This window comes from Flavobacterium sp. BFFFF1 (assembly GCF_002256285.1).
Taxonomy (GTDB): Bacteria; Bacteroidota; Bacteroidia; order Flavobacteriales; family Flavobacteriaceae; genus Flavobacterium.
This window is the reverse complement of record NZ_NKJE01000013.1, coordinates 57,672-109,843: the sequence shown is the minus strand read 5'-3', so window position 1 is coordinate 109,843 and position 52,172 is coordinate 57,672. Positions and strand designations below refer to the sequence as shown.

Here is a 52,172-nt window from a genome sequence, read left to right as displayed (position 1 = left end):
AAAGTTCCGTTTACGAATTCAAACAGATGAAAGCGTGCCAGGTAGCAGGCAAAGTTGACTATGTAAACCTGAAAACCAACCAGCTTTTGCAGACGTTTCCACTGGCGAGCGAGTTCATTTTTGAAAACCAATACGCTACTTATCGTGGGGACAAGCGCGCGGTGGACGCAGAATACTACACCTACTTCGACCATAAAGTACTGCCATTCCCCAGCAATGAGCAAATGGTTTTCGATACTGGTGAAGACGTGAAAGCCAAACTCAAGGACATTATCACGAGAAACAGATTGCGGCGGGAATAGCCGAACCGCGGTTTAAATAAATATTAAAAGAGCGCATTTGGTTTTCCTTATGCGCTTTTTTAGTTAATTTTGCGTCCGAATTATATTTACCGATTATGTCAAATGTAAAAATTGGATTGGTACAAATGTCCTGCGAAGCTGATAAACAGGCTAACCTTGATAAAGCCATCCGTGAAATCAGGATTGCCGCTGAAAAAGGCGCGCAAATCGTTTGCCTTCAGGAGTTGTTTACGTCGTTATACTTCTGCGATGTGGAGGATTATGACAATTTCAAGCTGGCAGAACCGATTCCGGGGAAATCCACTGCCGCACTTTCGAAAGTGGCGCAGGAACTAAACGTTGTGATTATTGCTTCTCTTTTTGAAAAAAGGGCTGAAGGCCTATACCACAATACCACTGCAGTAATTGATGCCGATGGGAAGTACCTCGGCAAATACCGCAAAATGCACATTCCGGACGACCCTGCATTCTATGAAAAATTCTATTTTACGCCCGGCGATCTGGGTTATAAGGTATTCAATACCAAATTCGCGAAGATTGGCGTATTAATTTGCTGGGACCAGTGGTATCCGGAAGCAAGCCGCATTACTGCATTAATGGGCGCCGATATCATGTTTTACCCAACCGCCATTGGCTGGGCCACAAACCAGGACGAGGAAACAAACAAAGACCAATATGAATCCTGGCAGCTGATCCAGCGTTCCCATGCCGTGGCGAACGGCATTCCCGTTGTCAGTGTAAACCGCGTTGGCTTTGAGCAGGACGGTGCGATGAAATTCTGGGGCGGCAGTTTTGTAGCCAACGGACAGGGAAAATTGATGTATCTTGCTTCCCACGACAAAGAAGAAACCACTGTTGTAGACATTAACCTCAACGATGCCGACCATTTCCGGATGCATTGGCCGTTTCTACGCGACCGGAGGATCGACAGTTACCAACCGATCACGAAACGGTTTATTGATGAGGATTAATTAGCCAATCAGATAATTAGCGAATGCAACAATTAGACAAAACACCTCGTGAATTGGGCTTCCACTTCCCTGCCGAATTCGAAAAACAAGACGCTTTATGGCTGTCCTGGCCGCATAAGGAAGCCTCATGGCCGGGAAAAATACATTTGATTTACAACTCTTATTGCGAGTTTATCCTTAGGGTAGCATCGCATCAAAGAGTTTGCATAAACGTTGCCGATCAGGCAATGAAGGATTTTGCAGTGAATACAATCCTGCAGTCTGCGTTCGGAAAAAAAGTGCCTGTAGAAAGCCTTTTCGTAAATATCTATTTCTATTTCCACGCTACTAATGATGCTTGGTGCCGCGATCACGGTCCCGCTTTTTTGGTAAACCGTGAAACCAAACAAAAAGTAATTGTAGATTGGGGCTATAATGCCTGGGGAGGTAAATATCCCCCGTATGATCTCGATGACAATATCCCAACTTTAATAGCCAAAGAACTGAACATTCCCGTTTACTATCCGGATATCGTCATGGAAGGCGGTAGTGTGGAATTCAATGGAAAAGGCACTTTGCTCACCACAACGGCATGTCTTTTGAATAAAAACCGAAACCCGCATTTAAACCAAAGCCAGATTGAAAATTACCTCAGTGATTATTACGGCGTAAACCATATTTTATGGCTTGGTGACGGCATCGTGGGAGATGACACTGACGGCCATATTGACGACATCACCCGTTTCGTGAGTGATGACACTGTGGTAACTGTTGTTGAGGAAAATCAAAACGATGAAAACTACGAACTGCTTCAGGAAAATCTTAAAACACTGAAGGGAATGCGTCTTGAAAACGGCAAACAGCTCAATATTGTGGAGCTACCGATGCCAAAAGCAGTGGTGTATGACGACCAGCGTCTTCCGGCTTCTTACGCCAATTTCTATATTTCAAATGAAAATGTAATCGTCCCGATTTTCAATGACGATAAGAATGATACTAAAGCGCTGGATATCCTTCAGGATTGCTTCAAAAGCAGGAAAGTCATCGGAATTGATTCTGTGGATTTGATCTGGGGCCTTGGAAGTTTCCATTGCCTTAGCCAGCAGGAGCCCTCGGCTTAATTTTCAGTAAATTTTTCGAGTTCCTTTGCGCTGATGCTGTCATGTGACGCATGAAACACCGCTTTTCCATTTCTGATTACAATCAGTTGTGGAGACTGGTGTGTGATGCCAAAACGTGATGCTACTTCATTAGAAACCTGCCTGTTTTCCAGTAAATCCAGGTAGTAGAGGTCTATTTTATTCGCATCTATATTGTATTCTTTCTCGAATTGCTTTAACACAAACCGGCTAATACCGCAACGTGTGCTGTGTTTGAATATCGCAACGGACTTCGAAAATGAGTCGTTTTCGAGTGTGTCCAATTGGATGAGATTTTCCAACGGAGTCCAAATAGAGCCGTTTTGAATTCCATTTATATCTTCTTTCTTGCTGAATAAACCCATACTTGTCGTGTTTTAAGACATTTTGTCTTTATTTATAAGGCTTCGCGCGACATTTTGTCTGCTAACCGCTGTTGGAATATAATTTGACCAAAGCCATGCAAAGTTACACAATCGACATTACAAACTAAAGCCTTTTAGGGATTCCTTAAGGCAAAAAATATAAAACATGAACATAAACAAATTTACAATCAAATCGCAGGAAGCTATACAGAAGGCACAGCAGCTTGCGCAAAGTTACGGCCATCAGCAAATCGAAAACGAGCATTTAATGAAGGCTATTTTCGAGGTTGATGAGAACGTGGCGCCGTTTCTTCTAAAAAAATTAAATGTAAACGTCCCGTTATTCGAGCAGGTGATTGACAGCAGCCTCCAGCACTTTCCAAAAGTTTCCGGTGCAGAAATCATGTTTTCACGAAACACGGCTACCACGTTGAATGATGCCGAAATTATCGCGGGCAAAATGAACGATGAATTTGTTTCCATCGAGCATCTTCTACTGGCCATTTTCAATTCGAAAAGTAAGATTTCCCAAATGTTGAAAGACCAGGGTGTAACGGAAAAAGGTTTAAAATCCGCTATCGATGAATTGCGTAAAGGTGAAAGGGTTACCTCCGCATCTGCCGAAGAAACCTATAATTCACTAAACAAATACGCTAAAAACCTAAATGAACTGGCGGCGAACGGCAAGTTGGATCCTGTTATTGGACGCGATGAGGAGATTCGGCGCGTATTGCAAATCCTAACACGCCGTACGAAAAACAACCCAATGCTGGTTGGCGAACCAGGTGTGGGTAAAACCGCTATTGCTGAAGGGCTCGCACACAGGATTGTTGACGGCGATGTACCGGACAACCTTAAAGATAAAATCGTTTTTTCACTTGATATGGGCGCGCTGATTGCCGGAGCAAAGTACAAGGGAGAATTCGAAGAAAGACTAAAGTCCGTGGTCAAAGAAGTCACCGCGGCGGAGGGCGACATTGTTCTTTTCATTGACGAAATTCACACGCTTGTCGGTGCCGGTGGCGGTGAAGGCGCTATGGACGCCGCGAATATACTCAAACCTGCATTAGCAAGAGGAGAACTTCGCGCCATCGGAGCAACTACTTTGGATGAATACCAAAAATATTTCGAAAAAGATAAAGCACTTGAACGTCGTTTTCAAAAGGTTCTAATTGACGAGCCGGATACGGAAAGTGCGATCTCCATTTTGCGTGGTATCAAGGAAAAATACGAAACGCACCATAAAGTCCAGATTAAGGATGAGGCCATTATCGCTGCAGTAGAATTGTCACAGCGCTATATTACCAACCGTTTTCTTCCGGACAAAGCGATCGACCTGATGGACGAGGCAGCATCAAAACTTCGGATGGAAATTAATTCCAAACCGGAAGAACTTGATGTACTGGACCGCAAAATCATGCAGCTTGAAATTGAGATTGAAGCGATCAAACGCGAAAATGACGAAAGCAAGCTGAAAGGCCTCGGCATGGAGTTGGCCAACTTAAAAGAAGACCGCAACGAAATTTTCGCAAAATGGAAATCAGAAAAAGACGTGGTCGATAACATCCAGGCCGTTAAAACCGAAATCGAAGATTTCAAATATGAGGCCGAACGTGCGGAGCGCGAAGGGGACTACGGAAAAGTAGCGGAAATCCGTTATGGAAAAATAAAGGACGCACAGAAGAGGCTTGACGAATTACAGCAACAGCTTGCTGAAAATCAAAGTGGCGGTACTTCTTTAAACAAAGAGGAAGTTACACGTGAAGACATTGCTGAAGTTGTGGCAAAATGGACCGGAATCCCTGTCGTTAAAATGCTTCAGGGAGAACGCGAGAAATTGCTGAAACTCGAAGAAGAATTACACAAACGCGTCGTTGGACAGGAAGAAGCCATTGAGGCAGTGAGTGACGCCGTCCGCAGGAGTCGTGCCGGTTTACAGGATGCTAAAAAACCAATTGGCACCTTCCTGTTCCTGGGAACTACCGGAGTTGGTAAAACCGAATTGGCAAAAGCACTGGCCGCTTACCTTTTCGATGACGAAAGTGCGATGACGCGGATTGACATGAGCGAATACCAGGAGCGCCATAGTGTAAGCCGCCTCGTTGGAGCGCCTCCCGGATATGTAGGGTACGAAGAAGGCGGGCAATTGACGGAAGCGGTTCGCAGAAAACCCTACTCGGTAGTATTGTTGGACGAAATTGAAAAAGCACATCCCGACACGTTTAACATCCTATTGCAGGTACTGGATGAAGGAAGGCTTACAGACAATAAGGGACGACTTGCTGACTTTCGGAATACGATTATCATCATGACTTCCAATATGGGAAGTGAAATCATACAGGAGAAATTCGCAAACCTCAAAGGTGGCATTGAAGCGGCTACGGAAGCGGCGAAAATCGAAGTTTTGGGCTTGTTGAAACAAACCGTCCGTCCGGAGTTTATCAACCGGATTGATGACATCGTAATGTTTACGCCATTGACTGAAGCCGACATACGTGAGATTGTAGGAATTCAGTTGAAAGGCATTACCAAAATGCTCGCGCAGCAAAACATTACGCTTGATGCTACGCCGGACGCGATTGACTATCTGGCGCAAAAAGGTTATGACCCCCATTATGGAGCCAGGCCGGTAAAACGCGTGGTGCAAAAAGAAGTGCTGAACGAACTTTCAAAGGAAATTCTTTCAGGTAAAGTAAATACAGAAAGCATTATCCTTTTGGATAGCTTTGATGGAAATCTGGTCTTCAGGCAGGAATAAAAGATTGGTAATCACAAAAGACGTCACTTCGGTGGCGTTTTTTTTTTTGTCAACAACGGCCAAACTTTAGTATTCCTTTCACAAAGAATGAACACGGATTAATTAACTTTAAGAATGTTAACTTAAAAATAGATATCATGAACAAAAAAATTGCAATTTTGTCGACACACGGATTTGAAGAAAGTGAATTGGAATCTCCGAAAAAGCACCTTGAAAAACAGGGATGGACAGCTGATATCGTAAGTCCTGAAGCGGGCACCATAAAGTCGTGGGCAGAGAAAAACTGGGGAAAAGAATTTCCTGTGGATGTTGTATTAAAAGATGCTTCAGCCGATGATTATGATGCGCTCGTCTTACCGGGTGGTGTCATTAATCCTGACCAGCTGCGAACAAACAAAGCCGCACTTGATTTCATAAAAGCGTTCTTTAAGGCGGGAAAACCCGTTGCCGCAATTTGCCATGGGCCTCAAACATTGATCTCCGCGGGCCTCGTAAAAGGAAGGAAAATGACATCGGTGAAGTCAATCAGTATAGATCTTGTCAACGCCGGTGCGGAGTGGTCTGATGAAGAAGTAGTCGTCGACAACGGACTGGTCACCAGCCGTACGCCAAAAGACCTTCCAGCCTTCAATAAAAAAATGGTTGAGGAATTTTCAGAAGCCAGACACCATAGCGTGGTATAGCAGAAGTGGTTTGGACAAGAAAAACTCCGGGTTGTTCCGGAGTTTTTTTTGTGCGTAAAACTTATTTTTCCTTTGTGAACACGAAGTCCATACCGCCTGCCTTGAAATGCAGTTCTGAGCGGTCTGCACTAAATTCAAGTTCGATTTCCTCTTCGATCCTGAACTTATTTTCGCCATCAGCAGTCAGCGGTATCGGGCCTTCTCCATCAATCGTCGCCTCCAGGCCGCTTTCTGAAGCTATAAATTCCAATTTGGTCGGAATGAGCTTACTGGAGTATTTTCCTACATACGATTTCAACGACGCGTCTGCTTTACCATCTCCTTTTGGCGCCGGCGACCAGTTGTTATTTTTACTGTTGATATCAGGGAAAACATCATCCGGGTCAAGTAGTACTTTCACAATCTCTTCGTCGGTGTCGACTTTAAAAGACCAGTTTGCATTGCGTTGCCATATTTCTACCGGAAGCTTAATTCTTTTTGTCTTACCGCTAGTGGTTTTTACATCCAAAACGACCGGCATCGCCATTTTCTCTTTATTCTCAATGGTAATGATGGCACCATTTTTCGGGTCATTTTTTATATAACGGACGCCAGTAATACCCTGATCAAGCTCCCAGTTGTTGACAAACCAACCCCGCCAAAACCAATTGAGATCTTCTCCAGCGACATTTTCCATCGTCCGGAAAAAGTCGTCCGGCGCAGGATGCTTGAATGCCCACCGGGCAATATATTCCCTGAATGCACGGTCAAAACGTTCTTCCCCCAATATCTGCTCTCTTAAGATGACCAAACCCGCTGATGGCTTAAAATAAGCCAACGTCCCCAGATTTTTTTCCTTTAATCCATCAGGTGCGGTCATAATGGGTTCTAAATCCGGACTGGACATCATTTTCGACATAAAATCCATACCCATTTCGAAAGATTTAAACTCTGCATTATTGAAATCTTTGGAACTTATCGAATTCACGAAAGTGTTGAAACCTTCGTCCATCCACGCGTACAACCTTTCATTTGAACCTACAATCATCGGGAACCAGCTGTGCCCAAACTCGTGATCTGTCACTTCCCACAACTCGCCTTCCCGGGCCTTGTAATCACAGAACACGATTCCGGGATATTCCATTCCACCAGTAATTCCCGCTACATTTATCGCGGCTGGGTAGGGAAACTGGAACCATCTTTTAGAATAATTCTCAATGCAGGCCTTTGTGAATTCGGTGGATCTTGACCATGCCTTTTTGCCGTCGCTTTCTTTTGGATATGCTGAGATGGCCAGCGATTTTTTTCCGTCGGGTAAATTGATCCTTGCCGCATCGACTATAAACGACGCAGAAGAAGCCCAGGCTACATCGCGTGCGTTTTTTATGGCAAAATGCCAGGTCAATGTTGGCTTTCCTGTTGGCCTTGACGAAGGGTCTGTAACCTCATCGGCGGTGCGGATCATAACGGTCTTGTCGCTTTGTACCGCTTCTGCCCATCGTTTTTGCTGCTCAGCAGTATAAACCTCTTTCGCATTTAAAAGCGCACCGGAACATACAACAATATGGTTTGCCGGCGCCGTGATGCTTACGTCAAAATCGCCATATTCCAGGTAAAACTCCCCGGCACCCTGATAAGGAAGTGTGTTCCATCCGCGAAGATCATCGTAAACGCACATTCTGGGATACCATTGTGCTACTTCAAAAATCTTACCATTTTTGGTGTCCTGTATTCCCATGCGGTCAGACCCGAAAATTGGTGAAATAAATGAAAAATCAATCTTTAATTTCACAACGCCGCCGTTGCTCCCGACCGCCTGTGGAAGCAGGACCTGCATGCGCGTATCGTTAATAAAAAACTGCAAATCCTTTTCGGTGGTCTTACCATTTTCAACTGCAATTAACTTTACCGATTTTATCTTGTGTCCCCCATCGAAAACCTGTCCGTCAGCACCGTTGCGGCTGCCGGAAACCGGAATGACGGCATTGCCACGCGAATCTGCCCTGAATAAATTCTGGTCTACATTCAGCCAAAGGAAGTCCAACTTATCGGGACTGTTGTTCGTATAGGTAAGGATTTCCGAACCAGAAATCTCGCTTTTCTGTTCGTCAAGATTGGCCGTCAGCTTGTAATCAGCGCTATTCTGCCAGTATTTCGGGCCGGGCTGGCCGCTCGCAGAACGTGTTTCTGTACCGTTTGACGTATAAAACCCGGGGGCAAAGGCATCGTGGTAGTTATAACCTGCTGTTTCCGCTTGTGCTTCAACTTTCGCATAAGCAAAAAACAAAGCCGATACAAATACGGCTCTTAAAATTGATTCTTTCATATTCTTAAATTTCGGAAACAAATAAAAGAAAAAAACCGATACTTCATTCTAAATGGAAAGCCAATTAATTTACAATCATTTGTTTTGCCGTGGTAATGTGGTTTTCGCTAGATTTGTATAAACACCAAATTCAACAACATTGACAACCACAATTTCAAGCGAAGGATTTCAGGCTACGATTAAACACTTTGGCGCCGAATTAATCTCTTTAAAAAATCACGACAACACAGAATACCTTTGGGATGGAAATCCAGAATTCTGGGGCAAACATTCGCCGATTCTTTTCCCGATTGTGGGAACGCTAAAAGACAATAAATTTCAATATGACGGCGGGTCATATACCCTTTCGAGACACGGATTTGCAAGGGACATGGAATTTGAATGCGAAAAAGTTACTGCTGCCTCGGCGAGCTTTGTCCTGAAATCAAATGCCGAAACGTTGAAAAAATATCCTTTTCAATTTCTGCTTCGTATTGTTTATACACTTTCAGGTCCAAATCTTGAGATCGCGTACGAAGTGGAAAACCACACAAATTCCGAGATGTATTTTTCCATCGGTGCGCATCCCGCTTTTGCGTTACCCGGGAATTTCGAAGACTATTCATTGGCAATAAACGGGGTGGATGCCTTAAAATCTTTTACACTCCAAAACGACCTTATTTCAGGCGAAACTAAGACGACGAAAATAGACGGTGGAAAATTGCCATTGGATTACACTTTATTTGAACAGGACGCGTTAATTTTAAAGGATGTTCAATTTGATGCGATAACCATCTTGAAAAACGACAAGCCACTGCTCAACGTACACTTTCCATCCTTTCCTGATCTTGGACTGTGGACAAAACCCAATGCGCCATTTCTTTGTATAGAGCCTTGGTTTGGCTATTCAGACACTTCCGATTCGACAGGAAGGATTGAGGAAAAGCCTGGAATTGTTACATTGGGTTCCAACGAAACGTTTGCCGCAAAATTTAACATCGAAATAATCCATGATTGAGTTTGACTTTTCACCGTTTCCTGAAATCCAAACCGAACGCCTGTTACTAAGACGCCTTACGGCAGACGATGTGGAACCCATTTATAGATTGCGCTCCAATCCGGAAACAATGAAATTTGTGCCGCGCCCGTTGGTAAAAAACCATGAGGAGGCCATGCAGCACATCAGCCTGATTAATGACCTGATTGATAAAAACGAAGGCATAAATTGGGCCATTACGTTAAAAGGCAATCCCGAATTCATTGGAATAATCGGGTTTTACCGGACACAGAAGGAAAATCACCGGTCAGAACTGGGTTATATGCTGCTTCCTGAATTCAGCGGGAGGGGAATCACTTCAGAGGCGGTAAACGGTGCTTTGGAATATGGGTTTAATCAGATGAAACTGCATTCTGTTGAAGCGGTCATTGATCCGGAAAACTACGCGTCTGAACGTGTGCTGCAGAAAAATGGTTTCGTTAAGGAAGCACATTTTCTTGAAAATGAATTTTATGATGGCCGATTTCTCGACACGGTAATTTACGCTTTGCTAAAACGGAACTATAAAACCATACATTTTCCACATGAACGAATTTGAAAAACAGTTTGAGGAAATTCAAAGTTTCCTGAAATTTGGTGATTTCTCTATCCTGACCAAAAGGATTATCGACCTGACGCTCGACACTGAAGATGTCATTTTCTATAAAAAAGCCCATGATTTTCTGAATTGGCTGGACAATAATGCTCCTGAAAGTGAAGAAGGTATTGCAAAATTTCAGGCCATGCTCGATGGTCTGTACGGCGCCCTCTCCACAAAACCTATTTTGGAAAGAAAGTTACTGGTGCGCACTGACAAGGTTAAAAAAGATTATGGGGTATCAGGCTTTGCGCTGGGTCCTATTGACCTCGAATTGCGTCAGGGTGAGATTCTGGGGCTGGTGGGCGAGAATGGAAATGGCAAAACGACGTTGTTGCGTTTACTTTGCGGCGAGCTGTTTGCTACAAGCGGAGACGTGCACTACAATTTTCCCTATGATGATCTTTTTGACCTGAGGACACAATTGGTTTACATTCCACAGCGCACAGATACCTGGTATGGCCCAATGTTTGAAAACCTGCAGTTTACAGCGTCGTCATACGGTTATGCGCCAGAGGAAAATGAACTCGTGGTGTCGCTGATCATTGCGCGGCTGGGACTGAGAAAATTCAGGAATCACAGTTGGAAAAGCCTGTCATCAGGATATAAAATGCGTTTTGAACTCGCCCGAATGCTACTGCGAAAACCGAAAATACTATTGATTGACGAGCCACTTGCCAACCTGGACATCCTCGCACAGCAAACTGTGCTCGAGGATTTTAAATCGATTGCAAAATCACCATTCAGGCCTATTGGCATCGTACTGAGCTCGCAGCAGCTTTACGAAGTGGAAAAGACGTCAGATCAGGTGATATTCCTGAAACAAGGCGTCCAAAAGAATTTGCATGAAAATCCCGATACAGTATCGAACGATGTAGATGCTCCAAAAAATCCGGGCAGCCAGCTGGTGATTGAGTTTGAAAGTTCGCTAACGCAAAACGAACTTGGAGCCATTTTCGGAAGGCTTGACATGGTATCCCTGCAATTTAACGGTGGAACTTTTATCGTCACTTTTCCGGAGGACAAGACCGTTTATGACTTTATGACGCTTGTTGTGGATGCGAAAATTCCGCTGCTTTATTTCCGAAACATATCCAATTCAACCCGTCGATTTTTCGCTTCTTAAACCCGTCATTATGTTCAACAAAATCCAGAATTATCTGCTTATCAATCATCCCCTGCTTTGGAACACTAAAATTGTCCCCGCATTGGTTGCCGGCGTATTGTTCAATATCATCTTCTTCCTGCTCGGTTATTCTGAAGGGACAGTTTATTTTAAAGACAATGACTATTACTACGATGGCAACAGTGCGAGCATCATATTTTTCAGCGTGCTGATCTCCATACTTTTCTTTGTGGTTTGGATTGTTTATTACACCCGAAATAACGCATACAAGTCATTCTATCAACTCCAGAAATTTGCCCTTTATAAAGAATGGCTGATTATACTGGCCATTTGTATGCTTAATGTAAATTATACGCTCTCTTACCTAACCGGAAAAGAAGTCAGGGTACGAACATATTTTAGCTACGAAGAAACCAAAAAACGTTGTGAGACCATCGGCATGGCATCAGTGTTCATCGACGGCGGCCACTACACGCCTTCTGCTAACAGCAATGAGCCAAGGACGTTGGTTTTTAACGGACAGGAATATCCTGTTGGGTCGCTGATCAACAATAGTGGTCAAACATTCCGGATTTCAGGAAACGAAAATCCCGAACTGAAGGTAAAGAAACTAATGCAACAGGACAACCAGCAACAGATCAAAAAAATAATGCGTGACTATTTTGCGCTTATAAAAGAGCATGGGCTAAACACCAATCTAACGCCAGAACAATGGTTCGACATGACGTATAGCCATCCCCATTTTACAGATTATGAGCTCATTGGAAAAGGAAATGGAAACAATGACGGTTTAGGTTACACAGCCGGAAGTTATACCTATAACTTACCCCATAACGCATTGGTCAATGGCTACCAACGGATTTCAAATTCCTGGTTTAGCCCACTGATTGAAGACTCAACGATCCTTTTTACGCTCTACTTTGGGCTCGCTATTTCGATGCTGGTTTTCGGATACAAAGTGACAACAGGGCGGAATCTTTTGATTGCTGTAATTAGTTTCGGGTTGCTGTGGATTTTATTCGGTATCATGGCGGTACTGTCCAGCTCAGGAAAATTCATCCCTTATGCCTGCCTGATATTGGTCGTTGCGATGATGGCTTACTTCCTGTCCGTGATTAATAGCAATGAAGGAAAAAGAGTTTCCGGGATTGTGCTCAATATATTGCTCTGGTCGTTGGGCGCCGTATTGCCTATTATTTATTGCCTGCTAATGGATTACTACAGCAATACCGATCAAGGTATCCGGGATGGCGGTTATATTTACAGTAAGGTGCCACAGTACGAATGGCTTTTAGAACACCTCTCTGACTTTACATTCCTAAACATCCTGTTCATTGCATTATTTATGCTTTATATGACTGAAAATGTTCGAAAATGGAAGGGAACCGCGGAAAGTTAACTGGCAGTTGCGCAACCTTTGTACAAAAGAACAATCCTTTAAAAAACAAAAACCTCATTTATGAAAGCAATAAGAAAAAATTTATTTGTAAAAATGCTGATGCTTACGTTGTCTATCTCGTTGACCTCATGTCTTGGCGACAGTAATAACAGTCCAAACGAGTGTTACTATACGATCTATGTTGGCGTCACCGATGTAACAGGACCCACTACAGCGACGGTAAACCAGCAAATTACTTTAGACGTGACTTTTAATGTAGCAGATAGTTGCGGAAGTTTCCAGGCCTATTATGAGGAACCCACAAATACAAATGAAAAAACGATCACAGTACTGGCAAAGTATCTGGGATGTGATTGCACTGCCGGCGTTGTTACAAAAACGGTTCCATACAATTTTAAGGCACAAGCGACGGGAACCTACGTCTTGAAGTTTAAGATCACAAATACTACTTTCAAAACGGTTACGATTGTTGTGACCTAGTCTTTAAATCCGGGTAAGGTTTTTATGTACAATGCTTCGACTTTTTTTCGTGCCCATTCGGTTTTACGTAAAAATGTGAGGCTGGATTTGATACTTGGATTTTCACTAAAACATCTTATCCGTATTATTTCCGCCAGCGTATCAAACCCATAATGTGCAACCAGTTTCTCCAAAATCTGCTGCAGGGTAATTCCGTGTAACGGATCTTTCGAAGGCGGTTTTTCCATACTGATTTTTTTCCAAAAGTAATATAAAAAAAGAACCGCTGCCCCATCAAAGCAGCGGTTCCGGCTATTGATCTTAACCAATAACCCACCCATCTAACAACACTAGTAGAAAAACAAAACAGAATCTATAGAGAAACAGGTGTTATCTTTGGTCTAAAAAAGGAATTTCACTCCGACCTGAAGGCTTCCTAAAGTCCTATCCCCAACAGAATTCATTGGGTTTGCGTTAAACCCGAATTTCGTCGTTTTGTCGCCTGTGTCGGGCGTCTTGGTTGACATTCCCACATTTAGGATTGTGAAAGAGGTTTCAACGGTCATCCATTTGTTGATTACGTAGTCAAAACCGGGAGCCAGCTCGAGCGCTATGGAAGTTGTCTTTGAATCAGCCACCTTGTCTTTTCCGAACATCACAGGCAAAGCAGTCTGGCCGTAAAAAAACAAGCCCCCAGCTACATTCCAGTATTTCCTTACCAACGGTTTGATTACAAATGTATTCTCCTCAGAGGTAACAGCAACACCATTGTCATCCTTTGAATTTATTGTTCCAATTCCGACACCCACCGTGACTGACGGCGTTATGAATTTTCCAACGATGGGCAGAATCATATCCGATGTCTTTTTAGCATCCCCTGTTTTCTCAGAAGCATAGGAAACTTGTCCTGCCACCCACCAAATTCCTTTTAGACCTTCACTTTTTTCTTGTGCCTGCGCTGCAAAAGTCAGGAAAACCATTGCAGCTGCTAATAAAACTTTTTTCATCTTTATTTTGTTGTTTAAGATTATACGACAAAAGTACAGCCAACACTTTAGCATAAAAATGACTGATATCATGTGCCGGAAAGTTTTTTTTTGTGAATCCAGGTACAGGATAGCAGAATTACCCGATTGTTGCTATCTTTGCAACCCATGCAAAAAACGGTCAACATACTTAATAAACGCGCCCGTTTCGATTACGAAATTATCGAAACCTTCACAGCAGGCATCGTACTTACAGGAACAGAAATCAAATCGATACGCCTGGGAAAAGCGAACATTACAGAAAGCTTTTGCGAGTTCAACAATCAGGAACTTTTCGCGATTAACACTTATATTGAAGAATATACCTTTGGAAATCAATTCAATCACAAAGCCAGAAGTGAACGCAAACTACTATTGAACAAAAGGGAGTTAAAAAGCCTGGGCAGAAGTGTTCAGGCAAAGGGATTGACCATTGTCCCGCTGAAACTTTTTACCAACGAAAAAGGCATTGCCAAACTGGATATTGGTTTATGCAGGGGTAAAAAGACCTATGACAAACGGGAATCACTAAAGGAAAACGATACCAAACGTGATTTGGATCGAATCAAGAAAGCTTTTAATAACTAGAGCCTTTTCTTAGTTTTTATTTTCGAGCAAAGGCACAAAACGGAATTCCCCGAATTCATGCTTCTCAAACTGGGTTTCGTTTTTGCGGATTAACAACGTCATGATCTGATGGTCTTCTCCCAGCGGAATCACAAGCCTTCCCCCTATCTTTAATTGCGCCATTAGCGGTTTAGGGATGGTTGGCGCTCCGGCAGTAACAATGATGCTGTCAAAGGGAGCGTGGTTGGGTAGGCCTTTGTAACCATCGCCAAATGACAAATGCTTCGGACGGATTCCTAATTTAGGCAGCAAAACCGTTGTCTGCTTGAAAAGTTCGTTCTGTCTTTCAACACTATATACTTTCGCACCTAAGGCACACAGCACCGCAGTCTGATAACCCGATCCTGTACCAATTTCCAACACTTTATGATCGCGCCTCACTTCCAGCAACTGGCTTTGGAATGCTACGGTATAGGGCTGCGAAATGGTCTGGCCCGCGCCTATCGGAAACGCCTTGTCCTGATAGGCATAGTCCTCAAAACTGGAATTCAGGAACAGGTGTCTCGGAATTTTCTTAATCGCATCAAGCACGTTCTTATCGGTGATGCCCTTCTGTTCCAATACGGCGGCAAGCTGGTTCCGTAATCCTTGATGTTTGGCTGTATCTTTCAAAATTCGGGGAAGTATTATTTGGTAAAAATAAGAAAGTAAATGAATTCTGAAGGCAATGAAACTTTAAAGTTTAAACCTTAAAATTTACACAAATAGTCTTATTTTTGTTCACTCACGGCTGCGAAGCCTAACTGTTACAAATAAAAACACTCTTATATGCTTAAAGTAGGCGTTTTAGGCGCAGGCCACCTCGGAAAAATTCATTTGCGTTTATTGCAACAATCTGAAAAATATGAACTCGTCGGATTTTACGACGAAAACCATGAAAACGGCGAGAAGATAGCAAAAGAATTTGGTTACAAACAATTTCATACCATTGCGACATTACTTCATGCCGTAGACGTAATTGACATTGTAACGCCCACGCTTTCTCATTACAAATGCGCTAAAGTGGCCATAAAATCCGGCAAGCACGTGTTCATAGAGAAACCGATATCGAATAGTGTGGCTGAGGCAGAAGAAATTATCGCACTCTCGAAAGAATATAACATCAAAGGCCAGGTGGGTCATGTAGAGCGGTTTAATCCCGCTTTTCTGGCCACCAAAGACCTTGTCGAAAATCCAATGTTTATCGAAACGCACCGATTGGCTGAATTCAATCCCCGCGGTACAGATGTGCCCGTCGTGTTGGATCTGATGATTCACGATATTGATGTCATTCTGAGCGTGGTGAAATCAAAGGTGAAAACCGTCAATGCCAGCGGCGTTTCCATCCTAAGTGAAACCCCTGATATTGCGAACGCCCGAATCGAATTTGAAAATGGATGTGTTGCGAACCTGACGTCGAGCCGTATCTCGCTTAAGAACATGCGCAAGACAAGGTTCTTCCAAAAAGACGCCTATATTTCTGTCGATTTTCTGGAGAAAAAATGCGAAGTCGTAAAAATGAAAGACGCACCGGAAAATCCCGGTGATTTTGACATGATCCTGCAAAATGCGGAAGGCATCAGGAAACAAATTTATTTCGCCAATCCTGACGTCTCACAAAACAACGCAATCCTTGATGAACTCGAAACATTTGCCGACGCCATCAACAATGACACCACACCAGTTGTAACACTCGAAGACGGAACTGAAGCACTGCGTGTAGCATATCAGATCATCGAGAGCTCAAAAAAATAATTCCTGAAAAATCTAATTTCCCAATTGAAATGAAAAACATAGCCGTAATTGGAGCCGGAACCATGGGTAACGGTATCGCACACACATTTGCACAAAGCGGGTTTACCGTAAAATTAATCGACGTTTCTGAAAAGTCCATTGATCGGGGTATGGCGACCATCGCAGCCAATCTCGACAGAATGGTAGCAAAGGGTGTAATTTCTGAAGAAGACAAGCTCAAGACCATTGGCAACATCATTACTTACACCGACTTGAAAGATGGCGTGGCCGGGGCCGATCTAGTGGTTGAAGCCGCCACAGAAAATGTTGATCTAAAACTCAATATCTTCAGGCAGCTCAACGAATGCTGTGACCACAATACGATATTGGCAACGAATACCTCGTCCATTTCCATTACACAGATTGGTGCTGTAGTAAGCCATCCGGAGCGCGTCATCGGGATGCACTTTATGAATCCCGTTCCCATTATGAAATTGGTGGAAATCATCCGCGGTTACAATACCACGGATGAAGTGACCAAAATCATCATGGACCTTTCTGTAAAATTGGGAAAAGTACCGGTAGAAGTAAATGACTATCCAGGTTTTGTGGCCAACAGGATATTGATGCCCATGATCAACGAATCAATTGAAACCCTTTACAATGGTGTCGCCGGTGTGTATGAGATTGATACCGTCATGAAACTGGGAATGGCACACCCCATGGGACCATTGCAACTCGCCGATTTTATTGGGCTAGATGTTTGCCTTGCGATACTGCACGTGATGTACGACGGGTTTAAGAACCCCAAATATGCGCCATGCCCGTTGTTGGTAAATATGGTTCGCGCAGGGAAGTTAGGCGTGAAATCCGGAGAAGGATTTTATGATTACACCGAAAGTAAAAAGGCAGAGAAGGTCGCAAAACAATTTACTTAATCGGTTTATGGCCAAAATTATTCCCTTTCATGCAGTACGGCCTGCGGCAGACAAAGTAAGCCTGGTCACTTCGAGATCTTACGAAGAATACTCGGCAGCTGAACTCGCGTCGCAATTGGATTTCAATCCCTTTTCGTTTCTGCACGTCCTGAATCCGGCTTATGTGAACCTTCAAAAAGCCGGACTTGAGAAAAGGTTTAAGCTTGTTGCCCAAAAGTACAATGACTTTAAATCCGAAGAAATCCTGATCAAAGAGGAAAAACCCGTGATGTTTTTGTACAGGATCCATACCAAAGCAAGGGATTTCATCGGAATAATCGCAGCCACTTCGATACAGGATTATCAAAAAAACGTGATTAAAAAACACGAAGACACACTGCAGTATCGTGTCGAATTGTTTAAGGATTACCTTCACCAGACCGGATTTAATACTGAGCCCGTATTGGTAACTTATCCGGATAGTGAGGCATTAAATGGCTGGATCGTTTCCAAAACCCAACAACTGCCTTTATACGAATTTTCGACAACAAAAAAAGAGAAGCATACCATTTGGAAAATTGATACACCCGCGGAAATCGATTTTCTGAAAACCCAATTTGAACTGATTGGCAACTTATATATCGCTGACGGCCACCATCGATCCGCATCGGCAGAGTTGCTTTACGAGCAGGACAAGTCAACCGGCAATCAAAACCTGGATTATTTCATGAGTTTCCTGATTGCCGAAAGTAATGTAAAAATTTACGAATACAACCGCATCATCCGCGACCTGAATGGTTTGACGAAAGAGGCCTTCCTCGAAGCGCTTGCCACAAAATTCTGGGTAAAAAATAAAGCACAGGAACTCTGGAAACCAGAAAAGAAATTTCAATTCGGCATGTATCTCGATGGTGAATTTTATTGCCTGATTCTTAAGGACGAAAATAACTTCAATTCCGTATTGGAAAGACTTGACGCACAAATACTTTATAAAAACGTTCTGGAGCCGATTTTGGGCATTCATGACCTGAGAAACGACGAACGAATAGATTATATTCCCGGGAACCAATCCATCACCACGTTAAAGGAAGTAATTGACGAGGGAGATTTTGAAATTGGGTTTACACTTTTCCCGACCGATATTTCAGAAGTCAAAGAATTGGCAGACAACAGCCTGATCATGCCACCCAAAAGTACTTACATTGAACCCAAATTCCGAAGCGGCCTGGTCGTCTACGAACTGTAATTTGAAAAACTACAAAACATGTCGATTGCCGAAAATCTAATAGCTATTACATCAGAATTACCCCAGCATGTTACGCTTGTTGCCGTGTCGAAAACCTGGCCGGTCGATGACATTATGCAGGCTTACGGCACAGGCCATCGTGTTTTTGGTGAAAACAAAATCCAGGAAATGTCCGAAAAGCAGGACGCGATGCCGAAAGACACCCAATGGCATATGATCGGCCACGTGCAGACCAATAAAGTCAAATTAATGGCTTCCTACGTCACTTTGATTCATGGCGTCGACAGCCTTAAATTACTGGAAGAAATCGACAAACAGGCTAAAAAAAACAGTAGGACAATCGACTGCCTGCTTCAGATGCATATTGCAGCAGAGGATACTAAGTTTGGGTTGGATGAATCCGAACTTGAGGCATTGGTTAATAACAATGCCTTTAAGAACTTAAAAAACGTAAAAGTCACCGGATTGATGGGAATGGCCACTTTTACCAACGATGAAAACCAAATCCGCAAAGAATTTACGCAGCTGAAGTCCATTTATGATCGCTTTCAAGTGGTATCCACGGAAAACTGTGCCTTCAAAATATTATCCATGGGAATGTCCGGCGATTACAAAATCGCAATTGAATGCGGCAGTACAATGGTTAGGATAGGAAGTAGTATCTTTGGGCGGAGATAATTGGCAGTCTGATATCGCGGTTGGCTTTTATCAATAAAAATAAACTTATAAAGTAGGCAGATGCAAGCAAGACATGATGTTTACTAACCCTGCAAACCGTTATGTACGCAATATTAGACATAGAAACTACTGGTGGCCAATTTAACGAAGAAGGCATTACTGAAATCGCTATTTATCGGTTTGACGGGCACGAAGTCGTCGATCAGTTTATCAGCCTGGTGAATCCTGAAATTCCGATTCAGCCCTTTGTCGTAAAACTCACAGGCATTAACAACGCGATGCTACGCTCCGCCCCTAAATTTTTTGAAGTCGCCAAGCGCATCATCGAAATCACACAGGATTGTATTATTGTTGCCCACAACGCCTTATTTGACTACCGGATTTTGCGGACTGAATTCAGGCGGCTCGGCTACACGTTCGAGGCACAAACGTTGTGTACAGTAGAATTGGCGCAGAAACTAATCCCCGAACAACCATCTTACAGCCTTGGCAAACTGGTTCGTGCCCTCGGAATTCCCATGGCGGACCGACACCGGGCCAGCGGAGATGCATTAGCCACAGTCAAACTTTTCAAGATGCTGCTCGACAAGGACGTTGAAAAAACGATCCTCACAGAACTGGTGAAAAGTGAAGTGGTGAAAGGCATTGCTCCCCGGCTAAATGATATCGTCGAAAGCCTTCCTTCAAAAACCGGAATTTACTACATCCACCGGGAAGACGGAAAAATCATATACATCGGTAAAAGCAATAACATCCGGAAACGTGTCAACCAACACTTCACCGGACAAACAGCCAAGTGTAAAAAAATACAGCACGAAGCCTTTACGGTCACATTCGAGCTTACAGGGAGTGAGCTGATCGCTTTATTGAAAGAAACGGAAGAAATAAAGGTCAATAAACCCATTTACAACCGAGCGCAGAAAAAAACCATATTGCCGTGGGCACTTTACAATGAGACGAACGCTTCCGGCTATGAATGCCTGAAGCTCCAAAAAGCAGATGGCCGTAAAAAAGAAATTACCTCATACGCATCACTGCAGGAAGGTAGAAACGCTTTTTTCAGGATCAGTTCAGAATACGGGCTTTGCCAAAAACTGAACGGCCTTTACGAGAGCGACCAGGAGTGCTTTCAATACAAGATAAAGGAATGTGACGGGGCGTGCGTTGGAAAAGTTCCCGTTTCAGAATACAATTTACGCGTTCAGTCGTTTATCGACAAACACCTATTTGACCATAAAAGCATGATGATGCTTATCGACCGTGGTCGAAATATTAACGAGCGCAGCGCCGTGCTTATCGAAAACGGTATTTACAAAGGCTATGCGTTTTATGATTTAAATTACCAAATCCATAACATCAATATTCTTAAAAACATATTGGTCTCCATGCCGAACAACCGCGACGCGAGACATATTATACAGCGGTACATCCAAAAAAGCAGAACGCTGAAAATTGTAAATTTTTGACTTTATGCCAAAGTTCCTGATTACGGTAATCGGCCCGACAGCGATTGGCAAAACTGCCCTGGGAATTGAACTCGCGAAACACTTCAGCTGCGAGATCATTTCCTGTGATTCCAGGCAGTTCTTCAAAGAAATGACGATTGGAACAGCAGTCCCCTCAGCAGAAGAGCTCGATCAGGTTGTCCATCATTTCATTCACAACAAATCCATTTTTGAGGAATATACGGTTGGCGATTTCGAAAAAGAAGCATTGGCAACACTGGACAAACTGTATGTTGACAATGACTTCGTGGTAATGGTTGGCGGTTCGGGATTGTATGCCGACGCAGTGTTGAAAGGTTTGGACGATTTCCCGGAAATTAATCCGGAAATCCGCACCACATTGACCTCAAAATACAATGAGGTGGGAATTTCGTATTTGCAGGAACAATTGAACGCACTTGATCCTGCGTATTTTTCAGAAGTCGACCAAGAAAATCCGCAACGGCTGATGCGCGCACTGGAAGTCTGTATCGGGACAGGACGGCCTTTTTCTTCGTTCCGTGGGCAGAAAACAAACCAACGGAATTTCACGAGTATCGTTATCGGATTGGATGCCGACAGGGAATTGATCTATGACAGGATTAATCAGCGCGTTGACCTCATGATAAACGCAGGGCTTTTGGCTGAAGCGCAGAAACTCTACGATCATAAGGAACGAAATGCTTTACAAACGGTTGGTTATCGGGAACTATTCGATTATTTCGATGGGAAGTACCCGCTGGACTTTGCCATTCAGGAAATAAAAAAGAATACGCGCCGCTTCGCAAAAAGACAACTTACCTGGTTTAAGCGGAACGAACAGGCAAAATGGTTTGGCTACACCACAAATCCGCAGCACATAATTTCGTATATTGAATCCATTATAAAGTAAACTTTCTCCCTTCATGCCGATATCAGCCGATTTTACCTCAATATATAACCGGGATTGGGAAATCGATTTCACCCAATGTGCGCCAAATGGAATGATGAAGTATACCGACCTATGCAACATCATTCAGTTGACGGCTGGCTACCACGCAGAGCTGGGCGGCATCAGTTTCACAGAGATGCAGCAGTTTTCACAGGCGTGGGTCCTAAGCCGAATGCGCGTCGAGATTAACCGCCTGCCGAAATGGAAAGAAACAGTTACCGTACGGACGTGGATTGTTTCACTGGAAAATTCAAGATCCGTAAGAGCACTGGAAGTATATGCTAACGGAGAGAAAATCGTCGGGTGCGAAACCTACTGGGCGGTTTTTAATACGGATATCCGGCGGCCTGAGGCGTTGGCGTTACCGCATGAGCACTATGTTAAATATGCGGAACAGTTCTCGACAGCAGAGCGTGTCCGGAAAATCATGCTTTTTGAAACCGTGAAAACCGTTAAAAAGCATAAGGTGGTCGTGTCCGATCTGGATATTGTAAACCACGTGAATAATGTGAAATATCTTGAATGGTGTCTCGATACCATAGATTCCCAAATATTGCTGCACAGCCGAATTGAAGCCTTTGAAATGAATTTTATGAAAGAGCTTACTTTAGGCGAAGAAGTGTTGATTGAAGAAATGAAAACCGACAACAATCCAGTGTTTTCTATTTCCCGGGATGGTAAATCATGTTTTGCACTGGAACTTCAATTGAAGGCGTAAGCTGATTTCGGTGGTCCGTTTGGGATGTCACCCCTAATAAAATCATGTATAAAAATAAAAAAGCTCCGGTTTCCCGAAGCTTTTGGTATTTATTCTGCCTGCGAAGCGGCCTGAGAAATTGGCTTGTTCTTAACCACCAGCCTGAATCCTTCCCCGTGGATGTTCAGGATTTCAACATTATCATCCGGTTTCAGGTACTTCCTCAGCTTTGCGATGTAAACGTCCATACTGCGGGAGGTAAAGTAATTGTCATCTCTCCAGATTTTAGTCAGCGCAAGCTCTCTTGGCATCAGGTCATTTTCATAAACGGCGAGCATTTTCAGCAATTCATTCTCCTTAGGAGATAATTTCACCGGCTCTTCGTTTTTCAACGTAAGGAACCGGAGTTTCGAATTGAGGTGGAAGTTTCCAATTTCAAATTCAAACCTAGTTGCGTCTGCCTTTACGTCGTTGGCTTTCCTTTGCAGGATCGCTTTAATTTTCATCAGCAGTACTTCCGAATCGAATGGTTTGTTCAGGTAATCGTCAGCACCCACTTTGTAACCCTTCAACACATCTTCCTTCATCGACTTTGCTGTCAGGAAAATAATTGGAATATCCTTATTCTTTTCACGGATTTCCTTGGCAAGTGTATAACCGTCCTTGTATGGCATCATCACGTCGAGAATACAAAGCGCGAAAGAATCTTTCTTGAATTTCTCAAACCCTTCCATCCCATTCTTAGCAAGCGTGACGTCAAATTCGTTCAAAATTAAATAATCTTTTAGTATCGACCCGAAATTTGGATCGTCTTCAACCAAAAGGATCTTTTTGTTTTCTGTTTCCATATTTTAATTTATTAATGGTAATTTTATAATGAAGGTACTACCTTTTCCTTTTTCACTTTCTACAGCAATCTGACCATCATGGTCTTCTATAATCTTTTTAACGTAAGCAAGCCCTAATCCATGTCCTTTCACGTTATGAATGTCACCGGTATGCTCCCGGTAAAATTTCTCAAAAATTCGTTTCTGTGCAGTCTTGCTCATTCCTGAACCCTTGTCTTTGATTTTAATTATAACGAAATCTTTTACGTTTTCAGTATGCACGTTGATAATCGGTGCATCCGGCGAGTATTTAATCGCATTGTCAAGAATGTTCACGATGACATTCGTGAAATGGACGTCGTTCAGCAGCACAGTAGTCCTTTTAGCCTGAAGGTCCATATTGATAATCCCTCCGCGGTCTTCAATAATCAGGTTTACGTGTTCTGCAGCATCCTCAATGATCTCATTAATATCATAAGATTCCTTATTGATTTCAAGTTCCCGCTTCTCGAGTTTTGAAATACGCAAAACATTTTCAACCTGCGCATGCATTCGTTTATTTTCATCACGGATCATCTGATGGTACCGATGCATTTTTTCATAATCTCCCTGCACTTTTGGATTTTTAATGGCATCCAACGCGAGGTTGATTGTGGCAATTGGCGTCTTAAACTCGTGCGTCATATTGTTAATGAAATCTGTCTTTATTTCTGAGATCTGTCGTTGCTTTATCAATTGACTCAGGGCACTGCTGTAGGCGATGATAATTACCAAAGTAAAAACGATGGATAAAATCGTAATGTTTATCAGTTCTGAAAAAAGAAATTTCTTCTTTTCCGGAAAACTGACAAGCAATTTATAGCGGCTGTTTCCCTGGTTGTCCTTAAAAATCGGGGTCATGAATGTGGCATTCTTGTTGACTTTGAACTTGTCTGACTTGATTTTTGTCGCGAGTCCATTTTCATACACCGCAAACTGGAATGGCGTGATCACATCAGCCTGTTTTAACTCATGTTCTAACAGCTTATTCAAAGTTTCAGCAGATACCCGGTCTTTGATGGCCTTGGTTTCAGCAATATCTTTAAAGAATATTTCGAATTGTGCTTTATCCAGCAATTCGATACTTCCGCTTTTCTGGATGGTGATGTCTGGCGTGACATTGTGCTGCATCGTGGACTTATCAATGGCGTCACCTGAAAATATCTCTGTCTTGCTTTTCGAAATAAAATTCTTTGCCCTGACAGAATCTCTTTTTTTATCAAAGAACGTAAGTCCGTAATCATCCGCGATGATACTGTTTGAATAAATGACGGTTTGGTTGGTTACCCTGTTTTTTTGTACCAATATAAAATCAAGCATTTCACTTTGCTTGGGATCTTTACCGATACTGTCTTTTAACTTATTGTACTCGTTCAGGAAACTGTAAGTCTCCTGCTGCTCGAGATGGTCCGAAACGTTTGCAATGACCTGCTTTACATGGTACTTGAATTGTTCCTCATTGTTTTTTAATGAAGTATTGATCAGGTAAAGCTGAACTAAAATTATCCCTATCAGGGACAAGCTCATTAAAAAAACAAGTAACCGAAATAATGTCTTATTCATTAATTACAAAATTAACATTTTAACAAATGTTCGAATAATATATTAACCAAAGATTAACATCTTACCGGGCTTTTATAATTTAGACAATGAATCGAAGAGTTTATCCACCTGATTCTTAGTGTCCTCCATGTTGACATTGACTATGATGTAGTCGCTTCGCAGATTGCGTTCCTCATCGGTAAGTTGGTTACTGATGCGTTGTTGTACCGCTTCCTTCAACATATTGTCACGTTGCATCACCCGTTCAATGCGGGTCTCAACCGGAGCCGAAACCGAGATGATTTTGTCGCAATCGAGATAACTGCCACTTTCAAAAAGAATGGCCGCCTCCCGGACAACAAAAGGAGCATGCTTATTTTTTGCCAGCCATTGCTCAAAATCAATCTTCACCAGTGGATGGATGATCTTATTAAGCGCCGCCAATGCCTCGGGATCATTAAATACAATATTCGCAATCTTGCGCCTGTCCGGTGTTCCATCGGTAAAAGCCTCATCGCCAAACTCCCGCCTCAATAACGACATTGCTACTGGGGTGTATAGAATTTTTTTGGCTTCATCGTCTGCAAAATATACCGGGACACCTTTAGACATCAGCATTTGAGCGACTGTCGATTTGCCGCTTCCTATGCCACCGGTAAGCCCTATAAGTTTTGTCATGCCTTAAAGAATAACTCCGGGAAAACTTTCTTCGGATCTTTACCGAGCCATTGTACCAGCAGGAATGATTTCAAAAAACCAATACCATAACCATAAAACTGGATGCAAACCGCGACAACCGACAGTAGACCAATTTTCAGGCTTTTATTTCCGAATGTGGCAACAGTCAGCAGCAGCAGAAAATACAATCCATAACATGCCACGAAAAAATAAATTCCGAACACAGCCATACCCACCGAAAAGACCATCCCAAGCAGGAACAATGAAGGAAAGAAAAATGTGGGCTTTGCATATTCAGGATACCAGGAATTTAAAATGGGTCTCGCTTTCCCGAATTTGTTCACCTGTTTGTAAAACTTAGCCCAGTCAATCCGTCGCTTGTGGTATACATACGCGTTGGGAAAAAGCCTCGTTGTGAAACCGGACTTCCACAGCCGAATGGAAAGATCGGGATCTTCGCCGGGATGTATATCCCCAAAGCCCCCGGAACTGAGGAATGCTTTTTTCGATAAACCCATATTAAAACTTCTGGGTTGAAATTTATTCACCTTTTCAGATCCGCCACGTATTCCACCCGTAGTTAAAAAGGACGTCATTCCAAAGTTGATCGCCTTTTGCACGTCTGAAAAAGAATCAAGTGCCTGATCCGGACCACCAAAACAATCTACATAATTTTCATGGAGCGCTTTGGCGACTTCGTCGAGATATTGGGTGGGAATAATACAATCTGAATCAAAAATCAGGAAATAGTCCCCCTTTGCATTTTGCATCCCAAAATTACGCGAATCACCAGGACCGGAGTTTAGTTTAAAGTAGTAACTGATATCCAATTTACCGCGATAGGCTTCTATAATGTGCTCACACGGGATGGAAGAGCCATCTTCTACAACAACCACTTCGAATGGATTTTGAAAGCTGGCAGCCGAAAGGCTGGCGAGCAATTCGTCAATTTCATCTGGGCGATTATAAACCGGAATGATTAGGGAAAACAACATCTTTAAATTTTAACAAAGATACATTTTATAAAAAACAAAAGCCACCGGAGCGGTGGCTTTTGAAAATGAAGCAAAAACTTCTTTTATTATTGTTTGATCACCTTGATGGTTTTCACTTCGTTGTCTGCAGTTACTTTTACGATATAAGAACCCGCAGCCAGTGCCGACATGTCAACCTGTGCAGCTGCAGCATCAAGCTTTTTGCTGATCACCTGCTGTCCAACGATATTGAACACCGCCACGTTGGTCATATTTTTAGTGTATGACAAGTTCAGTACACTCTGAACCGGGTTCGGATACACCGTGAATGAATTGTTGTCCAATACAGGTGCTGCTAAAGGAGCATCATACGCGGCAAGGTTGAAACCTCCCTGGGTACCGTTATACCCATAAACCCTGAAAGTTACCGTATCGCCTGGTGTAAGACCCGTCAAAGGAAGCAATGAGAATAGCCCATCACCTGAATCGGTATTACATCCAACTTGTGTCAAAGCACCACAGCTTCCTGTAAATGCCTCAAGACCAGTATCAGTAAGGGTAGCATTAGCGGTCCTTGTCTCAAGCGTAATGTTTCCGGAACCTGGTACGGTTACCGTAAACCAAACATCTTTACCGGTTGTAGCAAAGTTCAGCCCGTCACACGTAGGGATTGGATCCGCTGCGTTTCTTGTTGCACCAAGATTCTCGTACGGCATTACTCCGCCGTTGAAATCAGAAGCAACAGTCACCGGAATAGCGTTAGCACATTCGTCATTAGCAGGAGGACATGCAGCCTGGCTTACCGATGCGCTTGTGATAGAACAAAGGGAGTTTTGGTCATTGTCCACGTTATAAACTACCGATGTGCCATTTGGATAAGGTCCGAAAGTGAGTACGCCAGTACCTGAAGCCGTTTGTGGCGCACTTCCCTGGTCGTCCGAAACGCTCAGCGTTGCAGCAGAACCCATATCGGTAACGTCTACATTCACAAAAAACTGTGGTGCATTGTCGCAATCAGAAACTACCGTGTAAGTAGCTGCCGGGTTTACACAGTCGATATAGTATCCACAGATACTGAATGTCCCGATGCCGTCATTTCCATAATCCCAAACCCTTAAATAGTAAACTTCTCCGGGAATAAGGTCCGTATAAGTCTTAGTAGCTCCATTACCACAAACTCCTGTTTCAGTAAGGTTACCAGGCGTACCTGAATATACGGCACTGGATACTGTGATGATGGTTCCTGTAATATCAGAGATGTTGATCGTAACGGTTGGGTTTGGTGCTGTAAAGTAGAACCATAAATCACCATTACCCTGTGACGGATTGTATTGGTCCATACATGTTGGATCAACCTCTGGCGAACCTGAAGTCTGGTCGTTTGAAATACCGGTAATCTTATTTGGTCCGCAAGCCGTTCCCAGGTCAAGCACCAATTCAACAGCGCCTGTAGCGTCATCGTTAACAGGTGGTGGTGGTGGTGTTCCAACACAAAGGTCAAATGTAGTATCCGAGAAAGTAGTTCCTGAGGTGAATACCCTGATATAATAAGTTTGTCCCACGACTAGGTTAGCCACAGCACTGGTATTAGGGTCGCTAACCAACAAACTGGTAAACCCGCCTCCGCAGTTGCCTTCCAACACTTCGTGAACCAAATCGGTAGCCGAACCAACAATGTTCGATAACCTGATTGTCTGAACTGGATTGGTAGCAACAAATGTATACCAAACATCATCATCAGGTGTACCTACGCCGTTGTCACCTTCGCCGGAATCCGTTGCAGATTGCAATGTTCCAGAGGTTACAGAAGCACAATTAATGTCTGGGTTCACTGTTACTTCAACCGCAGCAGCGCATTCATCGTTTGCCGCTGGTGGTGGCGGTGTCCCTACGCAAATATTAAATACCGTTGTTGAGTTGCTTCCGCCGGCAGCGTAACTGAAAACCCTTACGTAGTAGGTATTTCCGGGTACAAGGTTTGAAACAGTGCTGGTGTTCGGGTCACTTATTGATAAACTCGTAAAACTACCACAACTTCCGTCTAGGACTTCGTGCACAAGGTCTGTTGGCGTTCCGGTTACATTTGATAAAACAATCCTGTGTGAGGTTGATGTGGCAACGAAGGTAAACCAAACGTCGTCATCAGGAGTTCCTGCACCATTGTCCGTCTCACCTGAGTCCGTAGCACCCAGCAGCGTAGCCGAAGTAACGGTACCACAAGCAAAGTCAGGATTCACTGTCAACTCAATCGCATTCGCACAATCATCATTGGCAGCAGGATCCGGAGCAGTCGTAAATGAAACTGTCGTCCAGGTACTGAATCCACCGCCACAATTTGTCCTAACATGGAAATAATACATAGTCAATTGTGAAAGCCCATCCAGCGAAACGGCATTAGAAGGAACTGGAGTTCCTGCACCTGCAGGATCTGAAGCGGACTGATCCACAACGTATTCGTAAGCCACATTGAGGTTGCTCCAGGATACGTCGGCTGCATTAGCCGTTACATTCTGAAACACGATCGCTGATGGTGCACCGCAGGAAGCTGAAGTGATTACTGGTGAATCAAAGCAGAAACCATAGTTCCAGTCTGCTGCACCAATCTTATCATCGTAAGCAATACGGTACCTGAAATTAGCCAATTGGTTTGGCGTAAATGCCGAGATGCTTAACGCACCACTAGACAACGTCGTCTTGGGTATGGTACAATAGTTATCATTCACAGTAGTACTGTTACCAGGGATCGCAACACCCCAGTCAGCCCATACACCTGCATCTGCATCCCAGTACTGAAATATCAATACGTCTTCCGCGAGGTAATGATAGCCATACTGTACAGTAACATTAAGGTACTTCTCACCCCCTGCAAAAGCAGCGGAAAGGTCAATTACTGGTGACTCTGCCGCAATGTTGTCTTCGTGACCGCTTGCAGCGTCATCGTCGTCATACGCAAAATTAGCACTAACGGTAGGATCAGCCTCCAACACAGTCGCTGTGCTAAGATAACTCCCCGTCAGTGTCCAGGCACTGTTGGGCCAGTTTGCAGATTGGTTCAGAATCTGTGCGTTCACCTGAACACACAAGAAGAAAACCAATAACAATAGGTAATTCTTTTTCATTATAAATATTAAAAAGGGTTAATAAGCCGACGAAATTATAAAAAAAAACACAAATGCAAAGGCGTGGCTGGTTAAAATGGAGTTTTTAACACCCAATTAACGAGCATTATGGATTACCTAAAATATTGGTAAGAAATGGTGTGTGAAAATCAGGTCTTCAATTTCTTTTTTCGTGCCGCAGGGAACAGCACATTATTCAATATCAACCGATACCCGGGAGAATTTGGATGCAAATCAAGTACGGTAGGCGGATCACCCACCTGGTGTTTGTAATCTTCCGGGTCATGGCCACCATAAAACGTAAACATTCCTTTGCCTTTTTCGCCATGAATGTAACGTGCCTCTCCATTGAGCTGGCATTCGCCCATCACCAATATATTCGATTTGATCAGGTCACTTTCGAAGGCGGTGCTTTGGCCCATAAATCCCTTGACGAGCATCGTGTGGTTCTGGCAAAGCATGCTGGGGATCGGATCCCATTTGGCAGAGAAGTCCATCAAGGTGAAATAGTCTTTTTCCATGGGAACATTGGCCCGTTTGTTGGTCATGTCGATGTCGGAGAACTCATACATGTTTGGATTCCTCTCCAATTTAAAATCTTTAAAAGCAAAGGTTTTACTGTAGTCAATTTTCGCCTGGTAATTGGCTTCACTGGGATCGCCGTCAAACATCGATTCACAGATGTCTATGCCGTCCGCAGACAGGGCGATATCAAAACTATCTGCGGCAGAGCACATCGCAAACATGAACCCGCCCCCGATCACAAAGTCGCGGATCTTTTTGGCTACGGCCAATTTCTCCTCTGAAACTTTCGCGTAGCCTAACTTCGCCGCCAATGCCTCTGCATCCCGTTTCTGTTCAATATACCAGGGAGCGTTTTTATAGCTGGAATAAAATTTACCATACTGCCCCGTGAAATCCTCATGGTGCAGGTGCAGCCAATCGTAAAGCACCAATTGATCGGAAAGCACTTCTTCGTCATATATCGGCGTAAAAGGAATTTCAGCATAGGTCAAAACCAGAGTTACCGCATCGTCCCAGGGCTGCTTGCCTTTTGGGGTATACACCGCAATTTTGGGTGCCTTTTCGAGTACCACCGTTTCCATGTTTTGCGAAGGGCTGGAGATGTCCAATAGGATCGAATTGGCCTCATCGTCGGAAAGGATCTCAAAACTGACGCCCCGGATCTGGCATTCCTTGCGAATCTCCGGTGCATCGGGCAACAGGAATGACCCGCCACGATAGTTCAGCAGCCAACTCGCTTTGTACTGTTTGTCAAGACACCAATAGGTGATTCCATATGCTTTCAGGTGGTTCTGCTGCGTGGTTTCATCCATAGGCAGCAGAATAAATGAGGCCCTTGCAGCGAACGCTGTCAGGAGCAGTAAAACAACAAGATATGTAAATTTCAAGCTTTTCATAGACAATATAAACGGGCTGGAAAGATACTATAATTAGTGGTTACCGTCAAATACAAATTTTTGTTAATTGGCAATCGCGCCTGACATATCAATAGACCTGTCGACAAATGCTTTTCTGAAAGCACCATTACTGCGGTTTCGTTCGTGTTTCGTTGGGGTTTCATCAGGGTATAGGCTGATTTCTTCGACGAAAACTGATTTTCGTCGAACAAAAGCCCAACAATACCCCTCGAAAACCCGAACAAAACACGACGCAGTCCAACAACAATAAAACAATACTGAAAACCTGGCCTATCGGGTGGCGACTTAAAGCGGTAAATCCTGTAATAAAAGCACTATATTTTTTTGAAGAATTATCTTTAATCGTTTAAAATGAGTCCCGAATTTATAAGTTATCAACAATTTTGACCCCGATACTTAACAAATTATTAATAAGAAACACGCGGTATGTTGTTAAAAACACTTAATTTTGCTCCCTGTCAATTAAATAAAAAATGATGAAAACAATTCTACAAAGAAATTGGATTAGTTCTTTAATTACCGCTGTTGTGTTCTTAAGTAGCTTAATGGGGATAGCTCAGACCGATCCTGCTGCATTTGACCTCGCAGGGGCTAATTATTCTTTTACGGGCTTTGCAGCCGGTACAACCACAACATTCCCAACCAATATGGCTGGTCATAAGTTTGCGGCTGAACCGCTCAGCGCTGTTACGGGAGCTCCCAATGCAGATTTTGCATTGTCGGCGTCTACTGCAGCAATAGGAACCGGTTCAATAAGAAACGAAGTAGCTAACGGTGTCAGCATCCTGAATAGCGGGTCTAACAACTTAGGAGCCATTGTTGTTGCTGTAAAATCAACTGGACGTAATTCACTGAAAGTGTCTTTTACGGCAGAGCAACTGAATGGCCCCAATGCCGGGGGAACTGGACGTGCAAACACTTTGCGCTTACAATACAGGGTTGGAACTACGGGAGCCTTTATTGACATTGCTTCTACTGACTACGTGACAACAAATACATCGACATTAAACGCAGCTACAACTTTTAGCAATATTGCCATCCCTTCAGGAGCAGACAACCAGTCCGTAGTTCAGTTGCGTTGGATTTATTATACTTCAAGTGGCACCTCCGGAAGCAGGAATAGAATTCGCTTAGATGATATTACGGTATCTTCTACAGCCGCTGCAAGCAGTCCTACAATTACAGGTACTGCAACTGCTACTGCTTTTACTACAACATATGGTACTGCATCGGCTTCGCAGACTTTCCCGGTATCAGGAAGCAACCTTACCACAAATATTACGGCCACCGCGCCAACAGGTTTTGAAGTCGCCAGCGATGGAGTCACTTTTGGAAATACTGCTACAATAACACAAAGCGGTGGTACCGCAAGTGGCAATATCAGCGTACGCTTAAAAGCGAATGCTGTCGTAGGGGCTACTTATAATGCGCAGAATATCGCATTGACTAGCGGTACAGCGACTACTGTAAATATAACAACTGCAGCCAGCGGGAATGCTGTGAGTCCTCTTGGTGTCACTTTAAGCGGCGTGGTTGTAAACAACAAAACATATAATGGCAATACCACAGGCTCATTTGATCTTACAGGAGCTTCAGTTTCAGGAACACTTTTCTCAGATGTCGTAACGATTAATAGTACCGCAGCTACAGCCACTTTTGCTTCGGCTAATGCAGGTACGGGAATCAGCGTTACGGCGGCAGGTTTTGCACTGGCTGGCACTAACGCCGGAAATTATACACTTACTGCACAACCTTCTGGATTGACAGCTGATATTACCAAAGCGAACCAAACCATTACTTTTGGCGCATTGGCAGATAAAGCCGCTACTGATCCTGCGTTTAATCTTACCGGCACGGCAAGTTCCGGACTCACAGTTACCTATATTAGTTCAAACCCCGCTGTCGCTACCGTTTCAGGAAACACTGTAACGCTGGTAGGTGCCGGAGATACTACAATTACTGCTTCACAGGCAGGTGATTCCAATTACAATGCCGCTTCAGATGTGGCGCAGAATCTTCATGTTACTGCCATTGCAAAGATCGACCAAACCATAACTTTTAATGCTTTGGCTCCGAAATTAGTGAATGATACTCCTTTTAACCTTACGGCGACGGCTTCGTCGGGACTGACCGTGAGTTATTCGAGTTCGAATACTGCGGTGGCTACTGTTTCCGGCAACACGGTGACTATTGTGGGCGCAGGAAGCACCAACATCACTGCTTCCCAGGCTGGAGATACCACTTACAATGCAGCACCGGATGTGGTACAGGCATTGTCAGTATCCAAATTAAACCAAACGATTACATTCGGCACACTTGCTGCAGTCACTTATGGGGATGCCTCATTTGTGCTATCAGGATCATCGGATTCCGGATTGACGGTTTCTTACCTTAGTTCGAATCCTGCCGTTGCAACTGTTTCTGGAAATACAGTGACCATTGTAGCTCCCGGAACAACAAATATTACAGCATCGCAGGCAGGAAATGCGACATACAATGTTGCCACAGACGTTCCACAAGGCCTTACGGTAAATACAAAAACGTTAACCGTTACCGGAGCAGTTGCTTCCAATAAAGTATTCAATGGAAATACGGCCGCGACCATTACAGGTGCTACGCTTGTCGGCGTAGTCTCTCCAGATGTGGTCACCGTAAGCGGAGGCGGTACATTTAGCAGTGCGACAGTGGGAACAGCCAAACCTGTTACCGCAGCGCTTACCCTTGGAGGTGCTGATGCCGCTAAATATACATTGACACAGCCTACAGGACTTACCGCCGATATTACGCCACTTGTGGTAAACCGCTTGGTAATCAGCCAGGTTTACGGTGGTGGTGGTAACACCAGTGCCACATACCAAAATGATTTTGTGGAACTATTTAATCCGACCGGTGCTGTCATCAATTTAAATAACTATACCGTACAATATACTTCTGCTACGGGTACCGGAAACTGGTCTTCAACAGGAAACCTTGGAAATGTCAATGTTCAACCGGGAAAATACTTTTTAATTAAACTTGCAAGTGCTGCCGCGATCGGTGCAACATTTACATCCGACTTCACAAGTACAGGAATTAACATGTCTGCGACAGCGGGGAAAGTTGCCTTAACCAACACCACCACTTTATTGTCAGGAGGAAACCCTTCAAGTACCGCAATTGTTGATCTTTTTGGTTTTGGCGGAACTGCTACTGCTTTTGAAGGTTCACCTGCCACTGCGTTATCCGGTAATGTTAATTCTTACCAAAGAAACAGTTTTGGCTGTGTTGATACAAACAACAACAATAGTGACTTTACAAACAGCAATGTTGCAAGTGTAAGAAGCAGCGCAACTGCTGCCAACTACTGTAATCCAACAATTATCGGTACGGCTACTGCCACGGCATTTACAACAACTTACGGCACACCTTCTACAGCACAAACATTTGCTGTATCCGGCGGTGCTTTGACTGCAAACATTACCGCTACTGCCCCGACAGGATTTGAAGTAGCGAGCGATGGTGTGACTTATGGCCCAACAGCTACATTCACACAAACAGGAGGCAACGCAAGCGGTACATTGAGTGTACGCCTTGCTGCTAACGCTGCGGTTACAGGAACATATAATGCACAAAATATCGTGCTCAGCAGTACTGGTGCTACCTCAGTAAACGTAACAACGGCTGCGAGTGGAAACACCGTGACGGCGGCTGCGTTGACCATCACAGGATTGACAGGTTCTAACAAGACATACGACAGGCTTACCACAGCATCTTTCACAGGAACTGCTGCTTATGCCGGACTTCAAAATGGGGAAACGTTCTCTGTAACCGGAACACCAACGGCTAACTTTATCAATGCTGTTGCGGCTACTGGTAAAACGATTAACGTGACAGGCTATACTGCACCTTCTTCAAATTACACATTAACCCAACCAACCCTTACCGCTGATATCACACCAAAAGATGTTACAATAACTGGTGTCACAGCGAACAACAAACCTTACGACGGTAACAATACAGCTACCTTAAATACGGGAAGTGCTGCAGTATCGGGTGTAATCTTCCCAGACAATGTTGGTGTAAACAGCACCGGCGCTACAGCGACGTTTGCAACATCCAATGCTGGAACTGGCATTGCCGTTACTGCGGCCGGCTTTGTATTGAATGATACCGATGCAGGAAACTACAACCTGGTTTCACAGCCTTCAGGATTGACAGCAAACATTACAAAAGCAAGCCAGACGATTACTTTCGGTCCATTGGCTAATAAAAATGATAACGATGCCGCATTTGCTTTGACTGCTACTGCAAGTTCAGGGCTTACGGTTTCTTATAGCAGCTCTGACACGAATGTGGCTACCGTTGCAGGAAATACCGTTACGATTGTGGGCGCTGGCTCAACCATCATCACGGCTTCACAGGCGGGTGATTCGAATTATGATGCTGCTTCAGATGTAGCGCAGACACAATTGGTCAACACGACTACAAAATCAGATCAGGTCATCACCTTTAATGCGCTTTCAAATGCCACTTATGGCGATGCTAATTTTGCACTAACAGCGACTTCAGATTCCGGACTTACGGTAACGTATTTGAGTTCGAACCCAGCAGTAGCTACCGTTAGCGGCAATATCGTTACCGTTGTGGCGCCAGGTACGACAACAATCACAGCGCAACAGGCGGGCAACAGTGCTTTTAATCCTGCTGTTGATGTGTTACAATCATTAACCGTAAACACCAAAACATTAACGGTAACGGGTGCAGTAGCGGCTTCTAAGGAATACGACACCACCGATGCCGCTTCGATTTCAGGAGCTACTTTAGTAGGTATCGTCGGTTCAGACGATGTTACGGTAAGCGGAAATGGTACTTTCAACAACGCCAATGCAGGAACCAGCAAACCGGTTACCGCTGCACTTACTTTAGGCGGTGCTGATAATGCGAAATATACCTTATCCCAGCCTTCAGGATTGACTGCTGACATTACTGCAAAAGCCGTAACCGTTTCAGGCGTTGCTGCTTCAAATAAACAATACAATGGAAATACCACAGCTACCCTGACGGGAACTGCAGTATTAAGCGGTGTTTTCCCTGCTGATGCTTCAAATGTGTCTTTTGACTTCAGTTCAGGTACTGCTGCATTTGCAACTGCTGCTGTCGGAACTGGAATTACAGTAACTGCAACAGGATATGGCTTAACCGGAAGTGCTGCAGGAAATTACAGCCTGACACAACCGACAGGTCTTACAGCAAATATTACCGTAAAAACACTAACCCTGACGGGCTTTGCTTTCAACAACAAGACTTATGATGGAAATGATACTATCGCAATCACCGGAACACCAGCCTTAAGCGGCGTTATTGGAACGGAAGACGTAACCCTCACAGGTACCTTGACAGCTTCATTCCCTGCTGCGAATGCAGGTTCAAATTATAGCATTGCCATTACAGGTCTATCGATTACCGGAACGGATAGTGGTAATTACATTCTTGACACGACCGGATTCACCGCGTCAATCAATCCAGCGGTATTGACTTATGTTGCTGATGCAGCGACAAGGGTTTACAATACAGCTAACCCTGTGTTCTCAGGAAGCGTAACAGGATTTGTAAATTCAGAAAATATCGCGACTGCAACCACCGGAACGTTGGCATTTACTACGAGCGCGACTGCATTAAGCCCGGTTGCTGCTTACTCGCTAAACGGCTCAGGATTGTCTGCGACAAACTATACTTTTGTACAGGCTTCCGGCAATGCCACAGCCTTTACCATTACACAGGCTACACAAACGATTACTTTCGGTACGTTGGCAAACAAAACGACTGCTGACGCACCCTATGCACTTACCGGGACTGCATCGTCAGGACTTACAGTTTCTTACAGCAGTTCCAACCCTGCTGTAGCGACGGTATCAGGATCTACCGTTACCATCGTAGGTGCGGGAACGACTACAATCACAGCTTCACAAGCCGGTAATGTCAATTACAGCGCGGCGACCTCAGTACCACAAACACTGACTGTTACTGCCGCTGCGGTTTCTATTATCGCGTGGAATACCAGCACAGAAATAGGAGGCGCTAACTTCTTCGGAACAAGTCCTTTTGTGCCGACTACAAATGCAGCCAATGTAACCAACGGTTCCCTGATCAGGGGTACTGGCGTGGCCACATCGAATGTTCCAACTGCTACTGGTGCTGCCAGAGGATGGGGAGGAATCGGATGGGCCGCGAATAGTGCTGCCGCCATTTCAGGTGATAAAGTTTTGACTTTTACTACAAAAGCAAATACTGATTATAAATTGTCATTAACTTCTTTGAGCCCATTCAGCTACAGAAGATCTTCTACTGGACCGTCTTCAGCTGAACTTCAGTACAAAATTGATGCCGGGGCCTATACGACGATTACCACATTCTCATTGACCAGCACTGCCGGTACTGGAGCCACTATCAGCAATACGGATTTAACGGGTATTGCTGCTTTACAGAATGTACCTTCGACAAGTACGATTACATTCAGGATTGTTCCTTACGGCGCGAGCAGTACCACAGGTACGTTTTACATTTATGACGTTGCCGTTTCAACCGCGAGCGATCTGTCTGTAAATGGTGTGGTTACCTACTCCCCAACAAACCAGGCGCCTACTGCTACTGCAGTAGCTGTATCAGGAACGCCAACCATCGGACAAACATTGACAGGAAGCTATACTTATACCGATACGGAAGGTGACCTTGAATCCGGAAGCACGTACAGGTGGTTCCGTGCTGATGATATCTCAGGATCTAACGAAGGAGCGATTCTCAATGCTACAGGTATTTCGTACCAGCTTACATCGACTGACCTTAATAAATACGTACGTTTCGGTGTAACACCAAAAGCAGCCACAGGTACCGTTACCGGTTCGGAAGCCTACAGCAGTCCAAGGTTGCTGGTTAGCCCAGTGGGTGATGCCGTGTCGACGATCACTGCTGACCCTTCATTTACCGAAAGCCAGAACATCAACTATGCGGCTTATACCGGAACTGATGTTACCGCAAGCAGCCTTGAAATCGGAAGATTCCTTGTGAACGATATCATCGGTACACCAGGTGATGCGTTGACTACGAAACTGACTAATCTTACCCTGACATTATTAACAGCGTCGGATTACGAAAAAGTAGCTTTATACGATGACTTGAACAATGAGATTGCAGAAATTCCTGCAGCTTCATCACTGAACTTCCCTTCGCTTTCAATCGAGGCGGCTTCAGGTGCATCAAAATCATTCTCTGTAAGGGCTACTTATAAAACTACAGTAGTGGATAACAACCAATCGAAGTTGCTGGTTACTTCCGCAGTTTCTGATAGTGCCGGATCAATCTTTGCTACCTCGAATGCAGGCGGTGCTTCTACTTCTACTGCCGGAGATTCCAACAGGATTGAGGTAACAGCTACCGACCTGGCTTACGGACAAAATGCGTCAAACGCTTTTATTAACGTAGCAATGACACCAGCAGTAACTGTTAAAGCGGTTGATGCGAACAATAATACCGACCTGGATTACCTGGGCCAGATTAATGTTGTATCAACGGGTACAATGACACCAGCTTCGGCTACACCGGCTGCAGGAACAGGAACGGCTACATTTTCAACGCTTACGCATACTGCGTTTGGATCTGGCTTCCAGTTGACCGCTTCGTCAACCGGCCTGAATCCTAAAAACAGTGTTGTCTTTGATGTATTTAACCCAATATTCTATAACCTGATTGTAGATACCAACCCTAGTTTGGCCAACCCATACACGAACGGTCAGTTTGTCATCACAAATCTGACTGCCAGCGGCATCGGAAGAGGAACCGGGCTTACTGCTGCTTCGGCTGCCAACAGGTACAGTGCCACTGCGTGGAACACCACGGCACTGGATGCAAACGACTATTTTGAATGGACATTAACGCCACAGGGAACAAACGAGATCGATCTTGTAAACTTTATTTACACGGGCCAGACTTCTGCTCAGGGACCTGTGAACTTTATATTGCGATCAAGTGTTGACAACTATACTGCCGACATTAATACCAATACGGTTGTACCGGGCATTTTTGGTTCGCTGATCAGTCTTTCTACACCTGAATTCCAAAACATTACCACACCGATCACCTTCAGGCTTTACGGTTGGGGTGGTACCGGAGGAACATTCAGTGTGAATGACTTTAATTTTGACGGTGAGATTACACCAAGTTCTGCGACAAACCTAAACGTTTCGCTGACTGCATTGTCATCAATGGATTACATCGTTGGCAATGGTCCATCTGTTTCGAAATCATTTACAGTTACGGGTGGAAATCTTACGCCAGCTTCAGGGGACATCACGGTTTCAAGCGATTCCGCCGACTATGAATTGTCTACTGACAACGTATCCTTTAGTGCTGGTCCTTTATTGTTGCCTTACACTGGAAACAGCCTGGCAACCACTACGGTATACACAAGGCTTGTGGCAGGATTGTCTGCTGGTAATTATACTGGCGAATTGACAATTTCCGGTGGCAATGCTACCGATAAACTTGTGTCATTAAGCGGTACGGTCAGGACGCCACTTGATTTATCTTATGTAAACACCTTCCGTACCCAGGCTTTGCACAACGAAGCAGTGACTTTAGGATTTGGTTTTAACGGCGTGACATTTACAGCCAGCCCGCCATCAAGCGGATACGAGCAAATCGTTGGAAATAATTCTTCAGTGGAAACACCGGTGATCGATTTCAATGCTTCTGGTGTGATTCAGTTAACTTATACGGCTGCTACTTTTAACGGAAGTTCAGGACAGACCATCAGCGTAGAAGTATCTACAGATGGTGGTTTGACTTATAACCCAATATCAGGAACAACGTTAAGTCCAACCTCAACGACGTACCTTACCCTGACAAAAGATATAGATCTTGCGGCTTACAATACCAACAACGGTAGATTGAGATTCAAAATGACTGCGGGTACAAATCCAACGCATGGCATCCGATTCAGGGATCTGGCCTTAAGGACAATCACTACCTGGGATGGTGTTTCATGGACAAACGGAGCGCCGGATATCAATTCGATTGCTGCTATTGAAGGAAACTATACTACAGCAACGAACGGTGCTATTTCGGCAAAAACACTGCATGTGAATTTCGGTCAGGTAGTGGTTTCTCCAAATACATCAATCACACTTCAGGATGAATTGACCGTTGAACCAATCGACACGAATGTGACTTTTGAAAATAATGCAAACCTTATTCAGCAAAATGCCGTTACGCCAAATTCAGGTAACGTTACTGTAAAAAGAAGTGCTTCTATGAGACGTCAGGATTATGTTTACTGGTCTTCACCGGTGAGCGGACCTCAGACATTGAGACAATTCTCAACAGCGACATTGGCTACACGGTTCTATGAACTTAACGAAGCGGGTAACAATTTTGCAGCGCTGAATCCATTGACAACGACATTTGCTCCTGCTAAAGGATACATGATCAGGGCAGCCGATACGTTGACAAACAATGTCGTGACATGGACTGGTAAATTCAAAGGACAACCGAATAATGGAACACTTACCGTGCAAACGACACATGACGGACAAGGATATAATATGATTGGTAACCCTTACCCATCGCCTGTAAACGCTACAGCTTTCCTTACTGCTAACCCAACATTAGGTACACTGTACTTCTGGACACACAAAACGCAGGGCGCAGCATCAGGTGAAAACTATGCTACTTTCAACGGAACGGGATCTGCATCGCCATCAGGAAGTGAAGCGCCAAACGGTTTTATCCAGACAGGACAGGGATTTGTGGTTCAGGTAGCGACACCAACGGTAGTTACGTTCACTAACGCGTTGCGTGCAGACAACCACAGTAACCAATTTTTCAGGAATGCAAATAACGTTTCCGATTCGGAAAATGGCCGTATCTGGCTTAACCTGAAAAATGCAGAGGGCAACACACTTAACCAAATGCTTTTAGGATATGTGGCTGGTGCAACCAATGATGTTGATTTGGCATTTGATGGTAAAGCGATTGAAGCATCAAGTTCAGCCGTTTATAACCAACTTGATAATGCTGCTTACACCATCCAGGGTAAAGCGCTTCCATTTGTGAATACAGATGTGGTAGCATTAGGCTTCCGTGCTGTAACAGCAGGAACTTATACCATCAATCTGGATCATACGGACGGATTGTTCGCGGGTGAGCAGGATATCTTTATCAAGGACAACTTTAACGGTACCTACCACAATATTAAAAACGGTGACTACACTTTCACGGCAAGTGAAGGTACTTTCGCAAACCGTCTCGAGTTAGTTTACCAAAGTGCACCGCTTGGAGTAGGAACACCTGCATTCGATGACAACAGTGTTGTGATCTTTAAACAAAATGGAATGCTTAACATCAGCACTGGTGCGGCGACTATGGAAACTGTCAAAATATTTGACATCCGTGGAAGATTGTTGTTTGAGAAAAATAACATCAATGGTACTACTTTTGTAGTAAACCAGTTCAAAGCCGAGCAACAGGTACTTATTGTACAGATTACTTCAGACGACAATAAAACCGTAAGCAAAAAAGTAGCTTATTAATTTTAATATCGTTTCAATTTATGAAAGCCTCCTTCGGGAGGCTTTTTTTTAAGTAACAATCAGATAATAATTCGATAACCTGCCCATTTTTTTCAGCGTATACCTTTGGAAAAAAAACATGAGGCATTTCTACTGTAGCTTAATTATTGCGCTTTCATTGATTACAGCCTGTACTTCCGACAGGGACATTGCTGAACCGACCGTCATTACCAATCCGGAAGCAGTCTTGGTACATTATTGGAATTTCAATGCGCTGCCTTCCGGCACATTGATGGAAGCACTGCCTGACATGAGCCTTTTACCCGGACAGGCATCGATTTCCTACGAAGGCGACGGTACCGGTTATATGGACGACTTTGCGCCGGGATACACCACAAATGCCAGAAACTCAGACATCGACGGTGCCGGACTGCGAGCCAGAAACCCAAGCGACACGCGCTACCTGCTTATCTCGGTGCCGACAACAGGCTTTAAAAAAGCGGTTGTGAAGTTTGCCACAGCCCGAAGCGGATCAGGTGCCACCCAGCAAAGCTATACATACACCACCGATGGCGTAAATTTTACAGCCACAAACCTCGAAACAAACAGCTACAGCGCACCGGAAGACCCGGTTAATGATTTGGTAACACTTGATTTTTCCGGAATATCTGAAACAGACAACAACCCTAATTTTAAAATAAAGATTGCCTTCGGCGGTACCAACGCATCCGGAGCTACAGGGAATAACCGTTTTGACAACCTGACGCTGGAAGCAGAACCGCTGACCGCAGGTGTTGCGCCATCGGCTTTGCAATACAACAATAACAATTCCTTTACAGTCAATACTGAGATTACACCGCTTCATCCTACGGTGACCGGAAGTGTAATTTCCTACACCATTTCCCCTGCCCTTCCTGATGGATTGTCGATTGACAATGAGACCGGCATCATCAGTGGCACACCGGCGTCAGAAAGCCCGGCGACTACTTATACTGTCACAGCTTCCAATGCATTCGGGAACACCACAACAACACTCAGCATCACTGTTAATCCCATGCCTGTTGCGGCGCTGATTCATTATTGGAATTTCAACGCGCTGCCTACGGGAACCCTTACGACTGTTAATTCGGATGTAAGCCTGACTACCAGTGCCGGGACGATTACTTATCCGGGGACAGGTGCCGGTTATATGGACCAGGTTACACCCGGATCACTGATCAATGTACAGAACGGAGCCGTTGAGGGCTTGGGCTTGCGCGTAAGGAATCCAAGCAACACCAGAAACCTCGATATCAAAGCATCAACTGTTGGCTATACGAATATCGTCATTCGGTTTGCTACCGAAAGAACAGGTTCCGGTGCCACGGAACAACAATATTCTTATAGTATTGACGGTGTCAACTTCATTACCACTTCACTACCCATCACTACTTACAGTCCGGCCGCAGAGCCCAACTTTGAGCTCGTTGCCATTGATCTTACAGGCATAGCCGGCGTTTTGAATAATCCAAACTTCATTTTCAGGATCAATTTCTCTGGCGCGACAGCATCGGGCGCCAGCGGGAATAATCGCTTTGACAATATAACCATCCACGGAAACAACTTATGATCAACTTAAAACTTAGTGTGGCTGCATTGTTGCTTACAACGGTGGCCATACAAGCACAAAAACCAACGGCCATTAAGCCTGAAAAGCACATTTCACTTCAAATTCCGGAACCTTCGGACGTTTGCATTAGTGCAGACGGAACGAAAATGTACGTGGTCAGCGATAGCGGCTACTTATTCGAAACGGACCTCGAAGGAAGCATACTCCGTAAGGCAGATTACCTTGGCATTGATGACGAAGCGGTATACGCTGACGACAAATTTGTTTACGCGGTCGAAGAAACCACGCGGAAGGTAAAAATCTTTGATGCGGCTACGCTGAAACTCATCCGGACGGTTAACCTGAGTTATTCCGGCGGCAGGAATAAAGGTTATGAGGCGCTTACGTTTAACAAAGCCAAAAACAAATTTGTAATCCTAACCGAAAAAGACCCTGTTTATCTTTTTGAACTCGACACCGATCTGAAAGTAGAAAATGAAATCAACCTGTCCAAAATAGCGCGGGACATCTCCGCGGCAACTTATTATAATAACGCTTTGTGGCTGCTCAGCGATGAAGACAGGACCCTCTTCAGGCTGAATCCAAAAACGTATGAGGTAACCGCAAAGTGGACGCTTCCGTTAATCAATCCGGAAGGCCTTGCTTTCGACAAAGCTGGGAATTTGCTGGTAATCTCAGATGATATGAAAACGCTCTATTTCTTTAAAAACCCTGAAAAACAATAACATGAAAAATTTGTATTCTTATCTTGTTCTATTGTTTTCGGTTTCGGGCGCTTTTGCGCAACTCACCATTTCCAACGGAAACCACACGCTTGAAATTTCGGGCGGGGTATCCGCTTACTACAATTACAGGTTGCTTAAAACGGGCGAACTTGCAAAAGACAAAGACCGATTTAAGTTGCGTGACGCCGAATTACAACTGGAAGGCCGCATCGGGAATACCTGGGAATATGAACTTCAGGTGGATTTTGCCGATATGGCCGCAAACAACAACAACGCCCAGCCCGATCCGGAAAATCCAGGGCTTGCAGATGCCTACATTAAATACAAAGGCCTGAAATTCGTAGAGATCCAGGCGGGTTATGGCAAATTATTTTATTCCAGGAGTTCCATGGTTCCATTCACCTTTTCGACGTACTGGCAAAGAGCCGACTTGACAAGGGGTGATGTTTTCAGCCAAAGGGATGTGGGCGTTACGGTCATGAAAGATTTCTGGAATCAGCGTATTAACGCCTATGCCGGCATCTATACCGGACTGGGGGAACTTTCCTTAAACGGTGATAATGATGCCAGTGGCCAACCGGAATATGCTGCGCGGGTTGACTTCTCATATCCCTCGAGGTTCAGGTACAGAGAAATTGACGACCGGATTACGCCAATTCCGATGTTTACGGTGGGCATTAACGCACGTTATGCCAATAAAGCATTGCCTGATGGTGAAGTTTTCCCTGACAATGCTACCGGCGAATACGGATTGAAAGTCATCAACGGCAAAAGGTATGTGTATGGATTTGATGCTGCATTCCAATACATGGGCTTTTCAGCGCAATTTGAAATGCACCAGATTAAAGGCATGCCGCAATTGGCAAACGATCCGTTGCTGCATAACCTGACGGCAGCACAAACTGGGGGTTACTTCCTGGCTGGTGGTTATGTGGCGCAGGTGAATTATTTTGCAAAAAGCCTTAAAACGATTGTATCTGCCCGGTATGAACAACTGGACCTCAATGATCTTGTTCGGGGGAATTCCAGAAGATTTTCGCCGGCGATTGCTTATCAGATTGATGGTTTTGACGCTATGATAAAATTTCAGTACTTTAACATCCTGAAAGAAGAGACCATAGATCCATTCAAATGGCAGGAACAATATAGACTTGGGATTCAATTAAACTTTAAATAACACCATTATGATTAAAAAAATACTCTTTACATTTTTATTGCTCAGCGCAGTAAATTCAATTGCCCAAGTCGGCAGTTTTCCGGCATCCGAAACCTTTGACATGGCGTTTACAGAAGGTACCGATATCGAATTTATCCCGAACTGGACCGGGAATCTGGTGAATCCACCTGCCACGGCAACCCGGATTTTTCGCGATGAGACCGTGTATTTTTCGGCGCCAGCTGCATTAAGCATCATCCCCACCAGTTCGTTTACCGGTGATGTGCGCGTGAGTCTTGACATGACGTCTGCCACTTCGCTGGCTTTCAGCTTTAAGGCAAAATCGATGCTCAATGGTGATGGGACAGGAACCAGGAATGTCATCCTCATCATGGAAACCTCGCTCGATGCAGGCGTAACATGGATTGGCACCCAGCAAGTCGCATCCCTTCCAAATGCAGATCAGGTAGATTTCGCAGATTATAGCTATGCGTTGCCAGCGGCTGCAAACAACCAAAGCGGCGTTCTGGTCCGTTTTAAAGTGACCAGGGGTGATGGAAGCGGTACGGCAGGAAAATTAGTAATTGATAATGTGTCGATTGCACAATCTTCAGCACCACAACTTGCTGTTGATGAAACTGCGATGACTTTCACCCAGGTATTGGGGTCGCCGTCGCCAACCCATACAGTAAATGTATCGGGCAGTAACCTAACGGGCAACATCATCTTAAATATTACAGAAGGCTTTGAAATGTCAGAAACCCAAAACGGGACCTACGGAGCCGTTATTGCACTGGCTGCAACGGATGGAGTTGTTGCGGAAACCGTAATTTACGTTAGGATGAATGTATTGACAGCAGGCGATTACACCGGCACACTGACCATCAGCACGCCAGGCGTAGCGAACGCTGAAGTAGCGCTTTCGGGAACTGCATCCAGTATTAGTGTAACCAACCCGGAGCCGATCCAGATATATGAAGGTATGGCGCCCATTTTCACCGCTTGGGACCCTGCTTCAGCAATGAATACTTTCCCAGCGAATATGGCTTTTTGGACGCACGGAATTACAGATCCAGACCTTAACGTGCAGTTTACCGAAGACTGGCATTGTCTATATAACCTGACAAACAGGTCCAGATTTTTTGGCGAGGGAGACAATGGCGTTTCTTTTGTTAATACAGGTAATTCACAATATACAGGTGTTTGCGATGGTTCAGACCCAACGCAGGCAGCAGGAGCCGTAATTGACAATGGCCGTGCCGGAGCCGTAGTGCTTGCGATCAGCACACTGGGAACGATTGGCGGACTCGATATGCCTCTTGCCATATCGGCAGACCTTAACTGGACCGCGAGGACGATACTGAAAAACAATCGTGTTTATGGAATCAGGATGCAATACCGCATCGGGAATGGCAACGGAAATCCCAACACGGGATGGACAGAGTTCCCAACCGTTCAGGATTATATCAGCGGCGAGGACAATACCTTTCAAACTTTCGTCACGCCATTGCCTGCGGAATGTTTTTACCAGGAAGTCGTGCAAATCAGGTGGGTGTATTATTACATCAGCGGCACAGGCAGTCGCGCCCAGTTGGCAATAGACGATATTGGTTTCACGAATGTGCAGTTATCGACAGATGATATTCAGAAAACGAATCGCTTCAGTTTTTATCCAAATCCGGCAAACGGCAATACGATTCATTTTAATACAGCTTCAGATATTACGATTTCAGACCTCAGCGGAAAACAGGTGATGAAGGCAGATCAAGTTACCGATTTAAACATTAGTACGCTTTCGAAAGGCGTTTACTTCATTCGGAACGCCGATGGTGTGGTATTGAAAATGGTGCGTTAATTCTTACGCCTACTCAAGCAATACAAAGCTGCCCCTAACCGGGTAGCTTTTTTTGTTTACATTAAATTAAAAAACTACACCAATTTTTTAACCATATCGTAATAGCCGATTTTCGGGATACCCCTTAAATAAACCTAATTTTGTTGGGATTTTTTTAACAGGATTAAAATTTACAACTTGTCTTATGGAAAACAAATTACGCAACAACCATTACAGAAAAGCTAAAAATGCTGTGTCTTTAAAACAGGCCTGCCTTCTTTTAGCTGTTTTACTGTTTGGCCTCAATCAGGCGAGCGCCCAATTATGGTCAAGTACCGGCGGATCTGCCTGGCTTACCGGATCCAACTGGACTGGAGGTTCTACTCCAACATCTACAGGAACCGCGCAGTTTGGCGCGAACCCCACAAGTACTACTGTAGGCGTTGGAATCAATTCCAACACGAATAGCAACGTACAGGTTGGAGCCATCGAACTTACTTCGGCTAAAACCACGAACATGCCTCTCCTCGGGAACAGCAGTAGTGGCGCAAGCGGTACGCTGACACTAAACGGTGCGACGGTAAATGGCGTAAGCAATACCATTATCAGGAATGCGGGTGGAAACTTCACATTTCAAAATAACCAGGGCGGTTCATCAGGAACAACCTTAGGAATCGTTCTCGGGAATGCCACGACGAACAACGTCAACATAGACAATACTGGAAATGTCACCATTTCGAGCATAATATCTGGAGCAAATAGGCAACTGACCTATAACGGAACAAGTTCAGGAAACTTAATTCTTTCCGGAGCCAATACTTTCAGCGGCGGAATTATCGTAAACAGCACTACTGGAACGGGAAGGCTACGTATTGATGCCGTTGCAGCTTTACCGACTACCGGAACAATAAGGATTAACACCTCGGGGGTAATGCGATTTAATATCGCCGGAACTTTTGGTGGTGCTACACAAGCACTGGAATTCAATCCAAACCAAACTGCCTTACCTTCACTTGATTTGGGTTCCGGTATCACGACCACCTGGGCAGGAACAGTAAATTTTCTTGCAGATACCCGCATAGAGCCATCTTCAGGCGGGACTATTACATTTAGTGGTAACGCAACAGGCTCAGGAGCATTGTTCAAAGCGGCATCAGGAACACTGGTTTTTTCAGGTACAGGAAATAATTTAACTGGTGCAACCACCATTGGTAATGGTGCGCTTACCGTTAACAGCGGTTCCTCAATGGGAACAGGTGCTTTAACATTGGCACAAACCGGTACCAATGCCACTACGGTAAATCTTAACAATGCATCACAAAGCATCAGCAGTTTATCCAATACCTGGACGGCTGTTGCAGGCACTATCGCACAAACCGTGAACCTTGGTTCAGGACATACACTTACAATTAACCAATCAGGAAACACGACTTTTGGAACAGGAGCTGTAAATACTTTAACGTCGAGATTGGCCGGCAGTGGAAACATTGTAAAAAGCAATACCGGAACACTGACGCTAACCAGCGCAAACACCTACACCGGGACAACAACTGTTTCAGGCGGAAAACTGGATTTAGGAATCGCCAATGCTTTAGCGTCATCCACCAATGTAACCCTTAATGGTGGCACATTGGGTACAGCTACCGGCTTTAACCAGTCAGTAGGTACTTTAAACCTGAACACTACAGGCACAATCGCTTTAGGTGCTGCTTCCCATACCATTAATTTTGCCGCCAGCAACGCCGTTACATGGAATGGAACTGCTTTGACCGTTACAGGATGGACGGGAACTGCCGGCGCGTCTGGAACTGCCGGAAAAATCTTCGTTGGTTCTACAGCAACAGGTTTGACTTCAGCACAATTGGCTAAAATCAGTTTTACAGGATACACCGGACATGCTGCCATCTTAAGCAACGGAGAGATCGTTCCTGAAAACCTGGTTCCTACCATCAATACAACAGGGACTTTAAGCGCGCTGTCCACTACCTATGGAACGCCGTCTGCTACTACTTCTTATTCGCTTTCAGGTGATAACATGACCGCGGGCATTACGGTTACGCCAGCAGTTGGATTTGAAGTTTCTACAACTTCAGACTTTTCAGCGAATGTGGGTACTAACGCTTCACCAATCACTGTTGGTGCTGCGGGAACCATTTCTTCCACTACAATTTATGTCCGTTTATCAGGAACAGTTGCCGTTGGAGCCTATTCAGGAAATATTTCCAATTCCAGTGCCGGAGCTGTTGCCGTGAATGTGGCAACCGTTTCAAGCACCGTAAATCCGAAAGCGTTGACCATCACAGGTGCTGCTGCTCAGGACAAAACCTTTGACGGTACAACCGCAGCAGTCATTACAGGTACCTTATCCGGTATAGTTGGTGCTGACAATGTTACTTTAAACGGAACGGGCGTTTTTGATTCGGCTTCGGTTGGAACAGCGATCCCTGTAACATCAACAAGTACTTTATCGGGAACTGAAGCTGGTAACTATACTTTAACCCAGCCAACAGGGCTAACCGCTAATATTATCGCCGGTGCTTTAACACCACAAACCATTACATTCAATGCGCTTTCAGCGGTTACTTATGGTGATGCCAATTTCAACCTGACTGCTACTGCAAGTTCAGGATTGACTGTATCTTATGTAAGTTCCAACACAAATGTCGCGACCGTTTCAGGAAATACTGTTACGATTGTTGGTGTGGGCAATACAACGATCACTGCCTCTCAGGCTGGCAACAGTACCTACGACAGTGCAGTCCCTGTTGACCAGGTATTGACTGTAAATGCTAAGGCACTCACGATTTCAGGCGCTGTAGCTGCAGATAAGATTTATAACAACAATACGGATGCCGTTATCACAGGAACATTGACAGGCATCGTCAACGCAGACGATGTAAGTTTCACAGGGACCGGAACTTTTGCTACGGAAACGGTGGGGAATGCGATCAACGTCACCTCAACCGCTGTGTTAACTGGTACTGATGCATCAAACTATTCGTTGACCCAACCAACGGGATTAACTGCAGCCATCACACCAAAGGCGTTAACGCTTGACAGTGCGGTGGCGGCCAACAAAACTTATGACGGTACTACGACCGCAACAATCACGGGTACGCTTCAGGGTATCATCAGTGGTGATGTAGTTTCTTATGTTGGTGCAGGAAATTTTGCCAGCGCTGCCATTGGTACCGCAATCGCTGTCACGCCGGCTATTTCCCTTACAGGTGCTGATGCTGGCAATTACAGCATTACACAGCCCGCAAGTTTATCGGCAAATATCACCACCGCAACACTTACGATAACGGGAATTACCGCAAATAATAAAACATACGACCAAACTACTGCTGCTACCCTTAACGGTACGGCTGTCTTGAGCGGTGTAGTCGGTTCAGAAGATGTTTCCCTAACCGGAACGCCAACGGCCACATTTGACACGGCGAATGCCGGTACAGCAAAAACGGTAGTTGTGACCGGATACTCCATCACGGGAGCTGATGCCGGAAATTATACGTTAACACCGCTTAGCTTAACGGCTGATATTGCAAAAGCAAACCAAACGATCACTTTTGCTGCATTGCCTGCCAAAGCGACTACGGATGCACCATTTACAATCAGCGCGACGTCGGATTCGGGATTACCGGTTTCTTTTGCAAGTTCTGCTCCAGGCGTAGCGACAGTTACAGGTAACACTGTTACCATAACAGGATCAGGAACAACCAATATTACCGCTTCTCAGGCTGGTGATTCGAATTACAATGCAGCAGCGAACGTCATACAGCCACAGGTTGTAAATGCGCCTTTGCTTACCCAAAGTGGTTTTACGGGTGTCATTGTTCCGCAATATATGGCCTCAGGAACTTCCTCAAGGCTTCCTGTAATTTTCAGGGCCACTGTGAGCGGATTGACACCAAATACTTCTTACAGATATTTCATTAATGGAGCAACAAACGCTGCTACCGGAGGCGGAACGGTTGATTTTGGTACGACCAATGCCGGTGCCGGAAATCCACTATTGGTCAATAGTACAGGAACTTCATTTATCTACTCATCAAGCGCGAGCATCAGTACAGCCGGAAATTACGAAACATTTACTACCGACGCGAGCGGAAATTACACAGGCTGGTTCGGATTCGTAAATACGGGGAACGGAAGATTTACCGCCGGTAACCTTATTTATCCTACTATCGTAATCGGGAATGCTACCGGAACGCTGACTTACTACAGAAAAGCGCTTGACCAGAGTATCACAGTACTATCATTTGGTACGGCTGCGAACGCGACAAGCGGTACATTAATCAAAAGTACGTCCAGCGCTACAGCTAAAAACTTCGTACAGCTTTATGGAAATACGACCGGAACAGGCCGACCAATAGCTTCTACTGTAGTAGAAAGTATCGGATTGACCATCGGAAGCGTGGTAACAGGCTATGCTACCGCAGCCGGAAGCTGGAACACCATTGTTCCAAACGTAAACGCCAATGGTGTAAAAAGGATTGAGCAAAGAAATATTTCCAATACTTTAGTGGGTTGTGCTACAGATACTGACGGCACATGGACCTCGGTAAATACCGTAAACCCAACCGGTGGAACTACCGCTTTGGTGATCAGCAATGCCGACGCACCGCTTAACGTATGCCCTGCTCCACCAGTGATCAATAGTGCGCTTACTGCAAATGCTACCGTAGGTGTTGCGTTTACTTACACGATTACAGCGCTGAATACACCAACAAGCTATGATGCACTCTCTTTACCAAACGGACTGTCGGTAAATACTTCGACAGGAGAAATCACTGGAACACCAACGACCGCAGGCGACTTCAACGTAACGATTTCGGCGACTAACGGACTCGGAAGTGATTCAAAAACCCTGGTCATCAGCATTGCGAAAGGAACGCAGTCGATTGCCTTCAACGCATTGGCGCCGAAACAAACCGGTGATGCGGATTTTAATTTAACAGCTACCTCTGCAACTTCAGGAATCAACCCGATAACTTATGTGAGCTCGGATCCTTCGGTAGCCACCATCAGCGGATCTACCGTTACCATCGTTGGTGCCGGAACCACGATTATCACTGCTTCACAGGCTGGAAACAGCGATTATTTTGCTGCTGCAGATGTAGACCAAAACCTCATCGTTACAACTACCGCACTTACGAATCAAACCATTACTTTTAATGCTTTGACCAACAAAATTTACGGCGACGCTGATTTTAACCTTACTGCTACGGCGAGTTCAGGATTGACAGTAACTTATGCCAGTTCAAAT

Annotated in this window: 34 protein-coding genes and 1 pseudogene (1 of these 35 only partly in view); 24 read left to right on the top strand and 11 right to left on the bottom strand. The window is 44.5% G+C overall.

Going from position 1 to position 52,172, the window contains the following annotated elements; all coding sequences use genetic code 11:
* The 3 genes and pseudogenes from CFE23_RS09925 to CFE23_RS09915 form a co-directional block, all read left to right on the top strand.
* Positions 1-302: pseudogene (locus CFE23_RS09925) on the top strand (hypothetical protein); the annotation flags it as partial.
* A 95-nt stretch (positions 303-397) separates the two neighbouring features.
* The gene (locus CFE23_RS09920; protein WP_291087289.1) at positions 398-1,273 is read left to right on the top strand and encodes a carbon-nitrogen hydrolase; all 876 of its coding nucleotides are present in this window, start codon (positions 398-400) and stop codon (positions 1,271-1,273) included.
* Positions 1,274-1,296: 23 nt separating this feature from the next.
* Entirely contained in the window at positions 1,297-2,373 is a 1,077-nt protein-coding gene (locus CFE23_RS09915; RefSeq protein ID WP_291087287.1) for an agmatine deiminase family protein, read from the top strand.
* Here CFE23_RS09915 and ytxJ read toward each other — a convergent pair.
* Positions 2,370-2,756: a bacillithiol system redox-active protein YtxJ gene (gene ytxJ, locus CFE23_RS09910; RefSeq protein ID WP_291087285.1), complete on the bottom strand. Its 387-nt coding sequence runs from the start codon at positions 2,754-2,756 to the stop codon at positions 2,370-2,372. The genes CFE23_RS09915 and ytxJ overlap by 4 nt on opposite strands.
* Positions 2,757-2,922: 166 nt before the next feature.
* Here ytxJ and clpB point away from each other — a divergent pair, with 166 nt between their 5' ends.
* Together clpB and CFE23_RS09900 are read left to right on the top strand one after the other, a co-directional pair.
* The gene (gene clpB / locus CFE23_RS09905; RefSeq protein WP_291087283.1) at positions 2,923-5,514 is read left to right on the top strand and encodes an ATP-dependent chaperone ClpB; all 2,592 of its coding nucleotides are present in this window, start codon (positions 2,923-2,925) and stop codon (positions 5,512-5,514) included.
* Positions 5,515-5,651: 137 nt separating this feature from the next.
* Positions 5,652-6,197 carry a type 1 glutamine amidotransferase domain-containing protein gene (locus CFE23_RS09900; protein ID WP_291087281.1) on the top strand — a complete coding sequence of 182 codons (546 nt, stop codon included), beginning with the start codon at positions 5,652-5,654 and terminating at the stop codon, positions 6,195-6,197.
* A gap of 61 nt (positions 6,198-6,258) precedes the next feature.
* Here CFE23_RS09900 and CFE23_RS09895 read toward each other — a convergent pair whose 3' ends face one another.
* Entirely contained in the window at positions 6,259-8,502 is a 2,244-nt protein-coding gene (locus tag CFE23_RS09895) for a M1 family metallopeptidase (RefSeq protein WP_291087279.1), read from the bottom strand.
* Positions 8,503-8,641: 139 nt separating this feature from the next.
* On the opposite strand from CFE23_RS09895, the gene CFE23_RS09890 reads away from it, so the two are divergent.
* The 5 genes from CFE23_RS09890 to CFE23_RS09870 are packed head-to-tail and all read left to right on the top strand — an operon-like array spanning position 8,642 to position 13,120.
* Entirely contained in the window at positions 8,642-9,499 is an 858-nt protein-coding gene (locus tag CFE23_RS09890; protein WP_291087277.1) for an aldose 1-epimerase family protein, read from the top strand.
* Positions 9,492-10,076: a GNAT family N-acetyltransferase gene (locus CFE23_RS09885; RefSeq protein WP_291087275.1), complete on the top strand. Its 585-nt coding sequence runs from the start codon at positions 9,492-9,494 to the stop codon at positions 10,074-10,076. The genes CFE23_RS09890 and CFE23_RS09885 overlap by 8 nt, the downstream gene beginning before the upstream one ends.
* Positions 10,063-11,241 (top strand): ABC transporter ATP-binding protein, encoded by a 1,179-nt coding sequence (locus tag CFE23_RS09880; protein WP_291087273.1) that lies wholly within the window; start codon positions 10,063-10,065, stop codon positions 11,239-11,241. The genes CFE23_RS09885 and CFE23_RS09880 overlap by 14 nt, the downstream gene beginning before the upstream one ends.
* Before the next feature lie 10 nt (positions 11,242-11,251).
* Positions 11,252-12,640, top strand: coding sequence for a hypothetical protein (locus CFE23_RS09875; RefSeq protein ID WP_291087271.1), 1,389 nt, complete (start codon positions 11,252-11,254; stop codon positions 12,638-12,640).
* 60 nt (positions 12,641-12,700) lie between these two features.
* Positions 12,701-13,120, top strand: a complete 420-nt coding sequence (locus CFE23_RS09870) for a hypothetical protein (RefSeq protein ID WP_291087269.1) — start codon at positions 12,701-12,703, stop codon at positions 13,118-13,120.
* Here CFE23_RS09870 and CFE23_RS09865 read toward each other — a convergent pair.
* Both CFE23_RS09865 and CFE23_RS09860 read right to left on the bottom strand, forming a co-directional pair.
* On the bottom strand, positions 13,117-13,347 hold the full coding sequence (locus CFE23_RS09865) for a VF530 family protein (protein WP_291087267.1): 231 nt from the start codon (positions 13,345-13,347) through the stop codon (positions 13,117-13,119). The two genes, CFE23_RS09870 and CFE23_RS09865, sit on opposite strands and share 4 nt — an antisense overlap.
* A gap of 153 nt (positions 13,348-13,500) precedes the next feature.
* Entirely contained in the window at positions 13,501-14,106 is a 606-nt protein-coding gene (locus tag CFE23_RS09860; protein WP_291087264.1) for an outer membrane beta-barrel protein, read from the bottom strand.
* A 147-nt stretch (positions 14,107-14,253) separates the two neighbouring features.
* Here CFE23_RS09860 and smpB point away from each other — a divergent pair, with 147 nt between their 5' ends.
* A complete protein-coding gene (gene smpB, locus CFE23_RS09855; protein WP_291087262.1) occupies positions 14,254-14,712 on the top strand; it encodes an SsrA-binding protein SmpB in 459 nt (152 codons plus the stop codon).
* Between the two features lie 9 nt (positions 14,713-14,721).
* Here the strand turns inward: smpB and CFE23_RS09850 are convergent, their stop codons facing one another.
* On the bottom strand, positions 14,722-15,363 hold the full coding sequence (locus CFE23_RS09850; protein ID WP_291087259.1) for a protein-L-isoaspartate(D-aspartate) O-methyltransferase: 642 nt from the start codon (positions 15,361-15,363) through the stop codon (positions 14,722-14,724).
* Positions 15,364-15,519: 156 nt separating this feature from the next.
* Between CFE23_RS09850 and CFE23_RS09845 the strand changes: the two genes are divergently transcribed.
* From CFE23_RS09845 to CFE23_RS09815, 7 genes are all read left to right on the top strand, one after another.
* Positions 15,520-16,485 carry a Gfo/Idh/MocA family oxidoreductase gene (locus CFE23_RS09845; RefSeq protein ID WP_291087257.1) on the top strand — a complete coding sequence of 322 codons (966 nt, stop codon included), beginning with the start codon at positions 15,520-15,522 and terminating at the stop codon, positions 16,483-16,485.
* Positions 16,486-16,514: 29 nt separating this feature from the next.
* The gene (locus tag CFE23_RS09840; RefSeq protein ID WP_291087255.1) at positions 16,515-17,402 is read left to right on the top strand and encodes a 3-hydroxybutyryl-CoA dehydrogenase; all 888 of its coding nucleotides are present in this window, start codon (positions 16,515-16,517) and stop codon (positions 17,400-17,402) included.
* Positions 17,403-17,409: 7 nt separating this feature from the next.
* Complete coding sequence (locus CFE23_RS09835) at positions 17,410-18,627, top strand: DUF1015 domain-containing protein (RefSeq protein ID WP_291087253.1); 1,218 nt, start codon at positions 17,410-17,412, stop codon at positions 18,625-18,627.
* An 18-nt stretch (positions 18,628-18,645) separates the two neighbouring features.
* The gene (locus tag CFE23_RS09830; RefSeq protein WP_291087251.1) at positions 18,646-19,305 is read left to right on the top strand and encodes a YggS family pyridoxal phosphate-dependent enzyme; all 660 of its coding nucleotides are present in this window, start codon (positions 18,646-18,648) and stop codon (positions 19,303-19,305) included.
* 101 nt (positions 19,306-19,406) lie between these two features.
* Positions 19,407-20,771, top strand: coding sequence for an exonuclease domain-containing protein (locus CFE23_RS09825; protein ID WP_291087249.1), 1,365 nt, complete (start codon positions 19,407-19,409; stop codon positions 20,769-20,771).
* Between the two features lie 4 nt (positions 20,772-20,775).
* Positions 20,776-21,681, top strand: coding sequence for a tRNA (adenosine(37)-N6)-dimethylallyltransferase MiaA (miaA, locus tag CFE23_RS09820; RefSeq protein ID WP_291087247.1), 906 nt, complete (start codon positions 20,776-20,778; stop codon positions 21,679-21,681).
* 13 nt (positions 21,682-21,694) lie between these two features.
* Positions 21,695-22,438, top strand: a complete 744-nt coding sequence (locus CFE23_RS09815; protein WP_291087244.1) for an acyl-ACP thioesterase domain-containing protein — start codon at positions 21,695-21,697, stop codon at positions 22,436-22,438.
* Between the two features lie 89 nt (positions 22,439-22,527).
* On the opposite strand, the gene CFE23_RS09810 is transcribed toward CFE23_RS09815, so the two are convergent.
* The 6 genes from CFE23_RS09810 to CFE23_RS09785 all read right to left on the bottom strand — a co-directional run bounded on the left by CFE23_RS09810 (position 22,528) and on the right by CFE23_RS09785 (position 31,017).
* Entirely contained in the window at positions 22,528-23,265 is a 738-nt protein-coding gene (locus CFE23_RS09810; RefSeq protein WP_291087242.1) for a response regulator transcription factor, read from the bottom strand.
* Between the two features lie 3 nt (positions 23,266-23,268).
* Positions 23,269-24,846 (bottom strand): HAMP domain-containing sensor histidine kinase, encoded by a 1,578-nt coding sequence (locus CFE23_RS09805; RefSeq protein ID WP_291087240.1) that lies wholly within the window; start codon positions 24,844-24,846, stop codon positions 23,269-23,271.
* Between the two features lie 72 nt (positions 24,847-24,918).
* On the bottom strand, positions 24,919-25,503 hold the full coding sequence (gene coaE / locus CFE23_RS09800) for a dephospho-CoA kinase (RefSeq protein WP_291087238.1): 585 nt from the start codon (positions 25,501-25,503) through the stop codon (positions 24,919-24,921).
* The gene (locus CFE23_RS09795; protein ID WP_291087232.1) at positions 25,500-26,498 is read right to left on the bottom strand and encodes a glycosyltransferase; all 999 of its coding nucleotides are present in this window, start codon (positions 26,496-26,498) and stop codon (positions 25,500-25,502) included. The genes coaE and CFE23_RS09795 overlap by 4 nt, the downstream gene beginning before the upstream one ends.
* An 86-nt stretch (positions 26,499-26,584) precedes the next feature.
* Complete coding sequence (locus CFE23_RS09790) at positions 26,585-29,596, bottom strand: T9SS type A sorting domain-containing protein (protein ID WP_291087230.1); 3,012 nt, start codon at positions 29,594-29,596, stop codon at positions 26,585-26,587.
* A 149-nt stretch (positions 29,597-29,745) separates the two neighbouring features.
* The gene (locus CFE23_RS09785) at positions 29,746-31,017 is read right to left on the bottom strand and encodes an asparagine synthetase B (RefSeq protein WP_291087228.1); all 1,272 of its coding nucleotides are present in this window, start codon (positions 31,015-31,017) and stop codon (positions 29,746-29,748) included.
* A gap of 494 nt (positions 31,018-31,511) precedes the next feature.
* Between CFE23_RS09785 and CFE23_RS09780 the strand changes: the two genes are divergently transcribed.
* The 6 genes from CFE23_RS09780 to CFE23_RS09755 form a co-directional block, all read left to right on the top strand.
* Entirely contained in the window at positions 31,512-41,600 is a 10,089-nt protein-coding gene (locus CFE23_RS09780) for a YDG domain-containing protein (protein ID WP_291087226.1), read from the top strand.
* 118 nt (positions 41,601-41,718) lie between these two features.
* Complete coding sequence (locus CFE23_RS09775) at positions 41,719-43,188, top strand: Ig domain-containing protein (protein ID WP_291087224.1); 1,470 nt, start codon at positions 41,719-41,721, stop codon at positions 43,186-43,188.
* The gene (locus CFE23_RS09770) at positions 43,185-43,913 is read left to right on the top strand and encodes an SdiA-regulated domain-containing protein (RefSeq protein WP_291087222.1); all 729 of its coding nucleotides are present in this window, start codon (positions 43,185-43,187) and stop codon (positions 43,911-43,913) included. Before CFE23_RS09775 ends, CFE23_RS09770 begins: the two co-directional genes overlap by 4 nt.
* Before the next feature lies 1 nt (position 43,914).
* The gene (locus CFE23_RS09765) at positions 43,915-45,090 is read left to right on the top strand and encodes a porin (RefSeq protein ID WP_291087220.1); all 1,176 of its coding nucleotides are present in this window, start codon (positions 43,915-43,917) and stop codon (positions 45,088-45,090) included.
* Between the two features lie 7 nt (positions 45,091-45,097).
* Positions 45,098-46,924 carry a T9SS type A sorting domain-containing protein gene (locus CFE23_RS09760; RefSeq protein ID WP_291087218.1) on the top strand — a complete coding sequence of 609 codons (1,827 nt, stop codon included), beginning with the start codon at positions 45,098-45,100 and terminating at the stop codon, positions 46,922-46,924.
* Between the two features lie 184 nt (positions 46,925-47,108).
* On the top strand, positions 47,109-52,172 hold the 5' portion of the coding sequence (locus CFE23_RS09755) for a YDG domain-containing protein (RefSeq protein ID WP_291087216.1). 4,977 nt of this gene lie beyond the right edge of the window; 5,064 of the gene's 10,041 nt are visible here — the first part of the coding sequence; it begins with the start codon at positions 47,109-47,111; its stop codon lies beyond the right edge, outside the window.

Coding starts and splice junctions, on each gene's coding strand:
- CFE23_RS09915 (WP_291087287.1), top strand. CDS start 1,297: ATGCAACAATTAGACAAAACACCTCGTGAATTGGGCTTCCACTTCCCT.
- CFE23_RS09795 (WP_291087232.1), bottom strand. CDS start 26,498: ATGTTGTTTTCCCTAATCATTCCGGTTTATAATCGCCCAGATGAAATT.
- CFE23_RS09775 (WP_291087224.1), top strand. CDS start 41,719: ATGAGGCATTTCTACTGTAGCTTAATTATTGCGCTTTCATTGATTACA.
- CFE23_RS09785 (WP_291087228.1), bottom strand. CDS start 31,017: ATGAAAAGCTTGAAATTTACATATCTTGTTGTTTTACTGCTCCTGACA.
- CFE23_RS09865 (WP_291087267.1), bottom strand. CDS start 13,347: ATGGAAAAACCGCCTTCGAAAGATCCGTTACACGGAATTACCCTGCAG.
- CFE23_RS09805 (WP_291087240.1), bottom strand. CDS start 24,846: ATGAATAAGACATTATTTCGGTTACTTGTTTTTTTAATGAGCTTGTCC.
- CFE23_RS09900 (WP_291087281.1), top strand. CDS start 5,652: ATGAACAAAAAAATTGCAATTTTGTCGACACACGGATTTGAAGAAAGT.
- CFE23_RS09860 (WP_291087264.1), bottom strand. CDS start 14,106: ATGAAAAAAGTTTTATTAGCAGCTGCAATGGTTTTCCTGACTTTTGCA.
- CFE23_RS09920 (WP_291087289.1), top strand. CDS start 398: ATGTCAAATGTAAAAATTGGATTGGTACAAATGTCCTGCGAAGCTGAT.
- CFE23_RS09790 (WP_291087230.1), bottom strand. CDS start 29,596: ATGAAAAAGAATTACCTATTGTTATTGGTTTTCTTCTTGTGTGTTCAG.
- CFE23_RS09760 (WP_291087218.1), top strand. CDS start 45,098: ATGATTAAAAAAATACTCTTTACATTTTTATTGCTCAGCGCAGTAAAT.
- CFE23_RS09835 (WP_291087253.1), top strand. CDS start 17,410: ATGGCCAAAATTATTCCCTTTCATGCAGTACGGCCTGCGGCAGACAAA.
- CFE23_RS09895 (WP_291087279.1), bottom strand. CDS start 8,502: ATGAAAGAATCAATTTTAAGAGCCGTATTTGTATCGGCTTTGTTTTTT.
- clpB (WP_291087283.1), top strand. CDS start 2,923: ATGAACATAAACAAATTTACAATCAAATCGCAGGAAGCTATACAGAAG.
- CFE23_RS09825 (WP_291087249.1), top strand. CDS start 19,407: ATGTACGCAATATTAGACATAGAAACTACTGGTGGCCAATTTAACGAA.
- CFE23_RS09765 (WP_291087220.1), top strand. CDS start 43,915: ATGAAAAATTTGTATTCTTATCTTGTTCTATTGTTTTCGGTTTCGGGC.
- CFE23_RS09780 (WP_291087226.1), top strand. CDS start 31,512: ATGATGAAAACAATTCTACAAAGAAATTGGATTAGTTCTTTAATTACC.
- CFE23_RS09840 (WP_291087255.1), top strand. CDS start 16,515: ATGAAAAACATAGCCGTAATTGGAGCCGGAACCATGGGTAACGGTATC.
- CFE23_RS09815 (WP_291087244.1), top strand. CDS start 21,695: ATGCCGATATCAGCCGATTTTACCTCAATATATAACCGGGATTGGGAA.
- CFE23_RS09770 (WP_291087222.1), top strand. CDS start 43,185: ATGATCAACTTAAAACTTAGTGTGGCTGCATTGTTGCTTACAACGGTG.
- CFE23_RS09830 (WP_291087251.1), top strand. CDS start 18,646: ATGTCGATTGCCGAAAATCTAATAGCTATTACATCAGAATTACCCCAG.
- CFE23_RS09870 (WP_291087269.1), top strand. CDS start 12,701: ATGAAAGCAATAAGAAAAAATTTATTTGTAAAAATGCTGATGCTTACG.
- CFE23_RS09845 (WP_291087257.1), top strand. CDS start 15,520: ATGCTTAAAGTAGGCGTTTTAGGCGCAGGCCACCTCGGAAAAATTCAT.
- miaA (WP_291087247.1), top strand. CDS start 20,776: ATGCCAAAGTTCCTGATTACGGTAATCGGCCCGACAGCGATTGGCAAA.
- CFE23_RS09810 (WP_291087242.1), bottom strand. CDS start 23,265: ATGGAAACAGAAAACAAAAAGATCCTTTTGGTTGAAGACGATCCAAAT.
- CFE23_RS09880 (WP_291087273.1), top strand. CDS start 10,063: ATGAACGAATTTGAAAAACAGTTTGAGGAAATTCAAAGTTTCCTGAAA.
- coaE (WP_291087238.1), bottom strand. CDS start 25,503: ATGACAAAACTTATAGGGCTTACCGGTGGCATAGGAAGCGGCAAATCG.
- ytxJ (WP_291087285.1), bottom strand. CDS start 2,756: ATGGGTTTATTCAGCAAGAAAGAAGATATAAATGGAATTCAAAACGGC.
- smpB (WP_291087262.1), top strand. CDS start 14,254: ATGCAAAAAACGGTCAACATACTTAATAAACGCGCCCGTTTCGATTAC.
- CFE23_RS09875 (WP_291087271.1), top strand. CDS start 11,252: ATGTTCAACAAAATCCAGAATTATCTGCTTATCAATCATCCCCTGCTT.
- CFE23_RS09885 (WP_291087275.1), top strand. CDS start 9,492: ATGATTGAGTTTGACTTTTCACCGTTTCCTGAAATCCAAACCGAACGC.